The sequence below is a fragment of the Verrucomicrobiia bacterium genome (assembly GCA_019634625.1).
Classification (GTDB): domain Bacteria; phylum Verrucomicrobiota; class Verrucomicrobiia; order Limisphaerales; family CAIMTB01; genus CAIMTB01.
In genome coordinates, this window is sequence record JAHCBA010000031.1 from 1 (window position 1) to 57671 (window position 57671).

The window sequence follows — 57671 nt, forward strand, 5'->3', positions numbered from 1 at the left end:
CCAAAAACCTTGAACCCCCTACCCAAAAGCATACCGGCTGCATACCACCAAACTGCATAGGCGTAGTGCGACGATATCATCGGTGAGGAGACCTGCAACACCGCCAACATCATCAAAACCGCGCAAGCCTCGTACGTTGCATCAATGCGCCCTCGATACTCGAAGACTCCCGCGATGCTCCACACCCCAATAGCCGCCATTCCAACAATATTCATTACAGCATAGAGCCACCCACCAATGAGGATACTATCGATGATCTGGTTGTGCGATGATAAATCCATTTCTGACAGATACCTTTCCATAGACCTACCTGACAGAATCGGGGTCTCTAAGGCAAGTTGTGTCCGCTCGTCCCACATATGTGCTCGCTCGGAATTATCCAAGACGCTCTCTGTCGCAAACCGGTCCAACCGCGTCATCAAAGCTTCGCCAATACTCTCTACACCAAAAACTGCCCATACAATAGCTGTGCCTACCACAAATACACCAATCACTTCTGCGATCCTTTTCCTAATGATGACTAGGCGCGCACCCAGCAGCACTCCAACTGCCATAAGGCCGAACAAATACGTTCGCGTAGCACCGATCACAGACATAGCGATCCCGCCCAGTCCAAGCATTGCAGCTATCAAACGAACTACTAGCCCAGACTCCCGGCCAGTTAGCCACAACAATACGAAGCATCCTGCACAAGCCTCCGCCACAGATACTGGCCATACCAATGCCCCCGTGATGGGGTGAATGTAGAACCTACTTCTTTCACCGACCCAATGCCCAGGTGTCAACTCTCCAACAAATGGACTCTGCACTGCAAACGCCATTGTCACTAGTCCCACCATTGCACCAGGCATGAGTCCTAAGATGGCCCAATTGCGCCCATGCGCAGAAAGCATGGCACCCAGAGCGCAAAAGCAAATGGGCGTTAACGCAATATACCGAAATGTCGTGAGGCCTTCCCATACCGCATCTGCACTCAAGCCAGCACTTATTGCCGCAACACTGAGCCAAAGCGCCGCGGGTGCTATCCATTCTTGCTGGAGGTGCCCTTTGGCGATACTGCCTGCAAATCCTAGTGCACATCCAAACAATGCGGCAATACTCGCCAATATATGGGCTGAGAATGGCAGTGTATCCGCGGGGACCACCAACAATGCGAAGGCACAGCCAGTAGGAACTGCTATCCACGCCTGACTAAAACCTTTGCCGCCACGCCCATCCAATTGCATTGGACGACTGTGCTCCGCTCTTCTTGATCTACCAAGCATAACTCGTCTCAGCACCCTCTCCCCGGGCTCCACCATTCTCTCAAGACCAACATTGCCAACACCCTTTGTCCTAAAATAGGCTCTCGAATTCCCGGCGTGCAAATACCTCAAGTCGGCCGCCCACAGTCGCGTTGTATATCTTGACACCAACACTCTCTGCAGCACACTTTGCAGCCTTATACGCTGCCTCCATTCGCTCGACTTTTGGGTCGTGCCATCGGTAACCCCTTCCAAAATACCTCGGATCAAAGTGATTTACGTCGTCTGCCTCGGATGTCCAGACAGCGCCAGCCTTCCTAATCTGAAACCTATCTGTATAGCTATGATCGACCCCAACCAAGTAGATTTCTGAAGCACCTGCATATACCGCGATCTGAAGATTAAAATAGGTAACAGTTCCACCCCAACCAATCTCTTCTTCAAGGTTGAAGCAAAATTTTGGGCCAGAACCACCTGTCACTCTATCGCAATACAGGAAGGAAGCCCCTACGACATCCTTCAAGCAGTAGCGCAAGTCGAGGGGGAAGACCTTCCACTTTGCGCCATAATCGTTCGCCTCTCGTCGCCTATCCTCAGCCACGAGCCTATCCTCGATGGTATAGACGGTCGTCTGATAGCCGGTCCTATCACCAAGCAGAAATATCCCATTACTTCCTATCGTAAATTCGTCATGCAACCTATCCAAGCGAGTATGATTTAGGCTTGGACCATTCCCCATCACAAAGCAACGCCGCCCCCGACAAGCCCCTCTTAGTGTCCTCAATCTCGCTGCGGATTCCGCGAATGCAGGATTTCGCCTCCAAGCCAGGAGCTGTATCTTGCGCTTAGCCACTGCCATCGCTTGGTAAAGCTGAATCGGCAAGAGGGAGCGCACTATTCCTTTAATCTGATACATACAGTCTGGCCGCAAATATAGGAGCTTTAATGCCCGTAAGGTGTCGACCCTCATGGAGTTACACTAATTTCTGAATATATGGCAAGTCGAAATTCTAAAGGGGCCCTGCCTCTTCGGTTTGAGGCAGCGCCTCGTTTGCTGGTACCGAACAGCGTATCAGTTGTAGTAGATAGTCTCTCCCTCTCGGGCGGTGCCTAGCAAACTTGCCCCAAGAATGCCTCTTCTTGCCTCCAGCACTACCTAGGTCGGATAAGGGCATCAGTCACAGATACTATGACAAGAGCAAGAAGCGCAGGAGCAGCGCAGGTTCGCTCGAATCTTGCAGGGTTAATCGCAAACCGGGAATAGGAGAGATTCGCACTGTACCAACTATAGAAGCCCAAGTAGCCGGCAAGAATGCCGGCGGGAAATGCATAGGCACCTGCTATTGGTATCAATGGTATGGTCACAGTCATCATAATCAACCCACTAACCCCTCCAGCCACGTGCCAACGTATGATATTTGTTGTACTGAAGAGCTGCAGATGCATGGCCCCGAATCGTTCAAAAAAGAAGCCCATAGCGAGTAACCACCAAATTGCGGACGGTGTGCTGCCGGTTTCAGCTCCGGTTTGCTTCATTGCCCAAGGGAGAGCAATGCCCAGAATCGATGCACCTCCCACATAGGTCAAATGAGCAACCTGCATTCCGCGCTTGGACAACTCAACCAGTGCGTCAATCTTCTTTAGAGCCTGTAATCGTGCTAAAATAGGAAGCTTGCTATAAAATGGCGCTGATGAGAATTGACTGACGGCTCCTAGATACCTCAATGCGACGAAATAGGCCGCGACGGCCGCCGGTTCTCCAAACTGTGCGTAGATAAGCCCGGTTGCCTGGACGAAGCCGCTTGTCAGGAGCACGCCCAAGCCGCTCCGCCAGATAGCCGGCCATACCTCCCACCAGATCGCAGGCTCCAATCTCGCACGTTCGTAGGTCTGCGCACGCCCTGATTCTACTCGAAGCGCGAGAAATCGGTTGCGTACCATAGTCACGCCGATCCACAGTTGATTCACGAGCACCAGGATCAGGAAGGATCCGTGGAGCCAAACAACTAACAATGCGGATAGGGAGGCGCCTAGGGAGCTGATAGCCTCCCAGCGGCGCACGAGGGCCACGTGATTGAGCCCCTGAAGATAGGCCCCGTATCCAAGGGCAAGGAACGTTAAGGGACTAGCTATTGCCACCGCTGCCAAGGCCATCCAGGCAGGACCGGATTGCTCGAGTCCAGACAGCGGACGGCGCATCACTATCCAGCCACCCAGTAAGGCCAGCAGCACCGCGAGAGCGCCAAGCCATCGGTAAACGATCAACATCGTCCGCCACAGGGCTTCGACGCGGGCGAAATCTGTTGATCCTGCTCCTTCCGTCCCTGCGGGTGTCACCGCTCGGGCAAATAGCCGCGCAAAGGTTGGCGACATGCCCAGGTCAAGGAAAAACAACAGCGTCGAGACCGTCACCAGGATCTGCCATATCTGCACCTCTACCGCACTGTATCGGCCCAGGGCGAGAGGCAGTACCAACACTAAGTTTAGAGACCTCGCCGCAAAGCTTGCCCAAGTCGTAAGGGTGGGTGACTGCCAGGCACGCGTGCAGAGTTGCTTCACCATGGGCGGGGTATTTACGAGATGACCAACAAGTTGACTGCCGCCAGACAGTTCGGGGAATGGGCGGTCAATCGGTTGCCTACGCCTTCCCTGTTCAGCGAGGTGTCCAGCTGCGCCATTAGCTGTGAGCCAACACGCCCATGTCCCTTCGGACAGCCATCAAGTGATACTGCTCGCCACGTGCATGTGCCTCCAGTTGCTGAAATCCAAAGCCATCAAACATCCGGCGCGCATCTTCCGAGATCGATCAGAAGCTTGGGATGGACCTTTACAAAGCTCCGCCCGGAGTTCGACCACTTCGCTGAGTATTGCTTGCGGATGTTGCATGCCTCGACGATGCCTCCACCCCGTGAAGCTCAAGGCCTCCCATCAACCTGCCATACGTGAAGTCGCTGCCTGGATGATTGCTGCTTTCCTAACACTCTTTGTTTGCTCAATAAGAAGGTCAGCTGCCGAGCTGGGGTTACTTCCTGTATGCCGGTACCTGATAGTCACTCGTATCCAGGGGCAGGATCGGACTCTGCTGCTGAAGGTTTCGCAGCTGCTCGATGACCTTGGTATTCCTTGTGGCGAAGAACAGTCTCTTGTTTGGAAAGAGCGACTGATAGAGAAGATCTGGTTTGCTGCTCCCCGGGCAGATGATCTCAAAGAAGAGCGCCGTCAGTCCGATTTGTGCAAATGCATTTGTTAGCGAACGTTCTGACCAATATGCGACATGTCCCCCTAAACTCATGTATCCGACCTTCTGTCCATCCTCGATTGGGCCACTTCCAGGATATAGGTTTGTACAGCCGGCTATTACGCCGTCGTCTTGCAGGCATCGGTTCAACAACCGGAACCATTGCCGAGGACGATGCAGGTGCTCTATGACTTCGCATGCCGTGATGATATCAAACTTTCTCCCAACTGCCTTAAGGTCGGTGGTGTGGATGAATCTCGATCCAAATTCCTCTCTTCGAAACTGTACAACAGCCCGAGAGACATCCACTCCAAGGACGTCGAGGCCTTCTTCGAGGAGCACTCTGAAGACTAGGGTCGTTCCTACCCCGAAGAGCATGATTCTTTTTTCAGGAAAGTGGTGGTATAGAAGCCGCACAATATAGTCATCGCGCTCCCCGCCCCGCTCAGGGCCTCCCCAAGACCCTCTGAGTCCCATTCCCCGCTTTGCAAGCCATTCCGGGTAGTCATGGCTCCAGATGAAGCCACATTGTCCACACTCTAGAAAGAGGCGGCCATATCCTGTTCGCGTGTTCGCGATTGCGCCGCACATGGGGCACGCGGGACGTTGCAGGGCTAGCCGCAGTCTCCACAAAGCTCGTCCACTTGCCGCAACCGCTGTTCGCAGCGTAGTCTGCATCGCGATTTGATTCATTTGAAGGCCGTTCACTCTCCAAGTGCCGTAGACTGTGCCTTCAACATCAGCCGGCTCAAGGCCAGAACCTCCGCGTGCATCCAGCCCGTGGCGTCATCGATGTCCGCGGACTCCAGGGGAGGCGTTTCGAACAGCACGGGTTTTCGCCCGATCCGGGCCTGGGTGGCGGCGAAGGAGGTGCGGCCGAACAGGTAGAGGTTCGAGTTTTCCTCGAACCACGGTTCGAGGTCCTGGGTGCGGATCAGGTTGTCGGGGTCATGGTTCACCGCGGAACCGTCGGCGCGATAGAACCGGGTTTGGAACTTGTTCACCGTGAACAGGCTGTCATGGGTGCCATGCCCCACCGCCTTCCAGTAGGCCTCGATGGCGCCGCGGATCGTTCCCGCGCCCAGCAGGGGATTGGTGGTATGGGTCATCAGGTAGGCATCCGCCTCGACATTCTCCACATCGTCCGCCAGCACCTTGTTCATGGACACGAAATCCCCGCAGATCTCCGGTTTGCGGTCGCGGATCAGGATGCGGTCGGTGTCGGTGAGACCGTGTTCGGCGAGGATCTGGCGGGCATCGGTATTGATGATCACCCGGTCGATCTCGGGCAGCGACAACAGCGTATCGAGGATCCAGCGAAACAAGGGGCGCCCGGCGAAGTTCCGGAAGTTCTTGGACTTCACCCGGGCGCTGTGGGCCTTCATGGGCAGGAGTGCGACGAGGGAGGGCATGGGGAGGGGTCGGAGGTCGGAGGTCGGAGGTCGGAGGTCGGAGGTCGGAGGTCGGAGGTCGGAGGTCGGAGGTCGGAGGTCGGAGGTCAGAGGTCGGAGGTCAGAGGTCGGAGGTCGGAGGTCGGAGGTCGGAGGTCGGAGGTCGGAGGTCGGAGGTCGGAGGTCGGAGGTCGGAGGTCGGAGGTCGGAGGTCGGAGGTCGGAGGTCGGAGGTCGGAGGTCGGAGGTCGGAGGTCGGAGGTCGGAGGCTAGATTGCCAGGATATTTTGCCTTCCGCCCTCCGTCTTCGTCCTCCGTCTTCCGTCCTCCGTCTTCTGTCTTCCGTCTTCTGTCTTCCGTCTTCCGTCCTCTGTCTTCCGTCTTCCGCCCTCCGTCTTCAGTTCATTTTGGGCAAAACTTCGAGGGATTAGCCATCATGGTGCCCAGCATGCGCCCGATCTCACGGCACTCCTCGGTAAGGAGTGCATGCTGGTCCGGCGACAGGTAGTCGCAAGCCTGGGCAGTGTCGAGCCAGTGCTGAACCTCCGCCTGTTCACCATCGCAATCGCAGAGCTTGCTGAGGAAATGAGCCTCGTAACGGCGTCGCGCCCATGCCTCGGCGAGGTTCGCTCCGATGGATCGTGAGGCGCGACGCATTTGATCGCTCAGGGCGTATCGTTCCTCCCGGGGAAAGCCCTGAGTGACGCGGAATATCTCCTGCTGCAAGCGAAACGCCCGCTGATAGATCCTCAGATCCCGAAACGACCGAATGACCTCCCCCATCCCACGCCTCCCCTCATCGCAAGCACCCCCCTCCGTCCTCCGCCCCCCGCCTTCCGTCCTCCGCCCTCCGCCCTCCGCCCTCCGCCCTCCGCCCTCCGCCCTCCGTACTCCGTACTCCGTCCTCCGTCCTCCGCCCCCCGCCTTCCGTCCTCCGCCCTCCGTACTCCGTACTCCGTCCTCCGTCCTCCGCCCCCCGCCTTCCGTCCTCCGCCCTCCGTCCTCCGTCCTCCGCCATCAGTCCTCCGTCCTCCCCCCCGCGGACTCCAGTTCACGGTGCGCCAGGAATCCCTTCAGTTTCGCCACGCCAGCCTGGCAGGTGTGGAGCAGCATGGTGATATCGAGGCTGTAGGCCAGGAACCGGTACCCTTCGTGTGCGCGGGCGATTAGTTCGTCCGTGTTCGGTTGCACCACATGAATTCCGGGGACCACCCCCTTCTCCTGACAGGCATGAAGGATGCGGTCGCGCGCCTGGATGTATTCCGGATGATCGAACTGGGCGGTGATCCCCATCGAGGCCGTCAGGTCGTACGGCCCGATGAAGGCGGCATCGATGCCCGGCACGGAAAGGATGTCGTGGATGTTGTGGACGCCATCGATGTGCTCGATCTGGACGGCGGTCAGGATCTCGTGGTTGGCCTGCTTGTACTCCTCGCTGACCCGCACCCCGAACTGGTTGGCGCGGCAGAACCCGACGCCCCGACGCCCTTCGGGAGGATACTTCACGGCGCTGACGAGGAGTTCGGCGTCGGCCCGGGTGTTGATCAGCGGACAGATCACCCCGCGGGCGCCGGCATCCAGGTACCGCTTCACGAGGGCGTAATCCACGCCGTGCAACCGCACGATCGGCGCGCAGGACGAACTGCCCGCGGCGACCGCCTGAAAGAGCGTCTGGGCCTGGGGAACATCCACCGCCGAATGCTCGGCATCGACACATACGAAGTCGAACCCGCTGGCGGACATGAGTTCGGCGATGATGGGCGAGCCCGAATTGCACCAGGTGCCGACGACGGTGTGACCGGAGCGGAGTTTGGAGCGTAGGTTTTTCATTGAATTGAAGTGGAGGAATCCGTTGATCGCTGGCGGTAGCGCACCTCGATCCACCGGACCGCAAACGATTCGAGGCGCTGGAGGTCGGCGGCCCAGTCCGTCGATGCCGCCACCGAGAACCGGAGGAACTGCTTGTCGCGGGAGCCGGTGCGGCGGGCGGCCACATTGCGGAGGAGCTGGTTGGAACCAATTCGCCGGGACGCCCACACCGCAGCCTCGCGTCCCCCCAGGGCTTCGGGATCTTCCGTCTGCCACCGGTCCGATTCTTCCAGGACGGCCCCGCCCACCAGCGTGCACCACAGGACCAGCTCCGCGGCCGGGCCTCCGGGTGCACCGAAAATGCGGCATTGGAACGGGATGACATGCCCGCCGATTGGAATATCGACCCGGCCTGGCTGGCCAAGGTCCCGCGGCGTCCATCCCACATTGACCCAGCAGACATCGGGGGTGTGATGGACGACGCTCATCGTTGCTCCGTCCTGGGCGGTCCATTCCGCCACAAACACCGTGAACCGGTGCCCTTCCTGGGAAAGGAACACTCCATTGATGAGATTGGTGGTCGCCAGGATTCGCTGGGCGTGCTCGCCCACAGGTTCCGATCGGAACTCGTGGTCTGGAATGTCCTGCCGGACGACGAATCGGAGGTCGTGGGATGCCGCGACGGGAAGGAAATGGAACCAGGCCCAGGCTCCGCCTACGGCGATGGCAAAGGCGGCGACGACAGACAGAAGCGCTGTGGATTGCCTCATCGTTGGAGGGCCGGCGCGGCAGTGGGAGACATGTCCATGGTGGGGATGGGGTCCAAATCAAGCTGTTGCACCCGGAGCAGGGCGCACGGTGATCAAGGACATCAGAGTCGCCACCAGCACGACAAACAGGAACACCACGGAATAGATCTGAAAGGGATAATCTCCGATCGCGTTGACCAGGCATCCGGCAAGACTGACCCAGATCAGACCCACGATCAGCGAGGGCACGATGCGACTTCCAGCCGTACAGGAACGTACGGCAAAGATGGCCAGGGCAACGACCAGCAAGGCCAGTCCGAGCCATCCCATCGTGGCGCGGACTTCGAGCCAATCGTTGTGCGCGTAGGCGGCCCAACCTTCCCCGGCCTGCCGGTAGAGGCCATACATCGAGGCAAAGGATCCGGCCCCACTTCCCCACCACACGAAATCGGCAGCCAGGCGCCGGGCATTCCGATAGACCTCAGGACGACCCGACATCCGGACAAGAAGTCCCTCCAGCGAGGCCCCCCCGTGCAACGCCAGATGGAAGACCGGAACGGCGGAAGCCATGGAAATTCGATGAACCAAGAAGGACGTGCCCGGTTCCATGGCGACCGGCCCCTGGCCATCAGGGAAGTGCGCAACCACATCGAGGTAGCCAGGGGCTCCTGTATGCGGGATCCAGCAAATGGCAGACAATTCGTCGGCACGCCCGGGATCCAGGTCGAGCAGGGTCGGATACCCACCGTCCACCACCAGTGCCAACGTGATCGGCTGGGAGGACGGGTTCTCAATGTCGAGATCGACCCGGACGATGCTTCGGTGCCGGGACTCGCCCGCAGGGATCATCCAGCGGAACCCCAACAATCCGTGTTCATCGACACGAGTGATCACGGCTGTCCGGCCATCGTCCGGTGACTGAAGGCTCACACCGTCGGGAACAGCAAGTGCGGCGACGAGTTCCTCACCCTCCATTTCGATAGGCGGAATGGCGCGGTAATCACGTGCGAATTCCGTCATCGAGCCTTCGGTTGCACGACGCAATTCGGCGTCGTCCAGGGATCCGCCAAACAGGGCGACCTCGGAGATGGATGGATCGGCCAGGTAAACATTGGCACTGTCCACGTACACTTGGGGCACCCGCGGATCCGGTCGCTCGGGGGCTCCGGCAAGGAGTACGCCATCCGCATACAGCCGCAGGCCTTCATCCCGGACCGCGGCGAGAGTTACCTGACGTCCCGTGAAGCCTTCGGCAAAGCCTGGCACGACCTTCCAGCTTGCATTGGTCGAGGACGATCCACGAAGGAGCCCGATAAGCTGTCCCTGGCCATCCATGGAAATGGAAAAGTAATTCTCCAGCTGGTTGCCACCCGGCAGGGGACCCGCGAAGTACACGAGGTTGCGCCGTTCTCCCTGCCGGACTTCGGGAATCGTAAGCCGTGTCAGCACACTGAACGGGCCGGTGCCGACCTGTTGACCCGTCGAGTGCCGAACATCCGGCCGGACCAGTCGTTCGCGCAGCGCGCCACCCCCAACCACGAACGTGCCAAGACCCGCCAGCAGAAGACATCCGAGTGCCAGTCCGCGAACCCGGCTCCGAAACTGATGTCGGGAGGCCAGGATCAGGACCGCAATGACACCGGCAACCATCATCACACTGACCGCTGCCGAGGCGCGGCTGCCCGACAGCGTGGGCATGGCCGCCAGCATCAGGGCGCACGGCAGCAGCACGATCTGCGGCCCGTCGTAACGCGCGACCTTGGGATCGCTCGAACGCAATGCAAGCTCCTGAACCCAGACCCAGAAGCCGATGCACAACGGCCAGAGCAGATTGAAATACTGCGCTGCGTTTGATCGATAGGGCCACGGCCCGAACACCAGTTCCGCGGGGTTGTCGCGCAGGGTCCCCATGAAGAACAGCAGCCGGTTCGAGCCCGCGGCCCGCTGCACCACACACACCAACGCCAGCGCCACCCCATTCAGGCAGAGGATCCACAGCAACTGCCGGACCCGCGGTGGAATCGGGAACTTCGCAGGTACCCTCGCCCACGCCGGGCCTGCCTCGTCCGCCCCGGATGACTCCCTTGAGGTTTCCGTGGCGCCGCTCAGCAGCCAGTCCCGAATCCCCCAGAACGCGAAGGCCAGACCCACGTACTGCGCAAAGATCCCCAGCGTCGCCGTGCGGTCGTAGGTGTGCGGCAGCCAGCGGATCGAGTCCTTCAGGTACACCATCTCGCGCGAAGACGCCCCAAAGTCGGCCCGCGCATTCAGAAGGCTCACTGCGATCATCCCGAGAAACGCGACGGTGAGAACCGCCAGCGCCCGGATCCCCCAGTCGGCCGGAGGCAACGCCACTCCCTCGCCCCGGCGTCGCAGAATCCACTTGGCAATCAGCAGTCCGCCCAGGCCGTAACACGCCACATTCGCGGTCCAGATCGACCATGTCTGGGTGGTGCCGAACGCCCAGGGCGTGAACAGGATGAGGAAGACGATCAGCCACCCGCTCACCCGGTCGCAATGGGCGTACGGCCCCTGCTCCGTCGCACGCCCGGATCCGCGACGGCGCCGTCGTCGCCGCAATCCGGATCCCTGCTCCCCGGCAACGGGGCGGGAGGGCACGGAACTCAGGTTGGAATCGGAGGGGTCCACGAGGGGGGGGACGGGCGAGTGGCGAATGGCGAATGGCGAATGGGGAATTGGGAATTGGGGGGGTGTCACCCGCCATTTGCTTCCCGCCCTGGCGTCCTGGCGTGAGGAACGGGGTCTTTCGAGTACGAGTACCGCCCTTCGGGCTGAGTACGAGTACGAGGACGACGGATGGGTGAGTTCAGTTGTGGAGTCTCACGCGAAGACGCGAAGACGCGAAGGAATCCTGACTGGAGACAGCGAAACCTGATTTCCTTCACTCTCCATTCCCTTTGCGTCTTGGCATCTTGGCGTGAGGAACGGGGCTTTTCGAGTACGAGTACCGCCCTGCGGGCTGAGTACGAGTACGAGGACAGCGGATGGGTGGGTTCCTTTGCGGATTCTCACGCGAAGACGCGAAGGCGCGAAGGAATCCTGACCGGAGGCTGCGACACCCGATTTCCGTTACCTGCGGGCTTCTTTGCGTCCTGGCGTCCTGGCGTGGGGAACGGGGCTTTTCGAGTACGAGTACCGCCCTGCGGGCTGAGTACGAGTACGAGGACAGCGGATGGGTGGGCTTGTCCTTCTGTCTTCCGTCTTCTGTTCCCTGCCTTGCGTCCTTCGTCGGCGCTAGAGGGCCCTTGGGAGGTTCGCCTGGAGTTCCTCGAAAGCCGCGAGAAACCGGGGCAACTGCCCATAGAGGCGCTCGGCGAGTTCCTCATTCCGGAGGGAGTCCAAGCACCTCCCGGAGCCGGGACACCACCTTCCCAAACTCCAACCGGCGCCTTTCAGGGATTCCTGTCATGGTCGTGCGCGATGGGTGTGAATCGCTGCGACTTCGCCCGGAAGTCGGGGCCAACCTCCCCGAAATCCACCAGGTCCACCGGCCGTATGGTGGGGAGCCGATCGACGGCCTCCCGCAGGCGGAGGACGTCCATGGCGGTCGCTCCCGGCAACCGTTCGAAGCCGAGATCCAGATCGGAGACAGGCAGGGCATCTCCGCGGGCAAAGGAACCGAAGATGAAGAGGCGGATCCGGTCCCGGGCGGCCGCCTGGATCAAGGCGCCGATCGCGCTTTGCACGGGTTCAGGCAGATCACGGAAATGCATCGGGTGACGGGAGGCGGAGAATCGCGAATCGGCGGGGTGTCATCCGCCATTCGCTTTGCCTCCTGGCGTGAGGAACGGGGCCTTTCGAGTACGAGTACGACGTGTGGGTGAGTTCCCTTGCGGTTTCTCACGCGAAGACGCGAAGACGCCAAGGAATGCAGACCGGAGGCTGCAACACCCGATTTCCGTTATCTGCCATCTCCTTTGCGTCTTGGCATCTTGGCGTGAGGAACGGGGCCTTTCGAGTACGAGGACGGCGGATGGGTGAGTTCAATTGCGGATTCTCACGCGAAGACGCGAAGACGCCAAGGAATCCTGACCGGAGGCTCCGACACCCGATTTCAGTTACCTGCCATCTCCTTTGCGTCTTGGCGCCTTGGCGTGAGGAACGGGGCTCTTCGAGTACGAGTACCGCCCTACGGGCTGAGTACGAGTACGAGTACGATGCATGGATGAATTCCGTCTTCTGCCTTCCGCCTTCAGGTTTCAGGTTTCAGGTTTCAGGTTTCAGGTTTCAGGTCTCAGGTCTCAGGTCTCAGGTCTCAGGTCTCAGGTTTCAGCTTCGCCCCGGTTCGATAGCTCTCGAAGGAATGCCGCGAAGCGGTCCAGGTCTGCGCTGAGGAGGGGCAGGGCCTGTTCGAATTTGCGCCGGACGAATTCGAGACGGTCCCAGTCGTAATGGAACTCGAAGTAGTACCGCTTGAAGTGCCGGAAGCGCAGGAGTTCGTCCAGGAGTTCACGGGTGGCCGGGCCAATGGCCCGGGCACGGATGCCGGGCACTTCCAGGCTCATGCGGTCCAGCAGTTCCCGGTGCCACTTTTCACGGGCCAGGGAGTTCTCGAAGTGCTGGGAGATACGGACAAAGACGGTCTCCAGGCAGGTGTAGAAGGTCACCAGGACATCCGCGAGGACGATGGCCTGCTCGGTGGTTCTGGATTCGATCGTGCCCCAACGCGCGGCCTGCTCACGATAAAACGCCGCGATCCGTTCCATGACGGACCGGCCCTGATCGATCTCAGCCAGCAGCAGGGCGATCCGTGGTTCCGCGCTCATACACCAGCACCCCTTTTCTTCGAATCAGCCCGGCGAACTCCGGCTCGATCCGTTCCAATGCCACCAGGTCCAGCGGCAGATCCGTGAGGCGGTCGGCCATCCCGAACATCGCCGAGAACGTCGCCGGATCGGTGACTCCCTCGACGGCGAGGTCGATGTCGGAACGCTCCGAGAACCGGGACCGGTCCAGCAGCGAGCCCCACTGGTAGAGCCGCAGCGGCCGGTAGTCGGCAAGGATCCGATCCACGATGCGCCGGAAGTCCGTCCATGCCCGTTCAAAGCGCCGGTCGAGTCCCTCCTGACGCTGTCGTTCCTTCGCCTCAAGGAACGCGCGGGCCTGCTTCGTGCTGACGGGCATGATGAAAACGGACGACGGCGGCTATCGGGCGAGTGGCGAGTGGCGAGTGGCGAAATGGGGGGGCTGTCATCCGCCAGCTTCTTTGCGTCCTGGTGTCCGGTGCATCCCGGAGTTGTAGGTGAGGAGGGAGCCAATCGGAGGGACGAGCTCCGCGAGTCCTCAATCCCATTGCACCCCCCCTTTCCTCATCCTCGGGACTCGTACTCAGCCCGAAGGGCGGTACTCGTACTCGTTCTCGTCCTTGAACCCGCAGGCACACCGTTTCAGCGTCGCCTCATGGCGGGTCCGATGGGTGCGATCGTGTTCGGACCTCCCATTCCGCATGCGAACAAGGCAGGGAGATTAAGATTAAGATTAAGATTAAGATTAAGATTAAGATTAAGAGGACGAGGCCTGCTGCGAATCGCTGAGATGCACTGGCAGCAGGGCGGGGATGTGGGGGGCGGGGCAGAGGCTGGGTCGGACTCTGTTGGGTGTGCACGCTTTAGCGTGTCGGGGGCAGGTTTGGGAGGCTCACGCTGAAGCGTGGACACCCAACGCTCCCTCTGATCCCACCCCTCCGCTTCACCCTTCAGAGGGACGAGCTCTGCGAGTCCGCAGTCCATTGCTCCACTCCCTTGCGGCCTCGTGGAACTCGGCCCTCCGATTTCACCACCCCGTTTCACCTTTCGGAGGGACGAGCTCCGCGAGGCCGCAATCCATTGCTCCACACTTTTTCCCCCTCCTCGGGACTCGTACTCAGCCCGAAGGGCGGTACTCGTACTCGTTCTCGAACCCGCAGGCACACCGTTTCAGCGTCGCCTCATGGCGGGTCCGATGGGTGCGATCGTGTTCGGACCTCCCATTCCGCATGCGAACCGGGCAGGGAGATTAAGATTAAGATTAAGATTAAGATTAAGAGGACGAGGCCGGCGGATGGGTGGGTTCCGTCTTCCGCCTTCTGCCCTCAGGTTTCAGGTCTCAGGTTTCAGGCTTCAGGCTTCAGGCTTCAGCCTTCAGCCTTCCCTCCACGAACCCTGGCACTTCCAGGCTCATGCGGTCCAGCAATTCCCGGTGGGTGGGTTCCTTTGCATCAAGGTGGCTTGGGTGCGTCGCCGATAAGAAACTCGCAGAAGCGTTCGAGGGCCTCCTCGAATGCCCGGACGTCGCCCAGCCATCGTTCGGCGAGCTGGATCACACGACCGGGATCCAAAGTGAAATCGTAGCTGTGACGAAAGATGTGCCGGAAGCCGCGGAGATCGTTGGCGAGTCCTCGATGCCCCTCGGGAAGTACCGCGGGCCGCCACCCGTCGATGGGCAGGAACATTTTGTCGAGGAGTTCTCGATGCCATCGGCCGCGATCCACCACGTGATTCTCGAAGGTGCGTGAGACCTGTTCGAACGAGTTTTCGAGCGCGTTGTAGAGGTTGTGCAACAGGTAGGCGGCGGCCGCGCAGTTCCGGAACTCCCGCGGGTCCGCTTTCAGAGCCGCCACGGACGTTCGCAATTCCTCCGACAACCGCCCGATCGATTCGATATCGTGCCTCAGGACCGCACACAGGCCTGCGCGGGCGGCGGGATCAGGCTTCATAGAGCAACCGTCCGTGATCGAGGATCTGACTGCGGAGGAGGGGCGAGGCGTCCTCGATACGGACCAGATCGACCGGACCGCGCAGGAGAGAGTCCAGCCGCGACCAACCCCCGTACAGGGCATCGGGAGCCAGCCCCGCCACGGCAAAGTCGAGATCGGATCGCCAGTCGAGGCGCCATCCCCGGACCGCCGATCCGAAGAGCCATACCTGTCGGACACCGGGCTGGGCCGAGAGGAATTGCACCGCCCGCGCGATCTCCTCCTCCAGTTCGCCCGGGGATAGCAGACCGAGATCCTCTTTCATGGAGGGTCCGTGTGACTGCCGCTTTGGGTGGCCAGGATTCCATCCTCCGTGCCCCGGTGTCTCCGTGTGAGGCACAGCCTCCGAAGGGAAACTCGTTCTGCTCCAGGCCAGGTCGGTCGGGCCGATTCGCCCTGCCAGCTCCAGCACCCGTCTCACGCCTCGGCCAGGCGCCGTTCCGCCCTGAGGATGAGCCAGGCCAGCGCGGCGAGCCCGGCGGCGGTGAACATCAGCACGCTCCAGCCCGCGGCGTCATGGACCACGTCAATGGCATCCACCCCGCGTCGCGCCGCGGTGATGGAGAGGTAGAGGGACCGCCCGAAGTTGCCGACCACCGCCAGGGCCACGCCGACCACCAGGAACAGCACCTTGGCGCCGCCGCGCCGGAAGGTGAGATCGGCAATGAACAGGGCGGCCATGATGCTGGCCTGCAGACTGCGAATCCCGCTGCACGCTTCGTCCACACCGACGGCGCCCTGGGGCAGTTGAATGACGTTGCCGGTTCGGAAGGCGGGAATGCCGAGGAGATTGAGGGCCTCGACGTTGAGCACGGTGATGAAGCCCTGGAGTCCGAGCACCACGGGGTTCCAGAGCAGCCGCGGAATGGGCACCGCGACGAAAAGGAAGAGGATCGGAAAAGCGAAGCGGCGCGCCATGGGCGCGCCGTGCTGGAGCCAGATCAGTGCGAGCAGGAACCCGGTACAACCCAGACTGAGGGCGAAGCTCGATGCGGCCGTGCTGGCCACCGCGTGTTTGTGCAGTTCGGCCACGAGGACCAGCGGCATCGAGAACAGTGCCAGGAGGAGCGGCCCCCAGGCGGAAGCGGGCGGCTCGGACGCCGGCCGGGTGGGCCATCGTTCCCAGGCGAGATAGGCGGCCAGGGGCACGACCAGCCAGCCGTGCTGGAATTCGACCAGCGCACGCCAGTGAACCTGGAGATCGAGCACCCACCAGCCCAGGACCAGGGCAATTGGCAAATGGCGCAAAAACATTTCTGAATGTGTCGAATCGTGAATCGGGGATCGGAGCGGCTCCTCTTTTCGGAGGGACGAGCTCCGAGAGGCTGCAATCCATTGCACCACTCCCCTGTGGCCTCGTGGAACTCGGCCCTCCGATTTCACCACCCCGCTTCACCCTTCGGAGGGACGAGCTCCGCGAGTCCTCAATCCATTGCTCCACTCCCTTGCGGCCTCGTGGAACTCGGCCCTCCGATTTCACCATCCCGTTTCACCCTTCGGAGGGACGAGCTCCGCGAGTCCTCAATCCATCGCACCCCTCTCCTGCGGCCTCGTGGAACTCGGCCCTCCGATTTCACCACCCCGCTTCACCCTTCGGAGGGACGAGCTCTGCGAGTCCTCATCCCACCGCTCCACTCCCTTGCGGCCTCGTGGAACTCGGCCCTCCGATTTCACCACCCCGCTTCACCCTTCGGAGGGACGAGCTCTGCGAGTCCTCAATCCATTGCTCCACTCCCTTGCGGCCTCGTGGAACTCGGCCCTCCGATTTCACACCCCCGCTTCACCTTTCGGAGGGACGAGATCTGCGAGTCCTCATCCCACCGCTCCACTCTCCTGCGGCCTCGTGGAACTCGGCCCTCCGATTTCACCACCCCGCTTCACCTTTCGGAGGGACGAGCTCTGCGAGTCCTCATCCCACCGCTCCACTCTCCTGCGGCCTCGTGGAACTCGGCCCGGAACTCCGCTATGAAGCATCGTGCCACATCAGCGGATGCACCTCACCCTTCCATTGCCAAGAGTCGACATCCTTCACCAATCCAGCCCGAACAGGATTCTCCATCACATAGAGCCACTTCTGTGAGTAGCTCTCACCACTGCGGAGTTGCCTATCGAAGAAATCCTTCTGCCAGATGGGCTTATCCTCCGGCCAAGGCCAGCTCCGAGTTACACCAGAGCGCCACCATTGCATCCACGACTTGAGGGGTGCGGATGGCAATCGTTTGGGCGCACAAAAGAAGTGCATATGGTCGGGCATCAAGAGGTACCTGCCGACCAGCCATTCCCCATCACCCGACCACACCCGCATAATCGCCTCGGCTGCCTGCTGTCGTGCGAGCAAGGGACGTCGGTTCCGGACAACCTGGGTGACATAGATGAGTATCGTCTGGTTGTGAAACCCCAGCGGCGCAAGGTGCGGAAGCGCAATGCGCCTGTTCGCATCCGACGGTTGAGCGTCCGACTGCACTTGCTTGGATTATTCAGTACTGTGCACCCCTCCCCTGCGGCCTCGTGGAACTCGGCCCTCCGATTTCACACCCCCGCTTCACCCTTCGGAGGGACGAGCTCTGCGAGTCCTCAATCCATTGCTCCACTCTCCTGCGGCCTCGTGGAACTCGGCCCTCCGATTTCACCACCCCGCTTCACCTTTCGGAGGGACGAGCTCCGCGAGTCCTCATCCCACCGCTCCACTCTCCTGCGGCCTCGTGGAACTCGGCCCTCCGATTTCACCATCCCGTTTCACCCTTCGGAGGGACGAGCTCCGCGAGTCCTCAATCCATCGCACCCCTCTCCTGCGGCCTCGTGGAACTCGGCCCTCCGATTTCACCACCCCGCTTCACCTTTCGGAGGGACGAGCTCTGCGAGTCCTCATCCCACCGCACCCCTCTCCTGCGGCCTCGTGGAACTCGGCCCTCCGATTTCACCACGCCACTTCACCCTTCGGAGGGACGAACCGGGCCTATTCCATCCGCCGCAGGGCGGGTTCCTCGAGTTCGACCAATTGGCCGGGAGCCAATCCCTGGAACCGGATGGCCAGCCAGCGGGCTTCGGCCATCGCAGGGGCTCCGAAATCACGGTGCCGGGACCAGATGGTCGGCGCGAATTCGCCGAGGCCGGCCCGGATGGCCAGGCCATCCGCTGGAACCGATTCCAGTTCGCCGTGACGCCATACCTCGCCATGGGCGGTGAACAGAAACGCCTGCGCAAAGGTCGGTGTCGGCCCCGGCTCGGCGTGGATTCGCGTGGTGAAGACGTCCGATCCCCGCACGATCCCGGGCAGGGCCAGGTAAAACATGGCGTCCCGGTGGGCATCGCCCGGTTGGCGCACCTCGATGGCCACCCGGTCGGGTTCGATCTGAAAGATCTGGGTGGCGCCGTGCTGTCCCGCACGCGGCACGAGATCCCGCGCGGTGTACCGTCGCCAGATGGGCGGCGGAGGCAGATCCGGCTCGAATCGCACCGAGGCCGCATCCACCCGGCCCGCCTCGTCCCGCCAGGTGAGGCGCACCCGCCGCGGCTCCGACGGGAGATCCGGGCGGCGGGTAAATCGGACGGGAATGTCCAGGCGCGCCAGGGGAGCGACTTCCACGGAACCTCCCAGGCTTGGGCCAGGTTCCCGGTCTGGTCGGGCCTCCCCGCCGGTCGCGGGTCCGGCGCTCCAGCCTTCGGGGGCGTCGATGCGCCAGGTGCCCCGAACCGGACGGTCGGTGAAGTTGCGCAGTTCGAGACGCGCATCCCCCTTCGTTTCCGCCGCCAGGCGCAGGGACTGACGCGGCTTGTCCTCGGTCCAGGCGTCGCTCATCCGGAGGCGCAGGACGACGGGCGACGGTTCCCGGCGGGGCGGCAGGGAGTCGAGTTCGCGTTCGAGGTCGGGCGCGATGCGGGGAGGGGCGCCGAGTTCCCTCCGAAACGGTTCCCACCGTACCTCGGCAAGCTGGTAGGGCGCCGGTCCGGTCCGCAGATGGAAGGTTCGTTCCGGGGCCAGATCGATGGCCGGCAATTGGGCGGGATCGAGTAGCACCCCGGAATCGAGGCCGAAATGCACAAAGGGCGTGCCTTCCGGCCACGTGACCTCGAGGCGCAGACGTTCGGGAACCGGGGGGTCCATGACCCTCCCCGGCGGTGCGAGTTCCCTGGGCCTGCCCGGAGACCACAGGACGGACCACCATGCGCCGTCGGGTTCCTCGATCACCAACCCGATGCGGGCACCGGTGGGTTCATGGACCAGTGACCAGAGCGGACGACAGCCCGGAATCCGGCCGGCCAGTTGCACGATCGCCAGCAGTGCCGGACGCCATCGTCCTTCGGGATCGGTGAGACCGAAGTCGGAGATGACTTCAACGTAGTGGGTGAGAAGAAAGGGGAAGTGTCGCTCCACACCTTCCGCCCAGGACTCGACCAGGGTCCGCTCATGAAACGCGGCCTGACGATCCAGGTGCCCGGGGTCGGAGGCCAGGGTGACGGGCAACTGGAAATACCCTATCTCGGTGAGCCACCACGGCCCCTCGATCCCGGCAGCCCGGGCAAAGACGCGATGATGCGCGAGGAAGTCGGTGAAGTCCGCCGCCCAACCGTAGTAGTGGAGGTTGAGTCCGTCGGTCCATGAGGCCAGACCGTTGTGGGCCAGTTCCAGGGCGTAACGGGCGGGTCGAAAGGCCAGGGACGGCATCAGGACGGGGACCTCGGGACGATCGGTCTTGATGGCCCACCAGGCGGCCTTGAGGACCGCCGCCATGTCCGCGGCGCTGTTCTCGACGAAGTAGAAGTCCGGTTCGTTGTAGACCTCCCAGGCGTCGGGGGAACGCGGGGCCGGAGGGAGATTCGTCCGGCAGGTCCAATACACCGAAAACAGGTCCTGCGGCAGCCGCTCGGGAGGTCGTTGCCGACCGGGTTGGTAATTGCGGACGTCGGCCAGCCATCGGAATCCGTTCTCCTTTCCCAGCGGCGACGCCCCGCGGGTCCAATGAAGCCCGGGCCGGCCCGACAGCGACCGGAGCACCTCGAGGGTGTTGGATCCCGATCCGCTGATGTGCCCGCCCCACTCAAAGTCAGCACCCGATGCCGCCAGGCCGAACGCCGCGATCAGGGCGCCCGGGACGCGACGCCAAGGAACCCAGACCGAAGGCAGAGACGCCCGATTTCCTTCACCCTCCATTCTCTTTGCGTCTTTGCGTCTTGGCGTGAGGAACGGGGGCTTTCGAGGTCGAGTACCGCCCTGCGGGCTGAGTACGAGTACGAGTACGACGCATGGGTGAGTTCAGTTGTGGAGTCTCACGCGAAGACGCGAAGACGCCAAGGAATCCAGACCGAAGGCAGCGATGCCGGGCTTCTTTCACCAGGCATTCCCTTTGCGTCTTTGCGTCTTGGCGTGAGGAACGGGGCCTTTCGAGGTCGAGTACCGCCCTGCAGGCTGAGTACGAGTACGACGCATGGGTGAGTTGGTTTGCGGATTCTCACGCGAAGACGCGAAGACGCGAAGGAATCCAGACCGAAGGCAGCGATGCCGGGCTTCTTTTACCCGGCATTCCCTTTGCGTCTTTGCGTCTTGGCGTGAGGAACGGGGTCTTTCGAGAACGAGTACGACGCATGGGTGAGTTGGTTTGCGGATTCTCACGCGAAGACGCGAAGACGCCAAGGAACCCAGACCGAAGGCAGCGATGCCGGGCTTCTCTTACCCGGCATTCCCTTTGCGTCTTTGCGTCTTGGCGTGAGGAACGGGGGCTTTCGAGGTCGAGTACCGCCCTTCGGGCTGAGTACGAGTACGAGTACGAGTACGACGCATGGGTGGGTGAGTTCAGTTGGGGAGTCTCACGCGAAGACGCGAAGACGCGAAGGAATCCAGAACGGAGGCTGCGCCACCCGATTTCCTTCACCCGCCAACTCCTTTGCGTCGTGGGGTCCCGGCGTGAGCCCCAGGCGCCACGCGGCACCCTTCAGGGTGCATCCCGACGCACCGCCCACCTTCAGTCCTCAGTCCTCAGTCCTCAGTCCTCAGTCCTCAGTCCTCAGTCCTCAGTCCTCAGTCCTCAGTCCTCAGGCTTCAGGCTTCAGGCTTCAGGCTTCAGGTTTCCGGTTTCAGGCTTCAGCCTTCAGCCTTCAGGCCCCACGCACCAGTTCCCAGGCGACCTTGATCACCAGTTTGGAGACGGATGGATTCAGGCCGTCGGCGCGCTTGGGACGGTGGGCGTCGCTGGGATGGAAGATGGCGTAGCTCCCGGGGACCATGTGGAGGGTGGTGATGGAATCCCCGGGTTCATAGAACTGGAGATCCTTTGCCTCGTCGAAGGGGCCGGCGGGCCGGAGCGTGGACGCAAGCTGCCAGTCGATGCGTTCTCCGCCGGCGATGCAGTATTGGAGATCGACGTACTTCCGATGGCTTTCGTACCGGCACTGCTCCGGCGGCAGGGTTTCGTAGCCATGGACGTTGACGTACATGGCGTCGCCGCGAAGGGGCCGGATGCCGGGCTCGGGGTTGGGTGGCAGTTGACGCAGCCAATCGAATGCGAAGCGCCAGGCCTCATGGGCCAGCAGGTGGGAATAGGCGTCCGGAGCGGAGAGGTGTCCGTAGATCATGGAATCGGGGTGGGGTCAGGGGATCAACTGAAGGCCGCGGGCCGCACAGGCTTCGCGGTGATCCGTGCCGGCGGCCAGCATCACGAACACACCGTCCACCGTCTTGTCCGGATGCAGGTGCCGCATCAGGGCCACCTTGTCGGCGAGGTTGTCGATGTCATCGATCTTTGCGGGCGTTTTGACCTCGAAGACGATCACGGTCGGCCCCAGGACAATGAGGTCGAATTCGCGGGTCTTGCCCGGACGAAAAACCACACCGGCCTCGTCGGTGATCTTGCGCCGCAACTGGACGTGCTCGGGCTGGATGTCGGAACGTTGCAACCCATAGCGAAAGGCGCCCGCCACCACGTCCTCGAGGCGATGGCCCGCCTTGTCCAGAAACCCGCCGACGTTGAGGTGCATCCAGTCCCGCACCCCGGCCAGGTCCTGACGGACCTCCTTCACGCCCTGCTCCAGGGCATCCATGCGGTGGTCCACGGCATCGAACCGCTGGTCCAAGGCCTCGAACCGGGCCTCGTTTTCACGGCGGGAAGCCTGCACCTCGTCGAGCAATCGGGCGAACTCGTCACGGCGCGGAAAGTGCTCCGCCAGGATGCCTTCGAGGACCAGCGCCAGTTCGCGATCCTCCACGAGCGCCCGGGGAAGCTCGCGGATCACGTACCGCTTGATCTCTTCACGTTCCTCAAGAGTCAGGCTCATCGCGGTATCGGATGGAATCGGTTCGGGCGACGCGGGAGCTATCAGCCCATCCCTTTCCCTGCGCTCCTGTCATCCTGTTACTACTCCCGCAGACGCCCTTCGGCCAGTTCACACTGGAAATCCGCGTAGGTGCGTCGAAGTCCCTCGGACAATGAAATGGAGGGCTGCCAGCCCGTGGCCCGGAGGCGGTCGATGTTCAGCAGCTTGCGCGGAGTGCCGTCCGGCTGAGCCGCATCCCAGCGCAGTTCCCCTTCGTACCCCACCACCTCCCGCACGCTTTCCGCAAGTTCCCGGATGGTCACGTCGGTGCCGGTCCCCACGTTGACCCAATCCGGCGGCTCGTCGAGGCCGAGCAGATGGATGCAGGCCCCGGCCAGATCGTCCACGTGCAGGAATTCGCGGCGGGGACTTCCGCTGCCCCAGAGCGTGACATGCGGCAGGCCATCGCGCCGGGCCTCATGAAACCGGCGGATCATCGCGGGCACCACGTGGGAATGGGTCGGGTGATAGAAGTCCCCCGGCCCGTAGAGATTGGTCGGCATGGCCGAATGAAACAGCACGCCATGCTGGCGCCGGTAAGACTGCGCGAGCTTGAGTCCGGCGATCTTGGCGATGGCGTAGGCTTCGTTGGTCGGTTCCAGCGGACCGGTGAGCAGGCAGTCCTCGGTCATGGGCTGCGGCGCGTGCCTCGGATAGATGCAGGAACTCCCGAGGAAGAGGAGGCGCCCGACCCCGTGCCGCCAGGCGGCATGAATGACATTCAGCGCGATGGCGAGGTTCTCCTGGAGGAACTCGGCGGGAAAGGTGCGGTTGGCGTGGATCCCACCCACCCGCGCCGCCGCAACCAGCACGATGTCCGGTCGTTCCCGACGGTAGTACGCCTCGACCGCGGCCCCGTCGCACAGATCCAGTTCCGATCGGGACGGCAGCAGCAACCGGTTGGCACCACGCCGTTCGAGGCAGCGCACCAACGCCGAACCCACCATGCCGCGATGCCCCGCCACGTGGATGAGGGCGTCGGGATTCAAGGCGGGGGACGATCGATCCACAGGCGACGAAGCGGGGTTCGAGTCAGTCATGGATTGTCCTGCACCCTCCAAGCCGTGGTACTAGCCCCGGGCCTGCTGGACGGCCAGCTCGTGCCTGGCCAGGGCCAGATCGGCGTCCACCATGATGCGGACCAGTTCCTTGAAGCGGACCCTGGGTTCCCAGCCGAGCTGGCGTCGGGCCTTCCCGGGATTGCCGATGAGAAGATCCACCTCCGCGGGCCGCTCGTAGCGCGGGTCGTGACGGACGTACTGTTTCCAATCCAGGTCCAGAAGACCGAAGGTCTCCTGGCAGAATTCCTGGACGGAATGGGTCTCGTTGGTCGCCACGACGTAGTCGTCCGGGCGTTCCTGCTGGAGCATCAACCACATCATCTCGACGTATTCCTTCGCGTAGCCCCAGTCGCGCCGGGCGTCGAGATTGCCCAGATAGAGGGCATCCTGGAGGCCCATTTTGATGCGGGTGGCGGCGCGGGTGATCTTGCGGGTCACAAACGTCTCGCCCCTTCGCGGCGATTCGTGGTTGAAGAGGATGCCGTTGCTGGCATGGACCCCGTAGGATTCCCGGAAGTTCACGGTCAGCCAGTAGGCATAGACCTTGGCGCAGGCATACGGGGAGCGGGGCCAGAACGGGGTGGTCTCCGTCTGCGGCACCGCCTGGACCTTGCCGTACATCTCGGAGGAACTGGCCTGGTAGAAACGGACTTTGCCGGACAGACCGCTTTCACGGATGGCCTCGAGGATGCGGATGGTGCCCAGGCCGACGACATCGCCGGTGTATTCCGGGATGTCGAAGGACACGCGGACATGGCTCTGGGCGCCGAGGTTGTAGATCTCGTCGGGTTCGAGTTCGTACAGGAGCCGCACCATCTGCACCGAGTCCGCAAGGTCACCGTAGTGCAACCGCAAACGCTGCCCCTGGGCATGGGGATCCTGATAGAGGTGGTCGATCCGCTGGGTGTTGAACGACGACGAACGCCGGATGATGCCGTGGACCTCGTAGCCCTTTTCCAGAAGGAGTTCCGCCAGGTAGGAGCCGTCCTGTCCCGTGATGCCCGTGATGAGTGCCTTTTTCATCGAGAATTCGCCGTGCCGGCGATCGCGCCGGGCGGGTCGTCCGCCTGGGAGCGCCCGAACCAGCGGGTGGTGGCCGCCAGGCCGGTGCGGATGTCGCGGGTATCCGCCAGGCCGAGAATCTCCCGGGCGCGCCGCATGTCCGCCTGGGAATGCCGGATGTCGCCCGGGCGCGCCTCGCGATGGGTCGCTTTCACCCCGGCGGCTTCGGGTCGCAGCCTGACGGCCTCGCCGGCGAGGATCTCGAAGAGGGCATTGAGAGTGGTCGCCTGCCCCAACCCGACATTGAACACACGGGGCTCGCCCGGCCGCAGTTGGGCGGTCGCGGCCAGAAGGTTGGCACGGGCGACGTGTTCAACCGGACAGAAGTCGCGGCTGGTTTCCCCATCGCCGTAGATCTCGACAGGCCGTCCGGTCAGCAGGGCATCGATCCAGCGCGGGATCACCGCGGCATAGGCACCGTTGGGGTCCTGGCGGGGTCCGAACACATTGAAATACCGGAGCCCGACCGAGATCAGGCCGTAGCAACGCTCGAAGACGGCCGCGTACTGTTCGTTGATCGACTTCGAGACGGCATACGGGGACAGCGGGCGCCCGATGCGATCCTCGACCGCCGGCAGATCGGTGGCGTCGCCGTACACGGCACTGCTCGACGCGTACACCACCCGGCGCACCCCGGCCTGACGGGCGGCCTCGAGCATGTGCAGGAAGCCGGTGACGTTGATGGCATGGGTGGTGACGGGGTCCTCGATGGACTGGGGCACCGAACCGAGGGCGGCCTGGTGCAGCACATAGGTCACACCCCCCATCAACCCGGCCAGGTCCGCCCGGTGGAGGATGTCGCCCTCGCAGAAACGGAACCGCGCCCACTGCGCGCCTCGAACCCGGCGGCGCACGTCCTCGAGGTTCTCGCGGTGCCCGGTTCGGAAATTGTCGAGGCCGACGACCTCCTGATCCTGGGTCAGGAGCGTCTCGAGCAGGTGGGACCCAATGAACCCCGCCACGCCGGTCACCAGCCAGCGGTGGGGATGTTCCAGTCCGGGAATCGGCGCAACACTCATAGGATCATCCCCCGCCCCGTCAGTCCGCGCGAGCCAGGGCCGACCGGTCCCACGCCGGCTGGCCGCACGCCGACGCGATGGCGTCGAACGCGTCCATTTCGGAGTCGGTGAAGAGAAGGCCCCCCGCCCGGGCGCAGCGTTGCGCCGCTTCGTGCTCGAGTTGCCCCGGCAGCAGGGCCCCTTCGTTGCCCGGCCCGAGAATGTCCGACACCACCGCCTTCACATTCGCGTCCCGGTCGAGCCCCGCCTCCCAGCGTCCTCCCGACACGGCCTCGGGATGGATCGCCATGAAATGGAAACTGGGGGTCCGCTTGGAAGCGTCGCTGGACGGGAACCGGCCCCTCACCGTCGGCCGGCCGCCGCCGATGAACGCTGCGAACAGTTCGTCCACCAGCCCCAGGCCGTACCCCTTGTGTCCGCCGAACGGAAGCAGCGCCGATGCCCGGGCCGGATCCCGGGTCTCGTTGCCATCCGCATCGACCGCCCAACCGGACGGCAGCGGCCGTCCTTCCCGGCCGAGTTGCTGGACGCGTCCCATGGCCGCCGACGAGGTGGCGAAGTCGATCAACACGGGGAACCCGATCGACGTCCGGGTGGGAAAGGCCCAGGAATGCGGGTTGGTGCCGAGCGCCGGCCGCCTTCCGCCAAAGGGCACCACCTCGGCCAGCATCGCCGTGCAGTTGGTGTACCCGATGAATCCCTGCCGCGCCGCCTCGAGGACATACGCCCCGCCCCACAGGTAATGCCACGCCTCATCCACGCTCACCATCCCCACCCCCTGCTCCCGCGCGATCGCCACGCACGTGTCCATGGCGGCATAGGCAACCCCGGGACCCAGCTTGCGATGCGCGTTCCACACCCGCGCGGCGGGAAATCGCACCGGCAGGACCTCGACCGCCGCCCCCGGCACACACCCGCCCACCCTCGACCCGAACAGGTCATCGAGATGCAGCGCCTTGATGGCGTTGTGGGTCCGGATCCCGTGCCGCGCCGCCTCGCCGCAGACCTTCACCATGGCGGCCACTTCGTCCGGCTCGAACCCCCGGGCCGCGAAGGCCGCCGTCACCAGGGCATCGTGCGCCGCCTGCGGCACCACCCAATGGGCATTCCCGGCGCTCATCGGGAAATCGCCGGCTCGCCCTCGAGAAACGTGGCCACGCCGGCCACCACCTCGTCCCGCTGCTCCGCGGTCAGTTCCGGATACACCGGCACACTCAGCACCTCGCCCGCCAGCCGTTCCGACACCGGCAACTCCGGCGGCACCCCGGTGGCGGGACGGAAGCACGCCTGGGCATGAAGCGGGATCGGATAGTAGATCTCCGTCCCGATGCCCCGCCCGGCCAGATGATCCCGGAGTGCCTCCCGCCGCCCGGGTCCGGGCACGCGGAGCGTGTACTGGTTCCAGATGGAATCGTTGTGCGGATAGGCCACCGGCAGAATCAGCCGCGCTCCGTCGCCCGTCCCCCCGCCGGCGACCGGTTCCTGGCAACCGCACCGCGCCGGTTCCGCCACCCGGACTCCGGGCAGGGCCGCCAACCGCCGCGTGTATTCCCCGGCGTGAGCGCTCCGGGCGGCGTTGTACGACCCGGCATGCGGGAGTTTCACCGCCAGCAACGCGGCCTGGAGCGGGTCCATGCGGAAATTCGCCCCGACCACCTGGTGGTGATACTTCGGTCGCCCCCCATGCACTCGCAGCAACCTCGCCCGGTCCGCCAGGGCATCGTCCTGCGTCACCAACAACCCTGCATCGCCGAACCCGCCAAGGTTCTTGCTCGGAAAGAAACTGAACGTCCCGAAATCCCCCAGCCCTCCCACAGGGCGACCCCGGTACCGCGCCCCCAGCGCCTGCGCGGCATCCTCGATCACCCGCAATCCTTCCCGTCGCGCCCAGGCCAGAATCGGATCCATGTCCGCCGACTGCCCGAAGAGATGCACCGGGATCACCGCCTTGCACCGGGCGGTCCGGCGCCGCACCGCATCGGCAACGTCGAGATTGAAGCAGACCGGACAGACATCGACGAACACCGGCGTGGCCCCCAACCGCGCCACGCACCCGGCGGTGGCGAAGAAGGTGAACGACGGCACCAGCACCTCGTCCCCCGGCCCAATGCCCAGCGCCATCAGGGCCAGCAGAATCGCGTCCGTCCCCGACGACACCCCCAGCGCGTGCCGCACCTCCAGTCGCGCCGCCAGGTCCGCCTCGAACGCCTCGAGTTCCGGGCCCATGATGAACTGCCCCGACCGCAGCACCCGGTCGAACGCCGCCCGCAGTTCCCCTTCCAGGGCCAGGTTCTGACCCTTCAAATCCAGCAACGGTACCGGCATGATCTTACGTCTCCCACCCACGCGCACCCCTGCCCTCAACCCGCCTCAAGTCCCTCGGGATCTGCGGCTTCGCGGGCACACTTCGTGCCCGTCGGTTCGCCTGCAAATGCCCCTCCAGCGCCCCTCCGGCAGACCGATCTGACACTCGGGAATCCCCCTCCCAACGCCCTCCAGACCAGCAGATCGGGGAAAGCCGAACAAGAGCAATTCCCCGCGGTGCGGTGCATCCCGCGCATCCCGGAGTTCAGGGAACAGCCCGCCTACCAGAACTTCCAGTCGTCCTGGAACACCACCCACAGGCCCAGCAGGAAATTGGTGATCGCATGCGCCGTCATGGCGTCCCCGATCCGGTTCTTCCGAAACACCAGCCAGTGGTAGGCCAGCCCGCACAGGATTCCCGCCAGCCACTGCTGATGCGTGAACCCGAAGATCAGGCAGGTGAGCCCCAGCGATACCCAGTGCACCCGGTTCAATGCCACCTTCTCGAACTCCGGACTGATCAGGTACCGGTACACGAACGACCGATAAAACACCTCCTCCAGCATCGGCACCACCAGCGACGATCCCGCCAGCCGGACCACCACAAAGAGCCACGCCATCGCCCCCACACCGAAATGCTCGAACGGATTCCAAACCGACGCCGGCTTCTCCGCCGGGTCGTCCCCCATTCCCAACCGGAACCACAACACGTCCTGACCCGGGTACCACGAATCGATCCCCACCCACATCACGCACACTCCCACTCCGACCACCGCCGCCTCCCAGCTCCACGCCCACTTCATCTCGGCGATGACGCCGCGCAATTCCCACAGCATCCACGCCGCCACCACCGTCTTGGCGAGGTACAGCCAGTAGCGCCCGCCCTCGCCGAACCATCCCTGCGCCGAAGTCAGCACCAGGAACACCACAAACGGCACCACCCGCGCCAGCACCGGCGATTTCCGGACATTGTCCATCAGGGAACTCATTTGCCTCCTTTGCGCTCCGTGGCCCCGTCCTCCCGACGCCGTTCCCGCAGGATGCCACGCACCGCCCGCAGAAACCGGTCCGCCTCCCCGTCCGTGCCCACCGTCACCCGCAGGTGCCGGTTCAGCCCGGTTCCCGAAAACCAGCGCACCACCATCCGCCGCTCCCGCAGCCGGTCACGCCACTGTTCCGCCGGCGGCCCCGGAGGTTCCATCCACAGGAAATTCGTCTGGCTCGGTGCCACCCGGAAGCCCAGACCCGCCAGTTCCCGCGCCAACCGCTCCCGTGTGGCCACCACCCGCTGCTGGGTCCGCCGGTAATACTCCGGGTCCTCCAGTGTCGCCTCCGCCGCCACCTGGCCCAGCCCGTTCACGTTGTAACTGTCGCGGATCTTGTGCAGCGCCCCGATCAGAACCGGGTGCCCCACGAAATACCCGACCCGCTGAAAACACAGCGAGTACGCCTTGGAGAACGTCCGCGCCACCAGGACGTGCGGGTGCTTCAAGGCCAGCCCCATGGCATGCTCGTCGGCAAAGTCCACATAGGCTTCGTCCAGCACAACCACCCCGCGCATCGCCCCGCACAACCGATCCAGCGCCCCGGTCGCATAACCGCGCCCGCTCGGCGCATTCGGCGTCGTCACCAAGGTCAGCGCCGCCCCCGCCTCGAGCCTTGCCGGGCCGCGCCCGACCGCCGGCTCGGGCAATCCGAAATCCGCCTCCAAGGGCACCTCCCGCCGCACCGCTCCATGGGCGTCCGCCAGCACCGGGTACAGCGAATAGCTGGGCGTGAAGTACTGCACCGTGGCCCGCGCGGCGGCCTTCGCACCGGTGGACGCCACCGCATCCGCGGGTTCCACGAAGCACCGCACCGCCAGCGCCAGCAGTTCGTCGCTGCCATTGCCCACGATGACGTTCTCCACCGCGCATCCGTGCCGTCGCGCCAGCTTTTCCCGCAGCCGCTCCGCCGTCGGCGACGGATACAACCGCAACCGCCAGTCGGTCGCCGCCCGGATCGCCCGCAAGACCCGCGGGGACGGCGGGTACGGGTTCTCGTTGGTGTTCAACTTCACCAGCCCGCCGGTCCTGGGCTGCTCCCCCGGCGTGTAGGCGTGCAACCGGCGCACCAGCGGACGCACCAGGCGGTTCGGATCGAGGGGGCGGGCCATGTTCAATCGGCGGGATGCGAAGACTCGGACCCATTCCCCTCAACGTCGGCTCAACCGGATCGAGGCCGACGCGCCGTGCGCATCGAGCCCTTCGATGGCGGCAAAGGTCCGCACCGCCGCCTCCGCCTTCTTCACCGACGCCTTGCCGTACTCGACCACGCTGGTCCGGTGTTGGAACTGGTCCACCGTGAGACCCGCGAACGACCGGCCCGCGCCCCCGGTGGGCAGCGTATGACTCGGTCCCGCCACGTAATCCCCCAGCACGGTCGGGGACCATGAGCCGATGAAGATCGCCCCTGCCGTCACGATGCCATCGGCCCAGCGGGCGGCGCGGCGCGCGTGAATCTCGCAATGCTCGGGCGCCAGTTGGTTCGCCACCCGCACCCCGTGGTCCATCGATTTCACGTGGATCAGCCAGCCGCCCGCCTCGAGGGCACGCACGATGTAGTCCCGTCGCGCCAGGCCCGCCAGTTGCCGGTCCACCTCCCGCCGAACCGCCGTGAGCAACCGGCTCGAGGGCGTCACCAGCCATACCCGCTCGTCCCCCGATCCATGTTCCGCCTGGGCCAGCAGATCCGCCGCCACCCACGCCGGGTTGGCCGTCTCGTCCGCCAGCACCAGCACCTCGCTCGGACCCGGCAGCAAATCCACCGCCACGCGCCCGAATAGGAGCCGCTTCGCCGCCACCACGTACGCATTGCCGGGCCCGAACACCTTGTCCACCGCCCGGATCGTCCCGGTTCCCACCGCCATCGCCGCGATGGCCTGCGCCCCGCCCACCTTGTAGATCTCCGTCGCCCCCGCCGTCGCCGCCGCGAACAGCAGTGCCGGATTCACCGTGCCGTCCCGCCCGGGCGGCGTGCAGACCACGATCTCAGGACACCCCGCCACACGCGCCAGGGTCACCGTCATCAGCGCCGTGGACACCAGCGGCGCCGTCCCCCCGGGGATGTACAACCCCACCCGCCGGAACGGGTCGAACTTCTCCCCCACCTTCGCCCCGTGCCGGTTCACCCCGGTCCAGCGGCGCCGCAGGGAACGACGGGCGAATGCCGCGATGTTGCGCTCCGCCTCCTTCACCGCCGCCCGCAATTCCGCGCTCACCCGCACCGAGGCCCCCAGCCGCTCGGCCACGCTCACCGCAAAACGGTCCGGCTCCAACCGCACCCCGTCGAACCGCTCGGTCAGCTCCGTCAACGCCTCGTCCCCCCGGCCCATCACCGCCTCGATCGTCTCCCGGGCCCGCAGTTCCACCATCGGATCGAACAGACTCGAACTCGCCGCCGCCCCCGCCAGGCGCGCCTCGAAATCGTCGTCCGTGTGCCGCAGCAATCGCATGAGGCCGCGACGCTAGTGAGATTGCCCGCCCAAGTCAAAACGACCTCCCGCCATGACCTGAGTTTCCATGGCACGATTCGTCCGCGCCTTGCGCACTTCCCCAACGGAACGCCGTTCCCTGCCCCCCCATGAACGGGGCAGGACGGCCCAAACCCATCCACTAACCCTCATTCGATCATGCAATCCATCCTCAATGACCCCCATCCCCACCGCATCCCGTCCCTTCCGGCCCTCGTCGCCGGTCTCGGCCTGCTCGCCTTCCCGGCCCGCGCCGACGAAACCTGCATGTCCCCCTACATGCCCCGCATCACCGGCCAGGAGGAGTTCGTCTATGTCTGGACCCTCGGCGATGAATCCATCGGCGACGGCTCCGACAAGCTGGTCACCGTCGGGGTCAAACCCGGACGCACCTACGGTCAGGTCCTCCACTCCGTCTCCGTCGGCTCCCGCAACGAGGCGCACCACGGCGGCTTCACCGACGATCGCCGCCAGCTCTGGCTCGCCGGCCTCGAAACCAGCCGCATCTTCATCTTCGATGTCCATACCGACCCGGCCCGGCCCAGCCTGATCCGCATCATCGATGACTTCGCCGAGAAGACCGGCGGTGCCGTCGGACCCCACGGCGCCTACGCCCTCCCGGGACGCGTCCTGATCCCCTGCCTGTCCAACACCTCCGACCTCGGCGGCCGCACCGCCCTCGTCGAGTACAGCAACGAGGGCAACTTCATCGCCACCCACTGGATGCCCACCCAGTCGGACCCCCGCGGCGCCGCGATCGAGTCGGTGGCCGACGGCTACGGCTACGACGCCCGGGTCCTGCCCCGGAAGAACGTCATGCTCAGCTCGTCCTTCACCGGCTGGTCCAACTACACCATGGACTTCGCCCAGATGGTCCAGGACCCCGAGGCCATGAAGCGCTTCGGTCAAACCATGGTCCTCTGGGATTTCCACGCCCGCCAGCCGCGCAAGGTCTTCCATGTCCCGGGCGCCCCCCTCGAGATCCGCTGGGCCTGGGGTCCCACCCACAACTACGCCTTCACCGCCTCCGCCCTCACCTCGAAGCTCTGGCTCGTGTACGAGGATGCCGACACCCGCGAATGGCAGGCCAGGGAGGTTGCCGACATCGGCGATCCGTCCCAGCTCCCGCTCCCCGTGGACATCAGCCTCAGCTCGGACGATTCCACCCTCTTCGTAAGCTGCTTCGGCGACGGCAAGGTCCGTGTCTTCGATGTCTCCAACCCCCACCGGCCCCGCCAGACCTACGAGGAATCCATCGGGCGCCAGGTCAACATGGTGTCGCAGAGCTGGGACGGCCGGCGCCTCTACTTCACCAGCTCGCTCCTCGCCCGCTGGGACAAGAAGGGCGAAGACAACGAACAGTACTTCAAGGCCTACCGCTGGAACGGACGCCGCCTCCGCCACCAGTTCACCCTCGACTTCGCCAAACTCGAACTCGGACGGCCCCACCACATGCTCTTCGGCTCGACCCAGCTCTTCAAGTAACCGCCCCCACCAACCCCAATCCCGAAACCCATCCTCGCATGCCCCACGTCCATCCTCCGCACCCGGCCGGGCTCCATGTCCGAACCCGCCTCCTCGCCGCCCGGATCGCCCTCGCCCTGTTGGCCCTGCCGCCGGCTCTCCCCGCCGACGACGGCCTCGCCGCCCTGGAAGGATTCTCCTACCAGCCGCCGCAGCCCGGCACCTACACCCTGCCCGTCATCAAACCCGCCGCCGACGGCCAGGTCATCGACCACACCGGCCAGACCCGCTCCCTGCACGACCTGACCCGCGGCGCGGTCACGGTGATGAGCTTCATCTACACCCGCTGCGCCTCGCCCCGGGCCTGTCCCTTCGCCACCGGGGTGCTCAACCAGATCCATGAGGTGGCCGGCGCCCGGCCCGAGTTCGCCGGGCGCCTGCGCCTCATCAGCATGAGCTTCGACCCGGAGAACGACACCGCCCGCCGCATGTCGGACTACTCCCGCTGGGCCCGCGAACGCAGCGTCCCCGTGGACTGGCACTTCCTCACCACCCGCTCCGCCACGGAACTCAACCCGATCCTCGACGCCTACGGTCAGGCGGTGAACCGGCGTTCCAATCCCCGCGATCCGCAGGGGCCCCTCCACCACACCCTCCGCGTCTTCCTCATCGACGCCGAAGGCCGCATCCGGAACATCTACAGCTCCGACACCCTCGACCCCAGGCTGGTGCTGACCGACATCCGTACCCTCCTCATCGAGTCCGGCACCGCAGCCTCCCCCACGGCCGGTTGACCCCGCCCCGCCCATGCCTCCACGAGGTGTCGGCTGGGGAGACAGCGATTCGGAGGGACTGCACCCTTCGGAGGGACTGCACCCTTCGGAGGGACGAGCTCCGCGAGTCCTCAATCCAATGCTCCACTCCCCTGCGGCCTCGTGGAACTCGGCCCTCCGATTTCATCCCCTCGCTTCAATTCGGAGGGACGAGCTCCGCGAGTCCTCAATCCAATGCTCCCCTCCCCTGCCGGCCTCGTGGAACTCGGCCCTCCGATTTCGCCACCCTGCTTCACCCTTCGGATGGACGAGCTCCGCGAGTCCGCAATCCATTGCACCATTCCGTTTTCCCATCCCCGGGGACTCGTACTCAGCCCGAAGGGCGGTACTCGTACTCGTCATCGTCCTCGACTCGCAGGCACACCGTTTCAGCGTCGCCTCATGGCTGGCCCGATGGGTGCGATCGGGTTCGGACCTTTCATTCCGCATGCGAACTGGGCGGGGCGATTAAGATTAAGATTAAGATTAAGATTAAGATTAAGATTAAGATTAAGATTAGGATTACGAGTACGGGTACGTGTACGAGGTCTGCTGCAAAACGCTGAGATGCACTGGCAGCAGGGCGGACACGCGGGGGGGGCAGAGGCTGGGTCGAACTCTGTTCGGTATGCACGCTTCAGCGTTGTCGAGGGCGGAGATGGAAGGCTCACGCTGAAGCCTGGACACCCAACGGACCCTCCGATCCCACCCCTCCGCTTCACCCTTCGGAGGGACGAGCTCTGCGAGTCCGCAATCCATTGCTCCCCTCCCCTGGCGGCCTCGTGGATCCCGCACCCCATCCGCCGCCTTGAACCCGCCCCGACCCCGATGGCATCCATAGACATGGCATCTTCCGATCCGCACCCGGCCCCGGATCCGCTGGGTGTCCCCGGCGAGGTCACCCGCCTGATGACCGCGATCGAATCCGGGGATCCGTCGGCGTCGGAACAGCTCCTGCCCCTCGTCTATCGCGAACTCCGCGGCCTCGCCGCCGCCCGGCTCGCCCGCGAGCAACCCGGCCAGACCCTTCAGGCCACCGCCCTCGTCCACGAAGCCTGGCTCCGCCTCGTCGGCGGCGAACCCCGCCACTGGAACAGCCGCGGCCACTTCTTCGGCGCCGCCGCCGAGGCCATGCGCCGCCTCCTCATCGAGAACGCCCGCCGCAAACGCAGCCTCAAACGCGGCGGCGACCTCGAACGCGTCAACTGGTCCCAGGTCCGGCTTGCCGTCGAAACCGACGACGACCGCCTCATCGCCCTCCACGAAGCCCTGGAACGACTCGAAGCCGACGACCCCCAGGCCGCCCAACTGGTCAAGCTCCGCTTCTTCGCCGGCCTCACCGGTCCCCAGACCGCCCAGGCCCTCGGCCTCGCCGAACGCACCGCCGCCCGCCTCTGGGCCTATGCCCGCGCCTGGCTCCTCCGCGAACTCCAGGCTGACGCCCCCACCCAGTGGCCCCGCGACTGACCCGCCGTCGCTTCCCCCCCAACCCGCCGATGCCCGCCCCCGAACGCGACCTCTTCCTCCAGGCCCTCGAACTCGGGACGCCCGCCGACCGCCTGGCCTTCCTCGACCGCGCCTGCCGCGATCAACCCGCCCTCCGCGAACGCGTCGAGGGACTCCTCCACTGCCATCTCCAGGCCGGCGACTTCCTCGATGGCGCCTCCTCCGAGGCCCCGCCACCGCCCGATCCCCTCTCCGAGGGACCCGGCACCGTCATCGGCCGCTACAAGCTCCTCGAAAAAATCGGCGAAGGCGGCTTCGGCGTCGTGTACATGGCCGAACAGCGCGAGCCCGTGAAACGCCGCGTCGCCCTCAAGATCATCAAGCTCGGCATGGACACCCGCCAGGTGGTGGGCCGCTTCGAGGCCGAACGTCAGGCCCTCGCCCTCATGGACCATCCGAATATCGCGCGGGTCCTCGACGGCGGCGCCACCGCCACCGGCCGCCCCTACTTCGTCATGGAACTCGTCCGCGGCGTCCCCATCACCCAGTTCTGCGACGAACAACGCCTCGACCCCGCCGACCGCCTCGAACTCTTCATCGAGGTCTGCGCCGCCCTCCAGCACGCCCACCAGAAGGGCATCATCCATCGCGACATCAAACCCTCCAACGTCCTCGTCACCCTCCACGACGACCGCCCCGTCCCCAAGGTCATCGACTTCGGCATCGCCAAGGCCATGCAGGGCGAACTCACCGACAAGACGGTCTTCACCCGCTTCCACGAGTTCCTCGGCACCCCGGCCTACATGAGCCCCGAGCAAACCCAGCTCAGCGGCCTCGATGTCGATACCCGCACCGACATCTACGCCCTCGGCGTCCTGCTCTACGAACTGCTCACCGGCCGCACGCCCTTCGATGCCCGCGAACTCCTCACCGCCAGCCTCGAGGAAATCCGCCGCCGCATCCGGGACGAGGAACCCGCCCGCCCTTCCACCCGTCTCCGCGCCCTGCCCCCGCCCGACGCCGACACCGTCGCCCGCAATCGCCGTTCCTATCCCGCCCGCCTCGCCCTTTCCCTCCGCGGCGACCTCGACTGGATCGTTCTCAAGTGCCTCGAGAAGGATCGCGCCCGCCGCTACGACTCCACAGGCGCCCTCGTCCTCGATCTTCGCCGCCATCTCCGCGACGAACCCGTGACCGCCGTCAAGCCGAGCTTCTCCTACCGCGCCTCCAAACTCCTCCGCCGCCATCGCACCGCCTTCGCCGTGGCCGCCGGGTTCCTCCTCCTCCTCGTCGCAGCCACCGTCGTCAGCAGCGCCTTCGCCCTCCGCGCCTTCCGCGCCGAACGCGCCACCCGGCAGGAGGCCGCCGTCAAGGACGCCGTCCACCGCTTCCTCAACGACGACCTCTTCAACCACGGCGACATCGTCCCCGGCTCCGACCGTCAGGTGACCCTCCGCACCCTCCTCGATCGCGCCAGCGACCAGCTCAACCCCCGTCTCGGCGATCAACCCGCCATCGAGGCCGCCATCCGCTCCACCCTCGGACGCACCTACTACAATCTCGGCGAATACGCCGCCGCCGAGGCCCAGTGGCGCGCCGCCCTCGAACTCCACCTCCAGCTCGCCGGAGAACGCGACCGCCGCACCCTCCTCGCCCGGAGTGACCTCTCCCGGGCCCTCATCTCCCTCGACCGGCGCACAGAGGCCCTCGAAGCCGCCCAGCAGGTCCTCGCCCTCGCCCGCTCCCAGTTCCGCCCCCGCGACCCGCTCCTCGTGAAGTTCCTCAGCCGTCTCGCCTCCGCCTGCTACCGGATCGGTGACGCCGACGGCGCCCGCGCCGCCGCCGCCGAAGCGATCGCCCTCGCCGAGGCCTCACCCGGAGTCGAGGTCGCCGACGTCGCCAACGCCCTCGACATCCTCGGCCGCATGATCGGTCGCACCGGCGACCTCGAAGGCGGCGAACGTTACGTCCGCCAGGCCCTCGAACGCGTCCGCACCGCCCTCGGCGATTCCCATCCCCTCACCATCCGCTACTCCAACCGCCTCGGCGCCTACCTCTACAACGTCGGCATCAAGACCGGGGAGGCCGAATCCCTCTACCGCACCTCCCTGACCCGGCAGCAACAGGCGTTCGGCGACGCCCACCCCATCACCCACGTCGTCCGTGCCAACCTCGCCCTTCTCTACGCCTACCGGGAACCTCACCGCCCCCATCTCGCCCTCGACCAGTGGCTCGCCATCCTCGCCCATCACCCTCCCGACCAGCCTGACACCAATCTCCTCGCCCGGATCCGCACCGTCCTCGACCGGCTGCCTCCCGACACCCTCGCCCCGCCTCCCGGCTGGCACTCCCAACCCTGGCGCCTCCAAACCTACCCGCCACCCCCCGGCTGGTCCCATCGCGACTTCGATGACCGCTACTGGTCCCCCCATCCCCCAACCGGCCGGTCCGAAGTCTGGATGCGACAGACCCTCACCCTGGATGAACCCCCGGGCACCACCCCCTTCCTCGTCCTCCGCAGCCCCGGCACCTTCGACATCTTCCTCAATGGCATCCCCGTCGTCGCCGGCGCCGTGGTCCCCGAATCCGCCTTCCGCCTCATCCCCTTCCCCGACACCGCCCGCGCCACCCTCCGTCCCGGACGCAACCTCCTCGCCCTCCACGTCCGCGATCGATCCCTCGACGGCCCCGTCCACCTCGACATCCTCCACACCCCGGGATCGGATCTCTGACCTCGTCTTCCCTCGATTCGCGAACTGCATCCATAATCGCTTCGTCCGTCAGCGCTGCGTCCTCCAGTTCGGACAGATCGTGAACAACTCGCGTCGGCGAGAACGGAACCATGATCGCGACCGGCCGACCGTGATCGGTCAAAATGACATGCTCGCCCCGCTCGATCACGGCTCTCGCCAGTCTGCGGGTGGATCGATGCAACTCGGTCAAGGTCGCTTCCATCCGGAGAAAGTATGAATTATGCAAATTCCAACAAGCCGCGATTCGGTGCCGCCAGGCGTCGCGGTGCATCCCGGTATTGTGGGTGAGGAGACAGCGCCTCGGAGGGACGAGCTCCGCGAGTCCTCCTTCCATTGCACCCTTCGATGACAGCCCGCCGCGCGTCTCCCGAAAGCTCATGAATCCGCCCCCGCCCCGTCCTCCACCCGGATGGCCCCGGTGGGGCAGGCCTCGGCGCATTCCACGGCCGCCTTCTGCAAGCCCCGGTCGAATCCCTCACCCATGGGCGCGGCGACGCGCACTTCGAAGCCCCGCCCGACGAAGGTCAGGCCCAGCGGTTCCGCCGCCCGTTCCGCCAGCACCACGCAGATGCCGCACAGGATGCACTTGCCGGGTTCGAACAGCACCCGGGCCGGGTGACGCTGCTGCTCGAACGCCCGCCTCTGCCTGGGGAACCGACCGAATTCCGCGCCGTACAGCGCCGAGTACCGTTGCAGCCGGCAGTTCCCCGCGGCCCGGCAGTCGCAATGAAGGCAGCGCGCCGATTCGCGACGCGCCTCGTCCGCGCCATAGACCGCGCTGGCGTCCACCGGAATCCGCTTCTCGGCGCTGGCTCCTTCCAGGAACAACTGCAACTCCGCCGCCTCCAGCCTGCCCATCACGCTGCTGAATACCCGCCCCCCGCCGGCAGACGCCCGACCCGCCAGGGCCGCGTCGATGGCGTCCGCCGCCCGGCGCCCTTCGGCCATCGCCCGCACCACCTGCGGAATCCCCTTCACCGCGCTCCCCGCCGCAAACACACCCGGCACGCACGTCCGGTATCCTTCGCCTTCCAACAGCCGGATCCCCCCCGCCCCGCACCCCACCCCCCAGCCTTCCGCCGCCTCCCGGGTCGGCGTGCCCACGGTCAGGAGCACCGCGTCATGATCCGACTTCAAATCGCTCAGGGTCGCCTCCCGCCCCAGTTCCCAGCCGGTCCGGAACCGCACCCCCAACCGTTCCAAATCCGCCACGTCCCGGCGCAACACCGCTTCGGGCAACTTTCCCCGCTCGACGGCCTCCCATAACGTCCCGCCCACCCGGCTGCCACGGTCGAACACCTCGCAGGCATGGCCCGCCCGGACCAGGCGCCAGGCAGCCGCCAATCCCGCCGGCCCCGCCCCCACCACCGCCACCCGCCGCCCGCTCGCCGGACGGCAGACCGGCAGCGCGTCCGCCCCCGGATCCCGTGGCGCCTCGGCCACAAACCGCTCCACATCGCGAATGGCCGCCGCCCCGTCGCACGACGACCGACGGCACCCGTTCTCGCAGGGATGATGACACAACCGTCCCAGCACCCCCGGCAGCGGCAGGGTCTCACGCACCGTGGCCAGGGCCCGCGGCAGGGCGTCATCCCGCACCTCGCGAAGCATCCGCGGTATGTCGAGGCCGAGCGGGCAGATCCGGCTGCACGGCGAAAGGCAGTCCCCGACGTGATCGCTCAACAGCAGTTCCAGGGCGGACCGCCGGAGTTCCCGGACCTCGGCGGTCTCGCTCTGCACCCGCAGACCCTCGGTTGCCCGCGTGGCGCAGGAAGGGACGATCCGCGAGCCCGACTCGCCCACCACCTTCACCACGCAGGCGAGGCAGGTGGTCAGCGGGCCGCACCGTTCGAGATGGCACAGCGTCGGGATGTCCACCCCCGCCCGCCGCGCCCCGTCGAGCACGGTCTGGCCCTCCTCAACCTCCACCTCGCGGTCGTCGATGCTGAATCGGATCGTCGCCATGGGTCGTTCCTGTCTCAGGTGACTTCCACCGCATCGTACGGGCAGACGCGGCGGCAGGTGTCGCACCGGGTGCAGTCCTCCTGCCGGATGGTGTGCGTTGCGTAGGGCGTGACGGGAATGGCGTTCACCGGGCACTGCTGCGCGCACAGCGTGCAGCCGGTGCATCGGTCGGTGATCCGGTACCGGATCAGTGCATGGCATTTCCCCGCCGGACATCGCCCGTCCAGGTGCGCCTCGTATTCCGACCGGAAATGGCGCAGCGTGGTGATCACCGGGTTCGGCGCGGTCTTCCCCAGCCCGCACAAACTCCCCTGCCCCACGGACCGCGCCAGCCGTTCCAGTTCATCGAGATGCTCGCGCCGCCCCTTACCCGCGCAGATCGCCTCGAGGATGTCCAGCATCCGCCGCGTCCCCACCCGGCAGAAGGTGCATTTCCCGCACGACTGATCCTGGGTGAACCGCAGGAAGTACCGGGCGATATCGACCATGCAGTCGGTGTCATCCAGCACCACCAGCCCCCCGGATCCCATGATCGCCCCGGCCTGCCGCAGCGATTCGTAATCGACCCGCGTGTCCGCCAGTTCCGCCGGCACGCACCCGCCCGAGGGACCCCCGATCTGCACCGCCTTGAACCGCCGCCCCGGTGTCACCCCGCCCCCGATCTCATCCACAATCTCCCGCAACGTCGTCCCCATCGGCACCTCGATCAGACCCCCGCGCCGCACCTTACCCGCCAGCGCAAACACCTTGGTCCCCTTGCTCGCCTCCGTGCCCAACGCCGCAAACGCCTCCCAGCCCCGCCGCAAAATCCATGGCACGCAGGCCAGTGTCTCCACGTTGTTGATCAGCGTCGGCCTGCCCCACAAACCCGACTCCACCGGGAAGGGCGGACGCAACCGCGGCATCCCCCGACGCCCCTCGAGTGACGCAATCAGCGCCGTCTCCTCCCCGCACACGAATGCCCCCGCCCCTTCCGCAATCCGCACCCGGAACGGATACGGGGTTCCCATCAGCCGATCCCCCAGCCAGCCCCGCCGTTCCATCGCTTCAATGGCCTCCCCCACCCGGCGCACCGCCAGCGGATACTCGCGCCGGATGTAGAAAATCCCCTCGTGCGCCCCCGTCGCATACCCGGCAATCGCCAGCCCCTCCAGGATCCGGTACGGAAACGATTCCAGCAGCATCCGGTCCATGAACGCTCCCGGATCCCCCTCGTCCCCGTTGCAAACGACGTACTTCGTCTCCCCGGCCTGACGTCGCATCGCCGCCCATTTCGGCCCCGTCGGGTAGCCCGCCCCGCCCCGCCCCCGCAGCCCGCTCCGCACGATCCGGTCGATCGCCTGCTCGGGATCGCGCTCGATCAGACACCGCCGCAGCGCCTCGAAGCCCTCGTTCCCGAGATACTCGTCGAGATCCAGCGGGTCCAGCTTCCCGAAGTGCTCGGTGGCCACATGCACCTGGCGCCCCAGAAACGCCCGCGTCCCCCCGTCGTCCGGCGGCAGGGCGCACCGATGGGCCGGGTCGTCGTCCTCCTCGAGAAACACCCGGTCCACCACCCGCGCCGCGCCCCTCGCCAGCCGCCGCCACAGGCTCGGCGGACGAAAGTGTTCGAGCACCATCTGGCGCGCCTCGTTGGGCTTCAGGCCGGCATAGAACCGCGACGGTTGCCCCGGGCGCATCACCTCGACCAGCGGCGTCCGGTGGCACATGCCCACACATCCCACCCGCTTCAGTCGCACCCGGGCCCCCACCAGGCGCGCCGCCCGGTCCAGCTCCACGAACAGCCGGTCGCTCCCCTTGGCCTGGCAGCACGAACCCAGTCCGACCCGGATCTCCGGCAGTTCCAACCCGTCCCCCGCCCCACGATGAACCCCGCCCGCCTCGTGGGTCTCATGCCCGGCAACCCCCATCTCCAGGAACTCCTCGATCACCGCCGGCACCCGCTCGGTATCCACCATCCCGCTGGTCAGCGCGTCGAGCCGGATCACCGGCGCCAGCGTGCAGCAGCCCAGACACGCCACCGGTTCCAACGTGAACTTCCCCTCGGGATCGGTATCCGATCCCGCCGGAATCCGCAGGTGCCGCCGCAACGCGTCCTCAACCCGGTCCGCACCGGTCACATGGCACGCGGTCCCATGACACACATGGATGATGTGCTTGCCGACCGGTTGATGCCGGAACTGGTCGTAGAAGGTGGCGATGCCCCAGATCTGCGACGGGGTGATCGCACTGATCTCGCACACCCGCCGCAAGGCCTCCTCCGGCAGATACCGGTACTCCTCCTGCACCGCCTGCAGGATGGGAATGACCGCCTCCCGCCCTCGCCCCAACCGGGCCACGGTGGCCTCGACGAAATGTTCAACGTCCGTTCGCATGCGTCCCCTCCACGCTCTCTGCCGGTCCTTCGATGCAGGCCAGGGTCCGATGGGTCCGCACATACAGCCGCCCCCCCGCCAACGCCGGTGTCGCGCTTACTTCCTCCCCCGCCTCAAACGTGGCGAGTTCCTGGAAGACCGCCGCCGCCTGAATGACAATCCCCTTCCCCGAATGCGCGAGCAGCAGGATGCGATCCCCCATCCGCACCGGGGAGGCCTGGAATTCCATTCGGTACGCATGCTCCCACAACACCTTCCCGGTCGCCGCCTCCCGGCACATCACCAGCCCGTGCGAATCCACCGAGAACAACCAGTCCCCCGCCGCCAGCGGCGTCGGCACATCCGGCACATCCCGCTCCTCCCGCCACACAACGTGGCTCTCCGTCACGTCGCCGCTCCCGTCCGCCCGCACCGCCGCCATCATCCGTTCCGGCGACACCACCACAATGCGGTCCCCGGAGAGGACCGGAGACGGCGCCAGTTCATTGCCAAGCAACCGCGCCCGCCACCACTCCTGGCCGCTCGAGGGCGCATAGGCGATCACCCAGGGATCCCCGGCCAGCACCAGTTGTTCCCGCCCGCCCACCTCCACCACCACCGGGGTGGTCCAGCCCGACGCCACCGGACGCCCGGCGACCCACCGCTCCTCCCCCGTCCGCGTGTCGAGCGCCAGCAGCCGCGACAACCCGTCCGCCGCCCGCCCCTGATCCGCCTGCACAAACAGCAGGTCGCGCCACACCACCAGCGACGCCGCATGCCCATAGGCGTTCTCCTCGAGATCCAGTCGTCGGAACCACACCAGATTCCCGTCGCGATCCAGCGCCCCCAGCTCGCCCGTCGCGAAAATCGCATAGACCCGCATCCCGTCCGTCGCCGCCGTGCTCGCCGCCGCCCCGCTCATGTCCGGGGGTTCGATCGATTCCGCAGGCCGGTCCCGGGGTGTCACCGGCCGTTGCCAGAGAAGTTCCCCGGTGTCGGCATGGTACGCGAAAACCAGCCGCTGACGCCGGTTGCCCCCGGTCAGATACACCCGGTCGCCCCACACCACCGGCGAGTTGAAACCGGCCAGCGGAACCGGGGCCTTCCAGCGCACCCCCTCGCTGCCCGCCAGATCCCAGCGCAACGGCACCCGCTCGCCCGAACCCGTCAACGCCCCGCCCGGCCCCAGAAATCGTGGCCAGTTCCCATCCTCGCTTCCCACCGCCAATCCCTCCGCCTCGCCCGAATCCGGAACGCCCGGTGAGACCGCTCCTCCAGCCAGCTCCACACCCTGCCCCTCCAGAGTCACCCGGGCCGTTTCCTCCGCCACCCCGGAATGCCACCATCCCGCCATCGCCAGAATCGATGCCACCCCGGCGCCCGCCCAGAGAACGGCCCGCTCCGACCCTCGCCGTTCCCGTTCCCGTTCGGACCCCGGCGTCACCAGGCGCAACGGCATGGCCCGGGCGCTCCGTTTCCAACCCAGCCGCGCCGCCAGCACCCAGATCACCCCGCCCGCCAGCAACAAACCCGTCCCCATCCGGTTCCGTTCGATGCGCCGGAAGTACGCGGCCCGGCGCTGCGCATCCAGCTCCCGGATCCGCTCCTTCAACGCCTCGTTCCTGGGCTCCTCCTCGAGCCGGATCAGGGCGGCGGCGAGTTCCCCGGAACTCCACGGTTCCTCCCGTGGCTGTACCCATTGCCCAAGAAACATCGCCGCCGCGATAGTCAGCACAAAACCTCCCGCCACCCACGCGATCCGCCCCCAGACGTCTCCAGATCCGGAAACGTCGCGGCTCTCCCCGGAAACCGCCTCGATCGGCTCGCGCAGCGGGGTCCCGGTCTTCATGGCGTTCCTCCGCATCCGCACCCGCCCGCTTTCGACCCCGGCACCACCGATCCCGGCAACACCCGCGGCGTCATCGCCACCGACACCGGTTCCGGAGCCAGTCCCAGCCGGATCCGCTCCTGCGGACAGCTCTCGAAACAGCGGGCGCATGCCACACACGCCGCCCGGTCCGGCTCGAATTCGGTGCGCCGCCGCACCATCCCCAGGCTGATCAGCCGCCATCCCACCACCAGCCCGCTCCACACCCCGAACCCGATCCCCGCCGTCCGGAAACGCTCCCGGGTTTGCGCCGCCTGCAAGTTGAGTTCGTCCGCCTCACGGTCCGCCCGCTCCAGCGCCAGCCGATCCGAATGCCGCCAGCCGTCCGTCGTCCCGCCGCCCAGCACCTCCGCCCGCAGGGCCATCAGGCGAACGGTCGGATCCAACCGGGATGCCGCCCCGCCCGCCCATCCGCCCAGCAGCGCCCCCGCCGCCATCAACAGGGGCAGTCCAACCAGCCACCCCACCACCCGCCGCCGCGCCTGCCCCAGCACCGCCGGCCGCGCCGGGACCGGATCGGCCTCGCGAATCGCATCGTACGGACACGCCTCCGGACACAGCCGGCAGGACGTGCAGACATCGGGCGTCACCCGGACCCGCCACTTGGACAGCGCCGACACCACACGCAGCAGCGCTCCGTACGGACACAGAAATCGGCAGTACGGGCGCCCCACAAACATCCCCACCGCCAGCAGGACGCCCCCCGTCACCACCATTCCCATCCCCCCGCTGGTCCGGAAGATCGGGATGAACGGGTCCAGCCGGCAGATCACAAACGCCGCCCCCGTCGCTGCAAAGGCCACCCCCGCCCCCAGGAAGAGATACGGAACGAGGCCCAGCCCGCTCTCGAGCCAGCGTGGCACCCGAACGGGCCGGACCAGCACCAGATCCTGCAGGGCCCCGTGCGGACACACCGCCGCGCAAAACGTCCGCCCGAAAAACAGGGCGAACACCAGCGGCGCCGCAAAAAACATCCCCACCGTGACCGGCAAGGCGTACCCGTGTCCCCCGAGGGCCAGCGCCACATTCTGCACCGACCCGATCGCACACACGCATCCCTCGCGGAAAAATCCGAAGTACAACACCGAGAACACCGACACCCACACCACCCCGCGTCGCGACCGCCCCCGATGCACCAGCCAGGTGGCCCATCCCAGCGCGCCCAGCAGCACCGCCACATCCACCCAGGCCCACGCCGCCGCCCGCGCCGACGGATACTCGGTCTCCGGCATCACGTGCCCGCTCTCGAAATCCGGCGGCGGAAACCGCAGTTCCCCCGCGCCGCATTCCAACGCCGCCCATCCCCCCAGCAGCACCGCCATGAGCAGGATCGCGCGCATGGCTCAGCCGGTGAATCGATGGTGCGGCGCACTGGCCGGCGCCCGGTAAAACGCATCGCCCGGACACACCCGCGCGATGGCGCACTCATTGCAGTTCACGCACCGGTCGTGCCGCACCTGGAGATGGAAGGAACCGTTTCCAAACAACCGGCATCCCTCCACGCACTTGGCGCACCCGATGCACAGGGGCTCGTCGATGGTGTACTCGAAGTAGGGATCCTCGATGAACCGCCGCACGATCGCCCCGGTCGGGCAAAGCTGGTTCTCCGCCCCGGTGTTCAGGGAGTTGGGCTGCGGCTCGAAATAGCCCGTGCACAGGTCGCAGTACCCGCAGATCGGGAACCAGTTCACACACTTCACCGCCGAGGGCTCCAGCACGCAGTCCGTCGCACACCGGCTGCAGCACACGCACTTCCGCGGATCAATCTGCCAGACGGTCTCCTCCTTCGCGCTGCCATGACTGAGATATCCCGCCACCCCCGCCGCCCCGGTCAACCCCGCCACCCGCACCCCGGTGCGCAAAACCTCCCGCCGCGTGGGCGTCCATCCACCCCCGGGACCCGCCGGCAAAGTGGCCCCATTCATGCCGCCTCCCCTGCCGCCGCCCGGCGTTGAAAGATCTGAAGGGTCCCCCCCACCCGGTCCAGCACCGCCACCCGCCCCTGACCGTCCACCGCCACATCCACCCCGTCGTCCCCGTCGCTCCGCATTCCCACCCCCAGGCCGTCCCCCTCGCCCCCCGCAAACGTATCCGGCCCCGCCACCACCGACTCCAGGTCCCCCTCCGGTCCGTACACCTTCACCCGCGCCAATCCCTTCTCCCCCGTGACACACCGGCCGCCCGGCAGTCGCGCCAAAGCCACCGGATTGCAGCAACCGCAGAACGACGCCAGGGCCACCCCCGGCCGTCCCCACGCCCGCTCCAACCCGCCGTCCCGCCGGTACACCTCCACCCGGTGCCGACCCGGATTGTTCACCCACACCCCGCCCTCGTCGCCGGCCTCGACCACCAGACACGGACTCGGCACCACCAGTCCGGGGATCCCCGCCTCCGGCTTTCGCTCCCCCACGCGCAACGTCACCCGCCCGTCCCGGTCGCACCGGTACACCACCCGGTTCCCTGCGTCCGCCACCCAGACATCCTGTTCGGTCACCGCCAAACCCGTAAGAAACGGCTTCCCGGCCACCGGCGCCCAACGCGCCACCCGCAGCCCACGGTCGCTCCAGACTTCAACCCGGTCCCGCAACCCCACCCAGCGCGTTCCGTCCGCTTCCACCCGCACACACCGCACCAACTCCTCCATCGCCAGACGTTCCAACCGCCGGCCCTCCACCGAATACACGTCCACCGATCGCCCCGTCGCCACGTGAAACCGCCCATCCGGTCCCCAGGCAAACCGCCGCGCCGGCCCCTGCTCCAGCCGGAACCCCGACACCCGCTCGTAATGAATCCACGCCGGATCCACCCGGCGCCAACGGTCCACATCATACCGCAGCGGATCCGAACCCGTCCGCGCCCCGGCCTGCGCCGCCGTCGCCCGGCTCGCCGCACCCACCACCGCCGCCCCCTTCCACCCGCGCCCAAGAAAGTCCCGTCGCGATTCGCCTCGCCGCCGTTTCATGGGGTTCCTCCTTCCCTTCCGTCTCCACGCCAGTGCCGGGCCTCCGGCAGCTCGCAGCCCGCCGAAACCGGGCAGAAGCCACACACCGCCCGTCGCTCACACGCGCCCGCCCCGGTGCCCCGCCAGGCCATCATGGTAACCCCCAGCAGCGCCACCCCCGCCACCGGTCGCGCCACCCGGAACAAAAAGCCCCGCCGATCTTCCGGCGGACTCCCCGCCGCACCCTCCCCAACCTCGGCCTTCGCCGCCGACATGGGCTCTCGTGGAAAAGGATCGTTCATCGTCGGGTACAGTTCGTCTGTTCGCTCGACCGGGCTCGCTCCCGGCCACGGATCATACCCCGTCACCCTTCCGGCCCCCCGACCCCATCGCTTCCCGTTTCTAGCCCAAGCCTGCCCGTTTCTTGCTGCAAACCGCCAACGCTGCCTCCTCCCCCACCATTCCAGGATGCACCGCCCCCGCTCATGGTTCCGCCTTCAGGCCTCAGGTTTCAGTCTTCAGGTCTCAGGTTTCAGCCTTCAGGTTTCAGCCTTCAGGTTTCCCCCCTTGCCACCCCCCGCCCCGGGATCAACCTCAGCCCATGCACCCGAGGTCGCCCAACCCCGCACTCCGCGGCTTCACCCTCATCGAACTCCTCGTGGTGATCGCCATCATCGCCATCCTGGCGTCGATGCTGCTGCCCACGCTGGCCCGCTCCAAGGAAATGGCCCGGCGCATGCACTGCACCGGCAACCTGCGCCAGGTCGGAATCGGCATCCGGCTCTACCAGGACGATCACAACGAAAAGCCCCCCCTCTTTCTCGTGTATCCCGGACGCCGCAGCGGCTTTGCAGGCGTCCTCGCCAGCAACTACCTCGAAGGCCCCCGCTACCTCGGCACCACCAACGTCTTCATCTGCCTCTCGGATCGCACCCGGGGCCACATCCCCTTCAATCTCGGCTGGGAATACTTCGGTGCCCCCGGCGACTTCACCACCAGCTACGCCTACCACATGGGCCCCGCGCAGCAGCTTCTCCCCGAAGGACAACGCTGGCTGGCCGATCAAATCGCCCGCTGGGGACCCCGCTTCATCGTCGCCGCCTGTCCCTGGCACCGCCATCTCTTCAGCGGATGGACCAGCCGGGCCGGATCCTTCACCCGCCGCACCAATGTGCGCGACCTCGCCCTCCGGCATGATGGCTCGGTGGACAGCTTCTTCTGGCCCGCCAACAACTGGGAGGAGGAACCCTACACCCGCACCCGGCCGCCCTGATCCCCGCTGAAACCCGGACGCTCGGGCGTCCCCGGCCCCGCCAATCCGCATCGCAGCGCGTCCACCGCGAAAATCACCGGGTAAAGCCGTTCCCAGTACCAGAGCCTGGCGAAATACAGCCCGATCGGACTCGCCTCCGGCATGGCATCCCCGGCCAGTCGCCCGACCAGCCACGCCATGCCCCGCTCAACCTCCCCCCGCCCCTCCCCCAACCCGCTCAAGGCCCGCACCGCCAGGGCCGTCTCCTCGATCGTGGAAGGTCCCCCCGGCGCCCCACCCCAACCGCCATCCCCGCCCTGCGCCGCCACCAGAAACGCACGACCCCGTTGCACCATCCCGGCCACGCCCTCCCCCTGCTCCCTCCCGGAACCCAGCACTGTCAGCACCTGCGACGTCCCGTACACCGGATTCGCATCGCCCGGCGCATGCTCATTGCCAAACCACAACGGCAACCATGCGCCATCCTCGCGCTGGGACCGGACGAGATACCGCAGCGCCCGCCGCCGGGCCCGCGCCACCCGCGCCGCCATGGCCGGACCCAGACATCCTTCCCAACACCCCCACGCCCGCAGCGCATGGGCCGTCAACTCCGGCGCGCTCCGGTCAAACGGCAGCGCCCCCCAGCCGCGGCAAAACGTCGGGATCCCGCCATCCCGGTTTTGCAGATCCAGCAACCACCCCACCCCACGCTCCGCCGCCTCCCGCGTCGCCCGGTCATCGGCCCCCAACCGGTGCAGCGCCACCAGCGCCCCCGCCGTGTCGTCCGCATCCGGCACACCGCCCGGCAGATCCGTCCATGCCCACCCGCCCGGTGCCGCGCCGGTGTAAGGATGCTCCCGCCGATACTGCTGCCCCAACAGCCATGCCCGCAGACGCTCGCGCCGCGCCTCCGGCAGCCAGTCGCCCAGGGCCGGCAACGCCTTGACCGACAGCGTGCTCACCCACGTCGCCAGATTCGTGTCGATGGGCCAGCTCCCGTCGGCCCGCACCGAGGCCCGCAGAAATTCCGCCGCCCGCCTCGCCACCGGATGATCCGGCCGGTCCATCGAGGCGAGACTCAGGGTCACGAACGCCGTCAGCGGCGTGGCCTCGAGAAATCCCCCGTTCTCCGGCTGCAATCCCTCCAGGCGCCGCAGGGTCCCGTTCACCGCCGCCTGACGCAGCCATCGCACCGGTAACCATCGGCTGGGTGCGTGATGGTGGATCGCCTGACCCAGGGCGATCAAAGCCGGCAGGGCGTAGCTGACCACCGGCAGTTGCAGCGCCCCGAACCATGACCGTGGCAGGGACGCCAGCTCGAACGGCAGCGGACGCACCCGCCTCCACCCGCCGGCCCCCAGCCGCCCCGACAACGCCAGCGTCAGCACGATCGGCACCGAGAAGGTGCGGTCCTTCCCGTAACGCCCCTCGATCGCCGGCACCAGCCCGTCCAGCCCGCCCGCCGCCCGTTCCAGCCATCCGTGCGCCGCCCGGATCACCGCCGGATACCGGGCATCCGCCCCGGCCGCCCCGAAGGCCGCCCACCCCAGCGCCGTGGTGGACAGGTTGCTGCGGCTGCGCAGGGTGTCGCCCCAGCCCCCATCGGCATGAACATGGTCCGCCAGCCAGCGAAGCCCGTTCTCCACCAGACCCGCGTGCCCGGTGCGACCGGTCCGCCGATCGATTTCGCCCAACGCAATGGTGGCCACCGCCGTGGACAAGGCGCTGCCGGAAAGTTCCCCCACCCAGTGGTCCCGCTGCCCCAGCTCACCCACCAGCACCCGGCACAGCCGGTCCAGCACCCCTTCCGCCCGCTCCCGCAGCGCGGCCGTCACAGGCTCAAATGCCCCAGGGCCAGCAGCCCGTAAAAGGTGTACTCCGAATCGAGATGATCGTCGGCCCAGTGCCCGTGAAATCCACCCTCCGCCGACCACAGCGTGTCCAGAAAGTCCAGGCAGCCCTCGTGCAACCGTGCCGTCAGCCGCCGATCCATCGACGCCAGCGCATGCAGCACCGTCGCCGTCGAGAGCAGATCCGGAATCGGCGCCCCGGGAACCGCCACGAACCCGCCCTGCGGATGACACCTCTGCAGCAGCCAGTCCCCGATCCGGTCAGGCACCGGCAACCCCAGGTGCCGGATCAACGTGACCGCCCCGGCCGTCGCATTGGTCGCCCCCACCGCCGCACCCGGCACATTGCTCCACGCGCCGTCCTTCGATTCCAGCGCTCGCAGTCCCTGGATCAGGCGCAGGGGCTGGGGCGGCGTCCCGCCAAGATCCTGATACGCCCCCAACGCCACAAAGGCTCCGTACGCCGTTCCGTGCCCCAGACGCGCATCCCCCTCGTACCCGCCGTCCGGCTTGCGAAACCCTTCGATCCGTTCCAACAGCGCCCCCGCCCGATCCTTCGGCAACCGCTCCAATCCCACCGCCGCCCAGCACCGCGCCAGCGCCCCCAGATGCACGAAGTCCAACCCCTCCCCATCCCCATGCCCTTCCAGATACCCGGTCACCCGGTCCCGCGGAATCTCCGCCTGCAACGCCTCCAATCCCGCCAGCGTGAAGATGGTGTAATACAGATCCGCCCGCCCCGCCCGGTCCCTTGCACCCCCTTCCGCAGTCCACTGGCTCTCCAGAAACGCCCGCACCAAGTCCGTCCCCTCGCCCAGCAGTCGGGGGGCCAGCCGCGCCACCTGAAGCAGTTGAAGCCGGAGACTCAAGCGCGGACCGGTTCCGTCGCCGCCACCGCCGCCGCTGTCGTCGGCTCCGACCCCGGCGCCGCCGCCCCGCCGGCGCCCTGCTGATGCTCCTTGCACCACCCCTTGATCTCAACGTCGTTGAAGATCTTCCCGAGCGTCCGCCGCAGCAGCCCCTTCAGACTCGCATGCTCCAGCGCGGCCAGCGACCGCACCGCCTCCTCCTTGTAGCTCTCGAGCAGATGACGGCACCGCTCATCGGCCTTCAATGACCGCACCCGTTCCAACACCCCCGCCGGATCGTGGTCCGGCGACCGCCGCCAGTGCCGGTCCAGAATCTCGCGGTCCTCCCCCTGCGCCCGGTCCCGCGCCACCGCCAGCACCAGGCTCGGACGCAACCCCGTCACATCCGTCCCTTCCAGGCCATCGAGATCCTCGAGGTCGTCCCGCACCTGGTAGGCGATGCCGAGCGAGCGGCTGTACTTGCCCAGCACTTCCGACACCTCCTCGTGATGCCCCGCGTACAACGCCCCAAGCCGCAACGCCACTTCGAAGGCCGGCGCCGTCTTCCGACGGAAAATGTCCACCACCTGCACCGGGGTCAGTGGCTCCGGAGACCGCGCCCACGCCAGTTCCGCCCCCTGCCCCCGGCACAACTCGCGCTGCGCCTCCGCCGCCACCCGGACCATCTCCAACCGGGCCGCCGGCGCCGCATCACACGCCGCCAGCAGACGATACCCCTCGCCGATCAGCAGATCCCCCACGTTCAACGCCTGCGCCACCCCGTACTCCGCATGCAGCGTCGGCTGTCCGTACCGCACCAGATCGCCGTCCTCGATGTCGTCGTGGATCAGCGAGGCCTTGTGAAAGCACTCGACCGCCACCGCCACGCTGCGCAGGTCGCCCGGTAACGCCTCGCCCGGATTGTCCCGCAACGCCTGGTACGTCGCCGCCGTCAGGAACGGACGCCACCGCTTGCCCGCCCGCATCAGCCACTCGCGGGCCACCCGCTCCGTCTCGCCCTGGGCCGGCCCCATCAGAATCTCCAGCGATCCCGGCGTGAACCAGAAGTCCACCTCCTCCCGCAACGCCCCTAGGTCCATCCGCATCGTCTTGTCGTCGTCGGTCAGATGGATGTACTCCCACACCCAGTCGAGATCGACGTTCGTGTCGATGCAGTCGTCCTGCAGCAACGGCACCGCCACTCCGGGAACCGCCGCCGCCTCCATGTACGGGAACGCCCGCTCCAGCACGCTCAGGCAGCTCACCCCGACGATCGCCTCGATCTTCCCCGTCTGGATCAGGCTCATCACGATCGCCGACCCCTCCGCCACCAGCACCGCGTAACCCAGCTTCTCCGCCTCGATCGTCAGATCCTGGATCGAACACAACCCGCACTGCTTGCACAACAGACCGAACTCATCGAACGGCGCCGGACACTTGCTCTCGACCCGCAGGCACTTCGGCAACAGCAGGAGCCGCCGCTCGAACGGCACCCGCGCCAGTTGCTCCCGCCACATCTCGTTGTTGATCAGCACCCCGATGAAATCCCGGTAGATCGGGTCGCATTGAAGCAGCGACACCACCCGCTCCGCATGCACCGCCAGCTCCTTCACCGGCATCGGCGGCACCGGCTGGAACTCGGCCACATAATGCCGCACCCCCTGCAGGATCCGCTGCCGCAGCATCGGCGTCGGCGGGATGTTCTTCTTCGGCGGACGCCAGGTCTGCAAGGGGACGAGACGGGGCAGCAGGGCGGGCGTGGTCTGGGACATGGCAACGACAGGGTCTTGGGGTTTCAGGAGACGAGCGGGGCCCCTTCCGGTTCCTTTCGGGAACCCGGCGGCCCGTTCAATCGGTCCCGCAGGGCGCGCGCCTTGTCGGCGGCGTCATGCCGGACATTCCGGTACGCATTGAAATCAGAAAACCAGTACCGCTTCGCCAGCCGGTACATCCAGTGCCCCTCCGGCACCTCCTCCCCCGGCAGCCACTGGCTGAACCGCGGCTCCATCGCCTCCAGCTCGGCCATCGCCGTCCCCCGCAACGTGGTGTCCCGCGCCCCGTGCCGGCGCACCAGCTCCTTCACCAGGTCCGGACGTTCCAGCACCACGCAGCCGCGCGTGTGCTCCCCGCTGACCTCCCGGAAATCCCGCAGAAACGCCGAATCGCGAAACGTCGCGTACAACCCCCGCCCATCCCGCACATCCTCCACCGCAAATTGAAGGATCGGACACGGCTCGATGTCGCCCCGCGGACTGACATGATGGCTGATGCCGGTCACCATCGGGCACAACGCCTGCCCCCGGTCGTCGTAGTACGCATCCACAATGGCAATCGGAACCCGCGACCGCATCGCCACCACGAACTTCCGCACCTCCACCAACTGCTCGGGTCGCAGCGCCAGTTGCGGGTTCATCACCGGCCCCACCGGCCGGTAGGTGTGGTACCACACGTAATGCACCCCCCGCCGGACCAGATCCCTCAACCATGCCTCCGACAGCAGATCGTCGATGTTCGACTGGCACACGCTGGTGGCCACCCCGGTCAGCAGCCCCGCCTCGACGCAATGTTCCAGTCCCCGCAGCGTCCGGCGGAACACGTCCGCCTTGCCCCGCCGCTCGTCGCTCACCGTCTCGTTGCCCTCGATCGACACCAGCGGCGTCGCGTTCCCCAGCGCCCGCAGACGCCGCGCCGTCTTCTCGGTGATCAACTGCCCGTTCGTAAACAACTGGAAATAGCAGTCGGGATGCGCCGCCAGCAGATCCAGCAGTTCCGGGTGCAGAAACGGCTCGCCCCCCAGGATCCCGAAGAACGCATTCCCGTGCGCCTTCGCCTCCCGGATCGTCCGGTTCAGCGTCTCCAGATCCAGGGCGGTCCGCGGCGCTTCAACATCCACCCAGCACCCCTGGCACCGCAGATTGCAGGAGTTGATGATCGACAGATACAGGAACGGCGGGAAGTACTCCCCCCGCCGCAACCGCCGCTTGAACCGTTCGACCGACAGCATCCCCTTCAACCCGAAGTTCCACGCGAACTTCCACAGGCACCAGGGGGAGGCGCTCCGGACCGTGCGATAAACCAGCGCAGGCAGCATGGCGTCGTTCCTGTCAGGTCGTGCCGGTCATCCCCCCGCCGCCGCCGGCCGCCCGGGCCTTCGCCTCCTCGACCCGCCGCCGCGCCTCCTCGGCCCGCTGCGCAATCTGTTCGGGACTCGGCAGACTCGACAACACCTCCGGCGGCAGATCCGCCACCAGTTCCCCCAGCTTGGTCAGGCACTTGGTCCGTTCCGCCAATGCCTTGTCCGAATCCCGCTCCTTGCTGAACCGGCTCCGCGCCCGCTCGCTCCGGTCCCGCAACAGCGAATACACGTCCCCTCCCAGCAGCGCCGAGATGTCCACCTTCATCTTCTCCCGCTGCAAGTCCGCGTCGCTCACCGCATCGCCGTTGATCGGACCCCCCTTGTACTTCGGGAACATGATCGCCGCTTCCGGGCACACCCGCGAACACGCCGGGCAATGGGTCTTGCAGTTGTCCTGTTGCTGCGCCTGGATCCGCCCCCCGCCGTCCACGCCGTACACCCCGAACAGACAAAACGACAGACACTGCATGCAGTTCGTGCAGCGATCGTAATCAATCACCGGAAACCATGGCAGCCACGCCCCCGGCGCCGGCGCCTGATACCGCGCCCGCACCGCCTCCGCCTCCGCCACCAATGCCACCGGCCCGTCCGCCCCCGCCGGCCAGCCCCGCCGTTCCCCTCCGTCCCCGCTCCCCTCAACCGCCTCCGCCCATCGCCCGGCCACCAACTCGGGACCCGTCCCGAACGTCACCCCCCCCGTCCGGTTCGACCGCACCGCGAACCCCCCTTCCAGCAGGGCCCGCACCGCCGCATGCCGCTCGTCCGCACCCACCGGCGAGGCACCCTCCCCTTCGTGAAGCACCACCCGCATCGTCGCATCGTGTAACGCCATGATCAGGAATTCTCTGCCGTCGGTTACTCCATCGGTTATTCCGTCGATGACTCCGTCGGTTGCCCTGTCGGTTGCCCCGTCGGTTGCCCATCCGGACCCGCCGTAGGACGACCGGCCGGAAGATTCGGTTTCAACTCTCCAGACTCAAGCCCGGCCACCACTTCCTCCGCCGGTTGCGTCCTCATGTTCAACACCTCCGTCGCCGCCGCATCCAGCGGCGCCCCCGCGTTCGCAAACAACCACTTCACCGCCCGCGGATAACACGCCGCAATCTTCAACGGCCCGCCCCCCGCCAGTCGCGCCAGCCCGGGATCCCGCCGCGCCGACCACTCGCAAAGGTCCGGCACCGCCTCGAATTCCGCCCCCGACTCGCACAATCTCCTCAAGACCTCGTCCTTCACCGCCGCCGGCACCACCTGGGCATACCGGCACCGGCAATACAAAATGCGTGGCGCGCCTTCGGAACTCATGACGTAGTCGCGCTCCCCTTCGTGGACGCCGCCTCTTCCGCCTGCTGCTTCGCCAGCATCCGGTCAATCGTGTCGTCCAGCACCCCGATGTAGCCGGTCACATCCAGCACCCGCGGATCCGGTTCACCCTTCACTTGGTACACCCAGGTATGATGAACACCACGCGTCAACGGTTCCAGCCCGTCCGCCAACTCCGGATTGCCCCCCTCGAACCGCCCCTCCACCACACAGAAAAGGTCGCTCACCGCCTTGAACCCCTCGATGTTTCCCACCACATCCCCCAACCCCACCGCCGCCCCAGCCTCCACCTCGTACCGCACTTCCACCAGCTCCCCCAGCATTCGCTGCGCAAACTTCGTCAACCCCACCCGCCATACCCCTTCCAACCCCTCCGCCGGCGCCAGCCACGCATGCGACGCCGTGTACCGATGCCCCACCGGCAGATGGGCCACAAAGGTCGCGCGCTTGTAGAAGATCGTCTCGCTCACGTCGGATGTCGGGATCGCACCGTAGCGACGATTCCCCCGCCTTACAGGAGAATTCTCGTCGGATCGCCAATTCCTGCCACCCTCTCCCCCCGTGCGGTACTTCGATCACAACGCCTCCTCGCCCCTCATCGAAGCCGCCCGCCTCGCCTGGCTCGATTCCGCCCACCGTACCCCCGGCAATCCCTCCAGCCCCCATCGCCCCGGCGCCCGCGCTGATCATGCCCTCCAACTCGCCCGCGAGACCCTCGCCACCCGCCTCGGCGCCCCCGCCCACCGCCTCGTCTGGACCTCCGGTGCCACCGAGGCCAATAACACCGCCCTCCATCATGTCGCCCACACCTCGACCGGCGACGTCTGGATCTCCGCCCTCGAACATCCCTGCGTCCTCGCCGCCGCCACCCGCTGGTTCCCCGGCCGTGTTCAACTCATCCCCGCCCGCCCGTCCGGCGTGACCGACCTCGACTGGATCGCCGATCGCCTCCCACACCATCGCCCTGCCCTGATTGCGGTCATGGCCGCCAACAACGAAACCGGCGTTCTCCAGCCCTGGCCCGACCTCCTCCGCCTCTGCCTTCACCATGGCGTCCCCTTCCTCTGCGATGCCGCCCAGTGGCTCGGCAAACTCCCCGCCGCCGGTCTCGGTGACTGCGACTTCGTCTCCGGCTGCGCCCACAAGTTCGGTGGCCCGCCCGGTACCGGCTTCCTCCTCGCCCCGCCCAACCTGAAACCTCTCCTCGTCGGCGGTCTCCAGGAGGACGGACGCCGCGCCGGTACCGAAAATGTCCCCGGCGCCGCCGGCTGCGCCGCCGCCCTCCTCGATCGCGAAGACGCCCTCGCCCGTATCCCCCACGAACTGCGCCAGCGCGACCGCGACGCCTTCGAAGCCCGCATCGCCAACGCCATTCCCGGTCTCCAGATCGTCGGCCGCAACGCCCCGCGCCTCTGGAACACCTCCGCCCTGCTCCTGCCCCCCGTCGATTGCCGCCGGCGCTGGGTGGTCCGTCTCGACAAACTCGGCTTCGCCGTCTCCACCGGCTCCGCCTGTTCCAGCGGCCGCGAAAAGCCCTCCCATGTCCTCCAGGCCCTCGGTCTCGACGCCACCGGCGACCGCCTCGTCCGCGTCAGTGCCGGCTGGGAAACGTCCGCAGACGACTGGTCGGCCCTGGCCGATGCCCTCCTGACCGTGGCCGCCGAGTTCGGCGTCCTTCAGGACCCGGCGCCCGCGCCAAATCCCGCCCGGAGCAACAGCGACTCCACCTCCTCCGCCGTCGCTCCGACCTTGTCCCTCCCGGCCCGCAGATCGTCCGCCCGCACCGGGTACCACGGCCGGCGCGCGCCATCGCCAAGTCCGCCCAGATCGTAGGGCCCGATCGCCGCCTCGACCTGGCGCCGCAACACCTCCGCGGGGGCCCCGGACACCGCCGCATCGAGGCAGGCGCGCGCCGGTCCCGCAAATCCCGGGTGCTCCCGCATCAGGAATCCCCCGGCCACCTCCGGCCGCCCCAGGCGCCGCACCGTTTCCCCAAAGATCACCGCCGTGAAATAAAGGCGGGCGATCTCGGTGAACGCCTCGAAATCGCCCAAGCGCCGGTACAACGCCCCAATGAAATGTTCCAGCACCCCCCACTCCGCCGCCGTGGTCTCCGCATACGACCGCATCGCCGCCTCCCAGGCCGCCGGCCTTGCCCACGCCTGTTCCAACGCCGACGCCAGGCGTTCAATG

Annotated in this window: 46 protein-coding genes; 6 read left to right on the forward strand and 40 right to left on the reverse strand. The window is 66.1% G+C overall.

Annotated features, from left to right (window positions below; translation table 11 throughout):
• The 26 genes from KF833_16790 to hisD form a co-directional block, all read right to left on the reverse strand.
• On the reverse strand, positions 1 to 851 hold an 851-nt coding region (locus tag KF833_16790; GenBank protein ID MBX3746967.1), incomplete at its 3' end, for a hypothetical protein.
• Positions 852 to 1335: 484 nt separating this feature from the next.
• Positions 1336 to 2103, reverse strand: coding sequence for a DUF115 domain-containing protein (locus KF833_16795; GenBank protein MBX3746968.1), 768 nt, complete (start codon positions 2101 to 2103; stop codon positions 1336 to 1338).
• Positions 2104 to 2396: 293 nt separating this feature from the next.
• Entirely contained in the window at positions 2397 to 3806 is a 1410-nt protein-coding gene (locus KF833_16800) for a hypothetical protein (GenBank protein MBX3746969.1), read from the reverse strand.
• Positions 3807 to 4266: 460 nt separating this feature from the next.
• Positions 4267 to 5073, reverse strand: coding sequence for a class I SAM-dependent methyltransferase (locus tag KF833_16805; protein ID MBX3746970.1), 807 nt, complete (start codon positions 5071 to 5073; stop codon positions 4267 to 4269).
• A gap of 113 nt (positions 5074 to 5186) precedes the next feature.
• Positions 5187 to 5867: an acylneuraminate cytidylyltransferase family protein gene (locus KF833_16810; GenBank protein MBX3746971.1), complete on the reverse strand. Its 681-nt coding sequence runs from the start codon at positions 5865 to 5867 to the stop codon at positions 5187 to 5189.
• Positions 5868 to 6274: 407 nt separating this feature from the next.
• On the reverse strand, positions 6275 to 6655 hold the full coding sequence (locus KF833_16815; GenBank protein ID MBX3746972.1) for a four helix bundle protein: 381 nt from the start codon (positions 6653 to 6655) through the stop codon (positions 6275 to 6277).
• A gap of 234 nt (positions 6656 to 6889) precedes the next feature.
• The gene (locus tag KF833_16820; protein MBX3746973.1) at positions 6890 to 7702 is read right to left on the reverse strand and encodes a 2,4-dihydroxyhept-2-ene-1,7-dioic acid aldolase; all 813 of its coding nucleotides are present in this window, start codon (positions 7700 to 7702) and stop codon (positions 6890 to 6892) included.
• Positions 7699 to 8451 (reverse strand): exosortase-associated EpsI family protein, encoded by a 753-nt coding sequence (locus KF833_16825; GenBank protein ID MBX3746974.1) that lies wholly within the window; start codon positions 8449 to 8451, stop codon positions 7699 to 7701. Before KF833_16825 ends, KF833_16820 begins: the two co-directional genes overlap by 4 nt.
• A gap of 57 nt (positions 8452 to 8508) precedes the next feature.
• Positions 8509 to 10662 carry an O-antigen ligase family protein gene (locus KF833_16830; protein ID MBX3746975.1) on the reverse strand — a complete coding sequence of 718 codons (2154 nt, stop codon included), beginning with the start codon at positions 10660 to 10662 and terminating at the stop codon, positions 8509 to 8511.
• A 1181-nt stretch (positions 10663 to 11843) separates the two neighbouring features.
• Positions 11844 to 12137: a nucleotidyltransferase domain-containing protein gene (locus KF833_16835; protein ID MBX3746976.1), complete on the reverse strand. Its 294-nt coding sequence runs from the start codon at positions 12135 to 12137 to the stop codon at positions 11844 to 11846.
• Between the two features lie 576 nt (positions 12138 to 12713).
• Positions 12714 to 13217, reverse strand: a complete 504-nt coding sequence (locus KF833_16840; protein MBX3746977.1) for a hypothetical protein — start codon at positions 13215 to 13217, stop codon at positions 12714 to 12716.
• Positions 13180 to 13575: a nucleotidyltransferase domain-containing protein gene (locus KF833_16845; protein MBX3746978.1), complete on the reverse strand. Its 396-nt coding sequence runs from the start codon at positions 13573 to 13575 to the stop codon at positions 13180 to 13182. Before KF833_16845 ends, KF833_16840 begins: the two co-directional genes overlap by 38 nt.
• 1072 nt (positions 13576 to 14647) lie before the next feature.
• Positions 14648 to 15145 (reverse strand): antitoxin, encoded by a 498-nt coding sequence (locus KF833_16850; protein ID MBX3746979.1) that lies wholly within the window; start codon positions 15143 to 15145, stop codon positions 14648 to 14650.
• A complete protein-coding gene (locus KF833_16855; protein ID MBX3746980.1) occupies positions 15135 to 15449 on the reverse strand; it encodes a nucleotidyltransferase domain-containing protein in 315 nt (104 codons plus the stop codon). The genes KF833_16850 and KF833_16855 overlap by 11 nt, the downstream gene beginning before the upstream one ends.
• 152 nt (positions 15450 to 15601) lie before the next feature.
• On the reverse strand, positions 15602 to 16432 hold the full coding sequence (locus KF833_16860; GenBank protein ID MBX3746981.1) for an exosortase/archaeosortase family protein: 831 nt from the start codon (positions 16430 to 16432) through the stop codon (positions 15602 to 15604).
• A gap of 1708 nt (positions 16433 to 18140) precedes the next feature.
• Positions 18141 to 20336, reverse strand: a complete 2196-nt coding sequence (locus KF833_16865; protein MBX3746982.1) for a hypothetical protein — start codon at positions 20334 to 20336, stop codon at positions 18141 to 18143.
• 941 nt (positions 20337 to 21277) lie between these two features.
• Positions 21278 to 21754: a YhcH/YjgK/YiaL family protein gene (locus KF833_16870; GenBank protein MBX3746983.1), complete on the reverse strand. Its 477-nt coding sequence runs from the start codon at positions 21752 to 21754 to the stop codon at positions 21278 to 21280.
• Between the two features lie 15 nt (positions 21755 to 21769).
• Positions 21770 to 22453, reverse strand: a complete 684-nt coding sequence (locus tag KF833_16875; GenBank protein ID MBX3746984.1) for a hypothetical protein — start codon at positions 22451 to 22453, stop codon at positions 21770 to 21772.
• Between the two features lie 80 nt (positions 22454 to 22533).
• Entirely contained in the window at positions 22534 to 23532 is a 999-nt protein-coding gene (locus KF833_16880) for a GDP-L-fucose synthase (GenBank protein ID MBX3746985.1), read from the reverse strand.
• A gap of 30 nt (positions 23533 to 23562) precedes the next feature.
• Positions 23563 to 24576 (reverse strand): GDP-mannose 4,6-dehydratase, encoded by a 1014-nt coding sequence (gmd, locus tag KF833_16885; GenBank protein ID MBX3746986.1) that lies wholly within the window; start codon positions 24574 to 24576, stop codon positions 23563 to 23565.
• Complete coding sequence (locus tag KF833_16890; GenBank protein ID MBX3746987.1) at positions 24573 to 25634, reverse strand: SDR family oxidoreductase; 1062 nt, start codon at positions 25632 to 25634, stop codon at positions 24573 to 24575. Before KF833_16890 ends, gmd begins: the two co-directional genes overlap by 4 nt.
• Before the next feature lie 19 nt (positions 25635 to 25653).
• On the reverse strand, positions 25654 to 26754 hold the full coding sequence (locus tag KF833_16895; GenBank protein ID MBX3746988.1) for an Ldh family oxidoreductase: 1101 nt from the start codon (positions 26752 to 26754) through the stop codon (positions 25654 to 25656).
• Positions 26751 to 27959 carry a DegT/DnrJ/EryC1/StrS family aminotransferase gene (locus KF833_16900; protein MBX3746989.1) on the reverse strand — a complete coding sequence of 403 codons (1209 nt, stop codon included), beginning with the start codon at positions 27957 to 27959 and terminating at the stop codon, positions 26751 to 26753. Before KF833_16900 ends, KF833_16895 begins: the two co-directional genes overlap by 4 nt.
• Positions 27960 to 28219: 260 nt before the next feature.
• The gene (locus tag KF833_16905) at positions 28220 to 28927 is read right to left on the reverse strand and encodes a CAAX prenyl protease-related protein (protein MBX3746990.1); all 708 of its coding nucleotides are present in this window, start codon (positions 28925 to 28927) and stop codon (positions 28220 to 28222) included.
• Positions 28924 to 30093, reverse strand: coding sequence for a histidinol-phosphate transaminase (gene hisC / locus KF833_16910; GenBank protein MBX3746991.1), 1170 nt, complete (start codon positions 30091 to 30093; stop codon positions 28924 to 28926). The genes KF833_16905 and hisC overlap by 4 nt, the downstream gene beginning before the upstream one ends.
• Before the next feature lie 39 nt (positions 30094 to 30132).
• A complete protein-coding gene (gene hisD / locus KF833_16915) occupies positions 30133 to 31431 on the reverse strand; it encodes a histidinol dehydrogenase (protein ID MBX3746992.1) in 1299 nt (432 codons plus the stop codon).
• A gap of 177 nt (positions 31432 to 31608) precedes the next feature.
• On the opposite strand from hisD, the gene KF833_16920 reads away from it, so the two are divergent.
• From KF833_16920 to KF833_16935, 4 genes are all read left to right on the forward strand, one after another.
• Positions 31609 to 32934, forward strand: a complete 1326-nt coding sequence (locus KF833_16920) for a selenium-binding protein (GenBank protein ID MBX3746993.1) — start codon at positions 31609 to 31611, stop codon at positions 32932 to 32934.
• A 38-nt stretch (positions 32935 to 32972) separates the two neighbouring features.
• A complete protein-coding gene (locus tag KF833_16925; GenBank protein ID MBX3746994.1) occupies positions 32973 to 33707 on the forward strand; it encodes an SCO family protein in 735 nt (244 codons plus the stop codon).
• A gap of 861 nt (positions 33708 to 34568) precedes the next feature.
• Positions 34569 to 35192, forward strand: coding sequence for a sigma-70 family RNA polymerase sigma factor (locus KF833_16930; GenBank protein MBX3746995.1), 624 nt, complete (start codon positions 34569 to 34571; stop codon positions 35190 to 35192).
• Complete coding sequence (locus KF833_16935; protein MBX3746996.1) at positions 35177 to 37903, forward strand: serine/threonine protein kinase; 2727 nt, start codon at positions 35177 to 35179, stop codon at positions 37901 to 37903. The genes KF833_16930 and KF833_16935 overlap by 16 nt, the downstream gene beginning before the upstream one ends.
• A gap of 396 nt (positions 37904 to 38299) precedes the next feature.
• Here the strand turns inward: KF833_16935 and KF833_16940 are convergent, their stop codons facing one another.
• Genes KF833_16940 through KF833_16970 form a run of 7 tightly spaced genes read right to left on the reverse strand, consistent with a single transcriptional unit; the run spans position 38300 to position 47347 of the window.
• On the reverse strand, positions 38300 to 39889 hold the full coding sequence (locus KF833_16940; protein MBX3746997.1) for a (2Fe-2S)-binding protein: 1590 nt from the start codon (positions 39887 to 39889) through the stop codon (positions 38300 to 38302).
• 14 nt (positions 39890 to 39903) lie between these two features.
• On the reverse strand, positions 39904 to 42264 hold the full coding sequence (nuoE, locus tag KF833_16945) for an NADH-quinone oxidoreductase subunit NuoE (protein MBX3746998.1): 2361 nt from the start codon (positions 42262 to 42264) through the stop codon (positions 39904 to 39906).
• Complete coding sequence (locus tag KF833_16950) at positions 42248 to 44092, reverse strand: PQQ-binding-like beta-propeller repeat protein (GenBank protein ID MBX3746999.1); 1845 nt, start codon at positions 44090 to 44092, stop codon at positions 42248 to 42250. Before KF833_16950 ends, nuoE begins: the two co-directional genes overlap by 17 nt.
• Positions 44089 to 45471, reverse strand: coding sequence for a 4Fe-4S binding protein (locus tag KF833_16955; GenBank protein ID MBX3747000.1), 1383 nt, complete (start codon positions 45469 to 45471; stop codon positions 44089 to 44091). The genes KF833_16950 and KF833_16955 overlap by 4 nt, the downstream gene beginning before the upstream one ends.
• A 3-nt stretch (positions 45472 to 45474) precedes the next feature.
• Complete coding sequence (locus KF833_16960) at positions 45475 to 46056, reverse strand: ferredoxin (GenBank protein MBX3747001.1); 582 nt, start codon at positions 46054 to 46056, stop codon at positions 45475 to 45477.
• Positions 46053 to 47093 carry a hypothetical protein gene (locus KF833_16965; GenBank protein ID MBX3747002.1) on the reverse strand — a complete coding sequence of 347 codons (1041 nt, stop codon included), beginning with the start codon at positions 47091 to 47093 and terminating at the stop codon, positions 46053 to 46055. The genes KF833_16960 and KF833_16965 overlap by 4 nt, the downstream gene beginning before the upstream one ends.
• The gene (locus KF833_16970) at positions 47090 to 47347 is read right to left on the reverse strand and encodes a hypothetical protein (protein ID MBX3747003.1); all 258 of its coding nucleotides are present in this window, start codon (positions 47345 to 47347) and stop codon (positions 47090 to 47092) included. Before KF833_16970 ends, KF833_16965 begins: the two co-directional genes overlap by 4 nt.
• A gap of 326 nt (positions 47348 to 47673) precedes the next feature.
• On the opposite strand from KF833_16970, the gene KF833_16975 reads away from it, so the two are divergent.
• On the forward strand, positions 47674 to 48345 hold the full coding sequence (locus tag KF833_16975; protein MBX3747004.1) for a type II secretion system protein: 672 nt from the start codon (positions 47674 to 47676) through the stop codon (positions 48343 to 48345).
• On the opposite strand, the gene KF833_16980 is transcribed toward KF833_16975, so the two are convergent.
• The 7 genes from KF833_16980 to KF833_17010 are packed head-to-tail and all read right to left on the reverse strand — an operon-like array spanning position 48321 to position 55948.
• Positions 48321 to 50159 (reverse strand): squalene--hopene cyclase, encoded by a 1839-nt coding sequence (locus KF833_16980; protein MBX3747005.1) that lies wholly within the window; start codon positions 50157 to 50159, stop codon positions 48321 to 48323. The two genes, KF833_16975 and KF833_16980, sit on opposite strands and share 25 nt — an antisense overlap.
• Entirely contained in the window at positions 50156 to 51043 is an 888-nt protein-coding gene (locus tag KF833_16985) for a terpene cyclase/mutase family protein (GenBank protein MBX3747006.1), read from the reverse strand. Before KF833_16985 ends, KF833_16980 begins: the two co-directional genes overlap by 4 nt.
• Positions 51040 to 52794 (reverse strand): polyprenyl synthetase family protein, encoded by a 1755-nt coding sequence (locus KF833_16990; protein MBX3747007.1) that lies wholly within the window; start codon positions 52792 to 52794, stop codon positions 51040 to 51042. The genes KF833_16985 and KF833_16990 overlap by 4 nt, the downstream gene beginning before the upstream one ends.
• A gap of 23 nt (positions 52795 to 52817) precedes the next feature.
• Complete coding sequence (locus KF833_16995; GenBank protein ID MBX3747008.1) at positions 52818 to 54113, reverse strand: radical SAM protein; 1296 nt, start codon at positions 54111 to 54113, stop codon at positions 52818 to 52820.
• A 13-nt stretch (positions 54114 to 54126) separates the two neighbouring features.
• Positions 54127 to 54990, reverse strand: coding sequence for a ferredoxin family protein (locus tag KF833_17000; GenBank protein MBX3747009.1), 864 nt, complete (start codon positions 54988 to 54990; stop codon positions 54127 to 54129).
• Between the two features lie 35 nt (positions 54991 to 55025).
• Positions 55026 to 55460 carry a PT domain-containing protein gene (locus tag KF833_17005; protein ID MBX3747010.1) on the reverse strand — a complete coding sequence of 145 codons (435 nt, stop codon included), beginning with the start codon at positions 55458 to 55460 and terminating at the stop codon, positions 55026 to 55028.
• Positions 55457 to 55948 (reverse strand): glycine cleavage system protein H, encoded by a 492-nt coding sequence (locus KF833_17010; protein MBX3747011.1) that lies wholly within the window; start codon positions 55946 to 55948, stop codon positions 55457 to 55459. Before KF833_17010 ends, KF833_17005 begins: the two co-directional genes overlap by 4 nt.
• A 91-nt stretch (positions 55949 to 56039) precedes the next feature.
• Here KF833_17010 and KF833_17015 point away from each other — a divergent pair, with 91 nt between their 5' ends.
• A complete protein-coding gene (locus tag KF833_17015; protein ID MBX3747012.1) occupies positions 56040 to 57311 on the forward strand; it encodes an aminotransferase class V-fold PLP-dependent enzyme in 1272 nt (423 codons plus the stop codon).
• Positions 57312 to 57671: the final 360 nt, after the last annotated feature.

Coding starts and splice junctions, on each gene's coding strand:
- KF833_16950 (MBX3746999.1), bottom strand. CDS start 44,092: ATGAAGACCGGGACCCCGCTGCGCGAGCCGATCGAGGCGGTTTCCGGG.
- KF833_16815 (MBX3746972.1), bottom strand. CDS start 6,655: ATGGGGGAGGTCATTCGGTCGTTTCGGGATCTGAGGATCTATCAGCGG.
- KF833_16995 (MBX3747008.1), bottom strand. CDS start 54,113: ATGCTGCCTGCGCTGGTTTATCGCACGGTCCGGAGCGCCTCCCCCTGG.
- gmd (MBX3746986.1), bottom strand. CDS start 24,576: ATGAAAAAGGCACTCATCACGGGCATCACGGGACAGGACGGCTCCTAC.
- KF833_17000 (MBX3747009.1), bottom strand. CDS start 54,990: ATGGCGTTACACGATGCGACGATGCGGGTGGTGCTTCACGAAGGGGAG.
- KF833_16820 (MBX3746973.1), bottom strand. CDS start 7,702: ATGAAAAACCTACGCTCCAAACTCCGCTCCGGTCACACCGTCGTCGGC.
- KF833_16895 (MBX3746988.1), bottom strand. CDS start 26,754: ATGAGCGCCGGGAATGCCCATTGGGTGGTGCCGCAGGCGGCGCACGAT.
- KF833_16940 (MBX3746997.1), bottom strand. CDS start 39,889: ATGGCGACGATCCGATTCAGCATCGACGACCGCGAGGTGGAGGTTGAG.
- KF833_16845 (MBX3746978.1), bottom strand. CDS start 13,575: ATGCCCGTCAGCACGAAGCAGGCCCGCGCGTTCCTTGAGGCGAAGGAA.
- KF833_16795 (MBX3746968.1), bottom strand. CDS start 2,103: ATGGCAGTGGCTAAGCGCAAGATACAGCTCCTGGCTTGGAGGCGAAAT.
- KF833_16810 (MBX3746971.1), bottom strand. CDS start 5,867: ATGAAGGCCCACAGCGCCCGGGTGAAGTCCAAGAACTTCCGGAACTTC.
- KF833_16825 (MBX3746974.1), bottom strand. CDS start 8,451: ATGAGGCAATCCACAGCGCTTCTGTCTGTCGTCGCCGCCTTTGCCATC.
- KF833_16990 (MBX3747007.1), bottom strand. CDS start 52,794: ATGTCCCAGACCACGCCCGCCCTGCTGCCCCGTCTCGTCCCCTTGCAG.
- KF833_16865 (MBX3746982.1), bottom strand. CDS start 20,336: ATGGAGGGTGAAGGAAATCGGGCGTCTCTGCCTTCGGTCTGGGTTCCT.
- KF833_16955 (MBX3747000.1), bottom strand. CDS start 45,471: ATGCGCGCGATCCTGCTCATGGCGGTGCTGCTGGGGGGATGGGCGGCG.
- KF833_16805 (MBX3746970.1), bottom strand. CDS start 5,073: ATGTGCGGCGCAATCGCGAACACGCGAACAGGATATGGCCGCCTCTTT.
- KF833_17005 (MBX3747010.1), bottom strand. CDS start 55,460: ATGAGTTCCGAAGGCGCGCCACGCATTTTGTATTGCCGGTGCCGGTAT.
- KF833_16890 (MBX3746987.1), bottom strand. CDS start 25,634: ATGAGTGTTGCGCCGATTCCCGGACTGGAACATCCCCACCGCTGGCTG.
- KF833_16905 (MBX3746990.1), bottom strand. CDS start 28,927: ATGAGTTCCCTGATGGACAATGTCCGGAAATCGCCGGTGCTGGCGCGG.
- hisC (MBX3746991.1), bottom strand. CDS start 30,093: ATGGCCCGCCCCCTCGATCCGAACCGCCTGGTGCGTCCGCTGGTGCGC.
- KF833_16900 (MBX3746989.1), bottom strand. CDS start 27,959: ATGCCGGTACCGTTGCTGGATTTGAAGGGTCAGAACCTGGCCCTGGAA.
- hisD (MBX3746992.1), bottom strand. CDS start 31,431: ATGCGATTGCTGCGGCACACGGACGACGATTTCGAGGCGCGCCTGGCG.
- KF833_16800 (MBX3746969.1), bottom strand. CDS start 3,806: ATGGTGAAGCAACTCTGCACGCGTGCCTGGCAGTCACCCACCCTTACG.
- KF833_16850 (MBX3746979.1), bottom strand. CDS start 15,145: ATGAAGCCTGATCCCGCCGCCCGCGCAGGCCTGTGTGCGGTCCTGAGG.
- KF833_16875 (MBX3746984.1), bottom strand. CDS start 22,453: ATGAGCCTGACTCTTGAGGAACGTGAAGAGATCAAGCGGTACGTGATC.
- nuoE (MBX3746998.1), bottom strand. CDS start 42,264: ATGCGAACGGACGTTGAACATTTCGTCGAGGCCACCGTGGCCCGGTTG.
- KF833_16960 (MBX3747001.1), bottom strand. CDS start 46,056: ATGAATGGGGCCACTTTGCCGGCGGGTCCCGGGGGTGGATGGACGCCC.
- KF833_16855 (MBX3746980.1), bottom strand. CDS start 15,449: ATGAAAGAGGATCTCGGTCTGCTATCCCCGGGCGAACTGGAGGAGGAG.
- KF833_16975 (MBX3747004.1), top strand. CDS start 47,674: ATGCACCCGAGGTCGCCCAACCCCGCACTCCGCGGCTTCACCCTCATC.
- KF833_16840 (MBX3746977.1), bottom strand. CDS start 13,217: ATGAGCGCGGAACCACGGATCGCCCTGCTGCTGGCTGAGATCGATCAG.
- KF833_16920 (MBX3746993.1), top strand. CDS start 31,609: ATGCAATCCATCCTCAATGACCCCCATCCCCACCGCATCCCGTCCCTT.
- KF833_16880 (MBX3746985.1), bottom strand. CDS start 23,532: ATGACTGACTCGAACCCCGCTTCGTCGCCTGTGGATCGATCGTCCCCC.
- KF833_16925 (MBX3746994.1), top strand. CDS start 32,973: ATGCCCCACGTCCATCCTCCGCACCCGGCCGGGCTCCATGTCCGAACC.
- KF833_16870 (MBX3746983.1), bottom strand. CDS start 21,754: ATGATCTACGGACACCTCTCCGCTCCGGACGCCTATTCCCACCTGCTG.
- KF833_16930 (MBX3746995.1), top strand. CDS start 34,569: ATGGCATCTTCCGATCCGCACCCGGCCCCGGATCCGCTGGGTGTCCCC.
- KF833_16965 (MBX3747002.1), bottom strand. CDS start 47,093: ATGAAACGGCGGCGAGGCGAATCGCGACGGGACTTTCTTGGGCGCGGG.
- KF833_16970 (MBX3747003.1), bottom strand. CDS start 47,347: ATGTCGGCGGCGAAGGCCGAGGTTGGGGAGGGTGCGGCGGGGAGTCCG.
- KF833_16830 (MBX3746975.1), bottom strand. CDS start 10,662: ATGGTGTACCTGAAGGACTCGATCCGCTGGCTGCCGCACACCTACGAC.